This window comes from Amycolatopsis orientalis DSM 40040 = KCTC 9412 (genome assembly GCF_000478275.1).
In the GTDB taxonomy this organism is placed as follows: Bacteria; Actinomycetota; Actinomycetes; order Mycobacteriales; family Pseudonocardiaceae; genus Amycolatopsis; species Amycolatopsis orientalis.
In genome coordinates, this window is sequence record NZ_ASJB01000053.1 from 57,672 (window position 1) to 103,488 (window position 45,817).

Sequence of the window (45,817 nt, forward strand, 5' to 3'; positions counted from 1 at the left end):
CGACAGCGGCCTGTCCGGCGCGGGCGAGGTGACGCTGCTGTCCCGTGACGACGTCCGCAAGTCCCTGACGAGCCTCGACCCGGTCGGCATCGTCCGCGAAACACTGGCCGACCACGACCACGGCCTCGGCCTGTTGCCCGCCGAGGCGTACCTGCGCTGGGAGAACTCGCGAGGCGCCTACACCCGGTCGATCGGGATGCCGGGCGCGGTGCGGTCGGCGTACGGGATGAAGATCATCAACGCCAGCGTGTCCAATCCGGCCCGCGGGCTGGAACGCGCCGGCGGGATCGGCCTGTGCTTCGACGCGGAGACCGCCCGGATCACCACGATCATGGAGGCCGGTCTCCTGAGCGCGGTCCGGACGGCCGCGGTGAGCGCGGCCGGAGTCGACGTGCTCGGGTACAGCGGGGCTGCCTCGCTGGCCGTCGTGGGTTGCGGTGCGCAGGGCCGGATGCACGCGGCACTGCTCACCGAACGGCTGCCGTCACTGCGGAACGTGACGCTGTACGACCGGTCGCCGGAGGCCGCGCGGGCACTGGCGGCCGCACTCCCCGGGGTGTCCGTGCGGATCTGCCCGACCGCGCGGGAGGCGGTGTCCTCGGCCGGGATCGCGGTGTTCACGACCACGATGGACGAGGGTTACGCCGAACCGGACTGGGCCACGCCGGGCGCGTTGCTGATCAACGTCTCCCTCGGCGACCTGACGGACGCGGCGTTCCGCGACGCGGCGGCGGTGTACGTCGACGACGTGGACCTGGTGGCCGACAACCCCCGCCGCCCGCTGGGCAGGCTGATGGCAGAGGGTGTTTTCGGGCGCCCCGGTTCCGAGGGGCCCGCCCGCCCCCTCGACGGCACCTTGGGCGGCGTCCTGACGGGCAGGCACCGCATGCCCGGTGTCGCATCGCCGTATGTGGTGCTGAACCCGTTCGGCATGGGAGTCCTGGACGTCGCGCTGTACGCGGCTGTTTCCGCCAGGGCGCGGGAGGAGGGCCTCGGTACCGTCGTTCACCTCGGCTCCTGACTCGTGAGTGGTAATGACGGTTCTATTGAGAGGTAAGCCAAACATGGCGCGATCGGCTCGCAGCTGTGAAGGCCCCCTTGCTTACCCTCAAGGTAGCGAAGGCCTCCTTCACTACCTTGGCGATCGACAAGGGGCCCCAAGTGGGGCAGGGCGCGTCCCATGTCTGTCCACAAGGGATAGTTACCAACGGCTTGGTGTCCGATCGATGCCTAGAAGTACGGTTCTGAAGGAGGTCGTGAGTGATAAAGAGCGTTAGAACGCTACTTATCACTCACGACCCCATCTCAAAACCGCGCAAACTACTCAAGTTGGACACCTGGGGTCGAGGCTGGCTTCTGTCAGCCAGTCCGGATCCGCTCCGGGGCACGCCATATTTGCCTTACCGCCACTCGCGGTCACGTCGCGAAGGCCTCCCTTGAGACGGTCAACGTCGCAAAGGAGGCCTTCGCGACGCCTCCCACCCGAGACGGCCCCGCACACCACTCACGAGAGCGCGAGAAAGGGCACCAGCAGGTCCAGCAGTTCTCGGGGCCGGTCGAGCGGGATGATGTGGCCGCAGTCCGGGATGAGGTGTCCGGTGAGGTCACTCGCCACGGGGCGCAGCTGTCGTTCCAGGGTCGCGCCGACCGGATGCGCGCCGATCGCCAGGGTGGGCATGACGAGTCCGCCGCGCGCCACGGCGTCGTCGAGCTGGCGTGCGCTGGTGGGCAGGGCGCGGTAGTAGGAAAAGGCGCAGCGCAGCGCCTCGGATCCGGTGTAGGCGTCGACGAACGCGTCGCGGACCTCCGGTGACACACCGCGCCCATGGGTGCCCGCGTGCAGGAACCAGTCGATGCACCGCGCCTCGTGGCCGGTCAGGACCGTTTCGGCGAGACCGGGCACGGCGTGGAATCCGAACCACCAGGGCGGACCGGCGGCGAGGAAGTCCTCGGCGCCGGGCAGCGACCCCAGCAGTGATTCCATGACGACGAGCCGCCGCACCCGGTCCGGTCGCCGTAGCGCAAGCAGGGTGGCGGCCGGGACACCGGCGTCGATGGCGACCACGGCCGCGGTGGGTTCGCCCAGTGCGTCGAGGATTCCTTCGAGGTCGGCGGCCAGGGTGCCCGCGTCGTAGCCGTCGACGGCACGGGTGCTGGCGCCGAATCCGCGCAGGTCCGGGGCGATCACCCGGTGACGCGTGGCCAGCGGGCCGAGGACCTCGCGCCAGAGCTGCCAGGTGTGCGGGAAACCGTGCAGCAGCACGACCGGCGGCCCCGTACCGGCCGTCGCCACGGAGGCCTCGATGCCGTTGGTCGCGATCTGCGTCAGCGTGACGGGGGAAGTGGCTGTGCCGGACAAGAAGTCCTCCAGGTGGTCACCTTTGGTTACCATGAAACGGTAAGTAACCCCGACGGTGCTGCCAAGACGGCACCTTGCCGACAGGTGGTGAGGTCCAGGTGACCACCCGGACGGAGCGTGCGGCCGGCGCCGCGCGTGGTGATCTGTTCTCGCCGGAGTGCCCGACCCGGCGGCTGCTGGACCGCATCGGCACGAAATGGACGTCGATGGCCATCAAGGTGCTCGCCGACGCCGCCCCGCAGGAAGTGCGGTTCGCCGAGTTGCGGCGGCGGATGCCCGGTGTCTCACAGAAAATGCTGTCGGTGACCCTGCACAGCCTCGTCCGCGACGGCCTGGTCACCCGCAGAGTGGAGCCGACAGTGCCACCGCGGGTGCACTACCGGCTCACCGAACTGGGCTTGTCGCTGGAGATCCCGCTCGCGGCGGTCCGGGCGTGGGCGGAGCGGCACATGGCCGAGATCGACCGGCTCAACGCGATCAACGACGCCCGGCCGGACGCGGACGGCGAGTGACGCGGACCGTGGGACCACGGCCCGCGCCGGGACGGCGTTCTCAGGGTCGCGGGATGTTGCGGAGATTGGCCCGGGCGAGGTCGATCATCCGGCCCACCCCGCCTTCGAGCACCACTTTGCTCGCGGCCAAGGCGAATCCGCCGAGCTGACCGGCGGTGATGTGCGGCGGGACGGACAACGCGTTCGGATCCGTCACGACATCCACCAGCGCGGGACCGTCGTGACTCAGGGCCTCCTTGAGCGCCGCACGCAGCCGGGTCGGATCGGTCACCCGCTCGGCGCGCAGTCCCGCGCCACTGGCGATGGCGGCGAAATCGACCGGCCGGTGATCGGTCTGGTAGTCGGGCAGGCCGTCCACCAGCATTTCCAGTTTCACCATGCCGAGCGAGGAGTTGTTGAACGTCACGATCTTGACCGGAAGGTCGTGCAACGCCACGGTGAGCAACTCGCCGAGCAGCATGCCCAGTCCCCCGTCGCCGGACATCGACACGACCTGCCGTCCCGGGTAGGCGAACTGCGCGCCGATGGCGTGCGGCAGGGCGTTGGCCATGGTGCCGTGCAGGAACGACCCGATGACCCGGCGGCGCCCGTTCGGTGTGAGGTACCGGGCCGCCCAGACGTTGCACATGCCGGTGTCGACGGTGAAGATCGCGTCGTCCGCGGCGAGTTCGTCGAGGAGGTCCGCGGCGAACTCCGGATGGATGGGCACATGCCGTTCGACGTCGCGGGTGTAGGCGTCGACGACCCGTTCCAGCGTTTTGCAGTGATCACGCAGCATGCGGTCCAGGAACGTGCGGTCGGTCTTGCGGCGCACCAGCGGCAGGACGGCCCGCAGGGTCTCCCGCACGTCGCCGTGTACCGCCAGTTCCAGCGGGGTGCGCCTGCCCAGCCGGGTCGCGTCGTGGTCGATCTGCACGGTCCGCGCCTGGGGAAGGAAGGAGTCGTAAGGGAAATCGGTGCCGAGAAGCACCAGGAGATCCGCGTCGTGCATGGCCCGGTAGCAGGCGCCGTAGCCGAGCAGGCCGCTCATTCCGACGTCGTAGGGATTGTCGTACTGGATCCACTCCTTGCCGCGCAGGCTGTGGCCGACCGGAGCCTGCACGGCCCCGGCCAGCTCCATCACCTCGGCGTGCGCGCCGCGCACCCCGGCACCGGCGAACAAGGTGACGGTCCCGGCTTCGTTGATCAACTCGGCGAGCCGGGCCACCTGCGGCTCCGGCGGCACGACCGTCCCGTGCTCGGTGACCGGCGCCCCGTTCCCGGTCGGCGAAACGGCGTCGAGCTGTGCGACGTCGCCAGGCAGCACCAGCACCGACACCTCACCGCGGGACAGCGCGTGCTGCATGGCGATCCGCAGCACCCTCGGCATCTGGGCGGGTCCGCTGATCTGCTCGCAATAGCCACTGCAGTCGACGAACAGCCGTTCAGGATGGGTCTCCTGGAAGAACCCGGTCCCGATCTGACCGGACGGGATATGCGAGGCGAGCGCGAGAACCGGAGCCCCGGTGCGGTGCGCGTCGTAAAGTCCTTGCACCAGATGGGTGTTGCCGGGACCGCAGCTGCCGGCGCACACCGCGAGCCGTCCGGTCAGCTGGGCCTCGGCGGCCGCCGCGAACGCGCCCGCCTCCTCGTTACGGACGTGCACCCAGTCGATGCCCGGGGTGCGGCGGATGGCGTCGACGACGGGGTTGAGGCTGTCTCCGACCACGCCGTAGATCCGTTCCACCCCGGCCTGGACCAGGACTTGGACGAACTGCTCGGCGACGTTGGGCTTGGCCATCACGACCCCTTCGGTACTCCGGCGGCGGGACACCGTTCATGATCCACGTGCGGGCGCCGCCTCGCAGGTCCTAGCCGAGCTCGGCCGTGGAGCCGACGACGACGGCGTAGAGATCTCCGATCGTGGCGAGGGCCGCGCGGTGCTGTTCCGCGGCGGTCACCGCGCCCGCGACGGACGGGAGCGAACGCGTGGCGCAGGCGGCCGCCACCACGGTCGGGGTGTTCCCGCGCAGGAAAGCGCCTTCCGCGGTGAACGTGACGCACATATGGGTCATGAACCCGGCCACGACGACATCCTGATGCCCGGCGGCGTCGACCAGTTCCCCCAACGGTGTCCCCACGAACGAGTTCGGCGCGGTCTTCACCACGACCTGTTCACCCGGAGCGGGAGCGACGCGCTCGTGGATCAGGCCGATGTCCTGCTTGAGGTCGTACGGGCTGCCCTCGCCGCCGTCGTGCATGACGTGGATGACCGTCGCGCCCTCCGCACGGGCACGCGCCAGCAGCGTGGCGGCCTCGTCGAGCGCCGCTTCCCAGCCGTCGAGTTCCATCACGCCGCGCGTGTAGGTGTTCTGGTAGTCGACGAGGATCACCGTCGCGTCCGAGAGCGTCGCGGGGGTCGTCGGCAGGGTGCTGATTTCGCGGAGAGTGGTGCTGGTCATCGGGTTTCCTTCGCTTTCCGTCGGTACGGTTACCATCGTGGCTGACCCGATCCGATATCGAGATACGGATTCGGGTCAGGCATGGTCGAGATCGGCCGACATCCGAGGGAAGAGGGATCGATGAACGCTCCGAGGGTGGCCGTCCTGGCGTTCGAGGGGATCAGCCCGTTCCACCTCGCCGTGCCGTCACTGGTCTGGGGACCCGAATCCCCGGTGGGCGACATGGAGCCGTGGCCGATCACGGTCGTCGCCCTGAAGCCGGGCCTGCTCGCCACGAGCGCCGGCTATGCCATCGACGTCCCCGCCGACCTCGGCGCGCTCGCGGACGCCGACATCATCGTCGTGCCGTGGTGGTCCGACCCGGAAACCCCGACGCCCCCGCCCGTCTCCGCCGCGCTGCGGACCGCGCACGAACGCGGAGCACTCGTCGTCGGGCTCTGCCTGGGGGTCTTCGCCCTCGCGGACGCCGGCATCCTCGACGGTCGCGCGGCGACCACCCACTGGAGCTGGGCCGAAACGTTCCGGAGGCGCTTCCCCGCGGCGGAACTGCGTCCCGAAGACCTGTATGTCGACGAGGGCGACATCGTGACCGGCGCGGGCGCGACCGCGGGGATCGACACCTGTCTGCATCTGCTCGCCCGCCGGGCCGGTCAGGTCGTGGCCAACCGCGTCGCCCGGCGGATCGTCGCCGCGCCGCATCGTCCCGGTGGCCAGGCCCAGTTCATCGAGTTCCCCGTCCCCGCCCCGGACGAGGATCCGATCACCCACGTGATGAACTGGGCGCAGTCCCATCTCGACGCCCAGCACAGCATCGACGGCCTCGCCGCCCGGGCCCACATGAGCAGGAGCACCTTCACCCGCTCGTTCCGCGCCCGCACCGGGACCACCGTCCACCACTGGCTTGTCGCCCAGCGCCTCGCGCGGGCGCGGCACCTTCTCGAGACGACCACGCTCGGCGTCGACACCGTCGCCGCACAATCCGGTTTCGGTACGCCTGCCCGTCTTCGCGAGCACTTCGCCGCCGCGCTGGGGACGACGCCGACCCGCTACCGGCTCGAGTTCTCCGGCGCCTGCTGATAGCCCGCCGGATCGTCCGGCGGCGCAAGCACCAGCGTCCCCCACTCGCCTTCCGAAGCCACATAAGGACGTTCACAGACATCTAGGACTTCGGTCCCAAGAGGCCAAACACTGCCCGAGCCGATTTTCCGTACATCCGCCCGGACCCACACCGTCTTGATACGAGGGGGTCGCGCGAAGTCGGTGCCGGTGAAAGAGACCGGTCCGCCGAAACGGATCCAGGAGAAGACGATGTCGTCCTCGAACCGTGCATGGAAGAACCCGCAGACGTCGCCGAATCTCGTGTTGAGAAACCTCACTTCGCCGCGGAAGACCGTCTTCGTGAATCCGACGCTGTCGGCGAACTCCGTACTCTCGAACCACACATTTGCCTCGAACCGAGCCCGTTCGAACGTCGTCAACCCGGCGAAGCGGCAGTCATAGAACCTTGTGTCGCCAACGAATACAGCCTCTTCGAACACAGCGGGCTTCGCGAACCGCGCCCCACCGAAGTGAGCGGTGCCGTGGAACCGCGCCCGGGTGAACTCGACGCCTGCGTCGAACCGCGCCATGGTGAACGTGGTGTCTTCGGCGAAAAGAGCGCCCGTGAACTCGATGTTCCAGCCGAACTCGGTCGCGTGGAACCGGGCGCTGCCGAGGTTCGCGGCGACGAACCCGGTGAACGCGCCGTCGAACCGGGCTTCGCCGAAGTCGGCCCCGATGTCGAAGTGGGTGTGGGCGAAGTAGGCGTTGGCGGCGAACCGGGTGTGGGCGAACACTCCCAGCCCGGCGAACCGCGCCTTGCCGAAGTTGACTTCGCCCCGGAAATCGGCCTCGGCGAACCAGGCGTCGGCTGCGAAGGTCGCACCGGTGAACACCGCATCCGAGCGGAAGTCCGCTTGCTTGAACGTCGTGGTCCCTCGGAAGTCGACGTCCGCGAACCGGGCGGCCTTGTCGAAGGTCGCCCGGCGGAAATCCGCTTCGTGGTCGAAACGGGTATTGGCGAACTGGGCCACTCCGATGAACCGCGTGCCCGTGAACACGGCGTTCAACCTGAACCGGACGTCGTTGAACCACACGTCACCGGTGAAGGTGGCGTCGGTGAAGTCCGCCGCGACGATACGGCAACCGATCAGGTTGGCCGGACCGAGCACGGCGCCGGTGAGATCCAGGTTGATGTCGGGCCAGAAGGTGTCGACCGGCTCGTCCTTCGTGCCGAATTTCAAGTGCCGGAACAGAATGGTCTGCGCGGTCCGCCGGACTTGGCGCTCCTGCTCGGCTTCCGCGTACTCGGCGGTCAGCGCGTCCGCGCGCGGTGCGGGCGGAGCCAGCCGCACCGACGCCCGCTGCCGGGCGTGGCTGCCCAGTAACGGGCGCGGGACCCCGGGGCGCCGCACTGGTTCGCGTTGTGGTGGCCGGTAAGGCATCCGCAGATAGGCGCACAGCAGATCGACGATGGTTTGACGCTGTGCCGGGTTGTCCTGGGCAAGCCGTTCCAGTGCGTATAAACCGGCGAGGCGTACCGGCGCCTGCGCCGACCCGAGCTGATCGGCGGCCTTGCCGTACAGGTCGGTGATCCGGCGGGCCTCGGCGTCCGCGATGGTCGTCGCGTGCGCGGCGTGCGCCTGGTTGAGACTCAGCTCGGAGGTCCGCTGCCGACGGGCGGTCAGCCACAACGCGGCCGCACCACCGGTGCCGAGAACGATCGTGCCCGCCGTCTTGATCGCTTCGAGCCGCCCGGAGTGCCCGCCGTCGCCGAACGCGACCAGCAGCGCCACCGCGACCCCGGCGCCGAGCACGATCAACGCGGTCGCCGCCCATCCGATGGCCCGGTTCGACAACACCGGCAATTCGCGCGGCGGATCCGCCTGCTGCCGGTACACGAGCACCGACATCGGCGGCTGCGCGGACGGTTCGAACGGGCCCGGCGACGGCGGTAGCGTGTCCACCCGCACATCATGCCGCGAGAGGCCCCGGCGACGACACGTCTTCAGCTGCCGGCCCGCCGGAGGTGAAGGACGCTTTCCCCGCATGTGATGCGGTGAAGGGCGCTTTCCTCGCATCGCATGCGGGGAAAGTCCCCTTCACCTCCGCCCTGAGGAAAGGCCTACTGAGGAAAGGCCTACTGAAGGGTGCGTGCGAGGGCCCGGCCCGCGGCGCGGCCGGAGAAGATGCAGCCGCCGAGGAACGTGCCTTCCAGCGCGTTGTAGCCGTGCACGCCCCCGCCGCCGAATCCGGCGACCTCACCGGCGGCGTACAGGCCGGGGAACGGCGAGCCGTCGGCGCGCATCGCCTGCGAATCGAGGTTCGTCTGGATCCCGCCCAGCGTCTTGCGCGTCAGGATGTTGAGGCGGACCGCGATCAACGGACCGTGCGCCGGATCGAGAAGCCGGTGCGGCTTCGCCACTCGCACCAGCCGGTCCCCCAGGCTCCGGCGGGCGTTGGCGATCGCCATGAGCTGGAAGTCCTTGGAGAACCGGTTTCCGACCTGGCCGTCGCGAGCGGCGATCTGGCGTTCGATCTCCGCGAGTTCCAGGTCCGGACCGCGGCTGATCTTGTTCATGCCCGCGACGAGCTCGTCCAGAGTGTCGGCGACGACGAAGTCCACTCCCTGGTTCTTGAATGCCTCGACCGAGCCGGGTGCGCCCTTGCCGCCGCGGCTGGTCAGCGTGCGTCGGAGATCCTTGCCGGTGATGTCGGGGTTCTGTTCCGACCCGGACAGCACGAATTCGCGGTCGATGATCGTCTGGTTCAGCACGAACCACGAGTAGTCGTAGCCGGTCGACAGGATGGCCTTCATCGACTGGTTGGTGTCGAAGCCGGGGAAGTTCGGGGCGGGGAGCCGCTTTCCGGTGGCGTCGAACCACATCGACGACGGGCCGGGGATGATCCGGATCGCGTGGTCGGGCCAGATGGGGTCCCAATTGTGCAGACCTTCGGTGTAGTGCCACATCCGGTCGCGGTTGACCAGACCGGCACCGGCTCGCTCGCTGATCGCGAGCATGCGCCCGTCGACGTGGGCGGGCACGCCGGGAATCATCGTCCGCGGGCAAGGGCCGAGACGGTCGGCGGGCCAGTTGGCGCGGATCAGGTCGTGGTTGTGCCCGATGCCACCCGAGGTGACGAGCACGGCCTTGGCGCGCGACTCGAAGCCGTCCACGCCGACCCGGGACGACGCCTTGCCCCGGTCCGCCTCCGACGGCTCCAGCACGGTGCCCCGCACCCCGACCGCGGCGCCGTCCTCGACGATCAGCTCGTCGACCTGATGGCGGAACGCGAACCGCACCAGCCCGTCGCGTTCGGCCTCCAGCACCGGTTCGGCGAAGACCCGGACCACTTCCGGGCCCGTGCCCCAGGTCAGGTGGAACCGCGGCACCGAGTTGCCGTGGCCGTCCGCCGTGCCTCCCCCGCGCTCGGCCCAGCCGACCACGGGAGTGAACCGCAGTCCCAGGTCGTGCAGGTACCGCCGCTTTTCCGTGGCGGCGAACCGGACGTAGGCCTGCGCCCACTGGCGGGCCCAGCGGTCCTCGTCGTCGCGGTCGAAGCCGGCGGAGTCCAGCCAGTCGCGCAGAGCCAGCTCGTAGGAGTCCTTGATGCCGTTGCGCCGCTGCTCCGGGCTGTCGACGAGGAAGAGCCCGCCGAGTGACCAGAACGCCTGGCCGCCGAGGTTGGCGCGGTTCTCCTGTTCGACGACCAGCACCCGGCGCCCGGCCTTGGTGAGTTCGTAGGTCGCGACGAGCCCGGCGAGGCCGGCTCCCACCACGATGACGTCCGGTTCTCCGGTCATGATCGGTTCCTGCTTTCGGTGCTGTAAGCGGTGATGACGCGGCCGAACAGCTCGGCCCGGCGCTGCCACACCACGGGTTCGCCGGGTTCGGTGAAGCACTGGGCGGCCGTGCCGTCGTGCACGGCGATCAAGGCCTGTCCCAGCGCGTCCGGATCGGGCACGGACCGGCCGATGCGAGCGAGCAGCTCCAGGAGCAACGGCATGAACGACGCGGCGATCGCCCGCTCCCGCGCGGCGATCACCTTCCGCAGCCCGGGTGTCCGCAGGGCGTGCGCGGTGAATTCGGCGCTCACCCGGTACCACTCCTCGTCCATCGGGACGACCCGCAACACCTCCCCCACGACACTGTCCACATCGGACACCGCCGGGAAGTCCCCGGCCTCGAACGCCTGGCGGGTCCGGCTGATCTGCTCGGCCGACCGCTCTTCCCACATGGCCAGGAACAGCTCGTCCAAGGACACGAAGTTCGAGTAGAACGCTCCCCGGGTGTAGCCGGCCTGAGCGCAGACCTCGTCGACGGTCGCGCGGCCGAATCCTTCCCTGGCGAAGACCTCGAGTGCCGCGTCCAGCAACCGGCGCCGGGTTTCGGCGCGTCGTTTGGTCACCCGCGGCTCGCGGGCCGGACCGGTTCTCTCTCGCCCTGCGGACATCACGCCTCCCGTTCGATACAAGAATGCATCGGATACATGAACGTATGCAACTGGGGAGGCGGTGACCTGGCACACTGCCGCAGGTCAGCGCTGCGCGGCGGTCCGGCGGCGCAATGCCGGCACCAGCGCCCGCTGGGCGATGAAGAGGGCGAGTCCGCCGATCGCGCACACCGAGGCGAGCACGGTCGGTCCGGCCAGATCGAGCAAGGAGGTTCCCGCCAACGGGCCGAGCACCGCTCCCACGCTCCAGGTGGTCGAGGCGAGGCCCATGTACCTGCCCCGCAGCTCGGCGGGGGCGAGGTCGGCGAAGGTGTCGCCGAACCGGACGGCGATACCGATCTGGCCGAGCGTCCAGATCACGACCGATCCGGCGAAAGCCGGGGTGCTGTGGCTCAGGGCGCCGAGCGCGGCGCCGACCCCGACGAGCAGCATCGACACGGCCGACACCACACCGCCGTCGCGGCCGGCGAGCAACCGGACGGCCACCGGCTGGAGGAGCACGATGGCGACGCCGTTGAGCGCCAGCACCGCACCGTAGGTCGTGGGCTGGATCCCGTTGCCCGTCATCAGCAGCGGCAACGTCGTGAACGTCTGCAGGAACAGGGTGAAGTAGCCGACGTGGATCGCCATCATCGCGAGCATCAGCCGGTCTCGCAGCACCACGGGCAACAGCGCTCCCCGCGTCCGCGCCGATCCGGCCGGACGGGTTTCCGGCACCAGCTTCCAGACGATCAGCGCCGCGGCCAGCGAGGCCACGATGTTGGTCCAGAACAGCAGCCCGTAGCCGTGTGTGGCCAGGATCCCGGCCATGACCGTGGCGACCGAGAAACCGAGGTTCGCCGCCCAGTAGAGCAACCCGAACGCACGGATCCGTTGGCGCGTGGGCAGATCGGCCACCGCGGCCGAGCCGGCCGGGCGGAACAGCTCGATCGTCAGCCCGATCCCGACGGCGGCCGCCCAGATCCCCGGCATCGAATCCGCCGAGCCGAGCGCGGCGAGCGCCACGGCGGCACCCAGATGCCCCACCAGCATCGTGTTGCGTCGGCCGATCCGGTCTCCCAGCCAGCCCCCGAGCAGCTGGGATCCGATGTCCCCCACCCCGACGGCGGCGACCACCGCGCCGGCGGTCGCGGGCGAGAGGTGCTGCGCCTGAGTCAGATACAGCACCAGAAACGACCGCACCACACCGCCCGCCCTGCCGACGAAGTGCGTTGCCGCCAACGACCAGACCAGCCTGGGCAGTCCCAGGTTCGGCAAGGCCGCTCGGTTCAGGGGCGCCGGAGTGATCGTGCTCGAAGTCGTCATGGCTCTGACGCTAAGGCGGTAAAGCCATTGAAAAAAGCGATGATATTCGATCAAAGCCATCGCCAGGGCTTATGTTAAACCCATGGTGAACGTCGAACTGCGTCATCTGCGGGCCATGGCGGTGGTCGCCGAGGAAGGAACGTTCGGCCAAGCGGCCGTTCGTCTCGGCTACACCCAATCGTCGGTGAGCCAGCAGATCGCGGCGTTGGAGAAGGCCGTCGGCGGCGCGGTCTTCGACCGGCCGGGCGGGCCGAGGCCGGTCCGGATCACGCCACTCGGCGAGGTGGTCCTGGCCCACGGCCGCGATCTGCTGGCGAAGGCGGTGGAGCTGACCGACGCCGTCGACCGTTTCCGCGCGGGCCACGGCCGGATCGACATCGGCACTTTCCAGAGCGTGTCGAACCTGATCCTGCCGTCCGTCATCAGCAGGCTGCTCGACGAGCATCCCGGCTGCGACATCAGGCTGTCCGACGTGAAACCCGAGGCGCCGCGGATCGGGGATCTCGACCTGCTGTTCCACGACGACGCGGTCGAAGGCGACGTCGAGCACGTCAAACTCTTCGACGAGCCGTACCTCCTGGTGACGAGCGCGGGCACGTTCCCCGACGGCCCGGTGCGGACACGGCTGCTCGACGATGTCCCGATGGTCGCCTGGCCGCCCACCCATCATCAACGCTGGCTGGAGCGGACGCTCGCCCGCGCGGGCGCGCAGCCGCGGTTCGTCTTCCGCACCACGGGCCACGAAACCATCCTGTCGATGGTGCGGGTGGGCATCGGCTGGGCCGTGCTGCCCTGGCTCGCCCTGCACGGTAACGACGCCTGGTCCGACGAGCGGCTCGGCATCCACCGGCTGAGCCCGTCGCCCACCAGGGAGCTGTCCCTGCACTGGCCCGCGTGGCGGACCGAGTCCCCGCTGGCGATCCGGGCCCGGGCGATCGCCGTCGACGTCGCGCGTGCTGTCGCCGAACAGATGTAGTCGCCGTCAACAGCGATGAGGACGCGATCCCCGCGTGCGGTTCAGCTGATGAAGCCCGCCGACTTGAGCCAGTCGCGGGCGACCGTGGCGGGTTTCTGGCCTTCGACGCTGACCTTCCTGTTCAGGTCCGTGAGCGTCGCGGTGTCGAGTTTCTCGGCGATCGGTGTGAAGACCTGCTCCAGCTGCGGGTATTTCTGCGCGACACCCGTCGCGATCGTGATGGCGGGGTTGTACGTCGGGAAGAAGTGCTTGTCGTCCTCGAGCACGGTGAGGCGCTGCGCGGCCACGCGCCCGTCGGTAGAGGCGACCGAACCGAAGCCGCAGGGCTCCCCCTTGCCGATGCTCGGGTAGACGACGGCATCGTTGAGCAGGTGCACCTGCGGGTCGGGGAGGGTGAACCCGTAGGTCTTCGCCAGGCCGGGGAACCCGTCGTCCCGGCTCTTGAACTCCGGGCCCATACAGGTCGAGGCGGCGGCCGGGTCCCGCTTCACGAGGGCCGCGTAGTCGGAGAGCGTCTTGACGCCGGTCCGGGCCAGCGTCGCCGGGTTGCCGGCGAGGGCGTAGGTGTCGTTGGCCGGAGAGCGTGCCCACCAGGTGACGCCGTTGGCGGTGTCGGCCTGTTTGACCGCGTCGTACTGCGCCTGCGGGTCACTGATCGGCTTGATCTGGTTGAGGTAGCTGATCCAGGCGGTGCCGGTGTATTCCCAGTACAGATCGACCGCGCCGCTGGTGAGCGCCTGGCGGACGTTGCTCGAACCGGTGATGTTGGTCTTGTCCTGCGGGCTCGCCCCGGCCGCCTGCAAGGCGACGAGGGCGATCTGGCCGAGCAGCAGCTGCTCGTCGAACTCCTTGGAGCTGACGCGGAGCTGGACGCCGTTCAACGAGTCGATCTTCTTGATGGATCCCGCGCCCACCTGGGCAGCGGTCTCGTCCTTGCCGATCGTGCAGCCTGTCGCGAGCGACGCCGCCGTGACGAGCGCGAGCACGGCGGCGGTCGTGCGCTGGAGCGTCCGCATGGGTCGGTCCTCCTTGAAGTCGGTCGGGCTACAAACCGCGCGGGTGCAGGAACTCCTCGGCGACCAGCCCCAGCCAGTCGACGAAAAGCGCCAGCGCGGCGACGATGATGCCGAAAGTCAGGCTCAGAATCGGGCGGTACAGGCCGATCCCGGCGACCAGCCCGCCGCCGAGACCGCCGCCGTCGATGAACGTCGCCAGCGTCGCGCTCGCGACGGTGAGCACCAGCGCGGTCCTGATCCCGGCGAGGATCACCGGAACCGCCAGCGGCAGCTCGATCCGCCACAGGATGGCCGTCTTGCCCATGCCCATACCGCGCGCGGCGTCGACGAGGGTCGGGTCGACACCGTCGAGGCCGACGATCGTGTTGCGCAGCACCGGCAAGGTCGCGTAGACGACGAGCGCCGTCACCGCCGTCGCGGTGCCCGTGCCGATCCAGAGCGCGAGCAGCACGACGAGCCCGATCGACGGGATCGCCTGGCCGAGGTTGCCCAGCCCCAGGCCGATGGGCCTGGCCCAGCGTGCGCCGGCGCGGGTGAGCAGGATGCCGAGCGGGAGGGCGATGGCGATGGTCCACACCGTCGAGATCAAGGTGAGCCGCAGGTGCTCGCCCAGTTCGGTGAAGATCTCGTCGGCGTTGAGAAAGCGCTGCTCGATCGAGTCGATCGGATGCGCACGCACGATCGCGAAGAGCGCCAGCAAGGCGAGGATCAGCAGAACCGGGCGCACCAGCAGCCCGAGCCGGCGACGGCGGGGCCGCGTGGACTCCGCGGTCTTTGCGGGCGCTGTGGTCTCCGGGACAGGCGCCTCCTCGGCGTCCGGGATCGCGGGCGGGGGCGCCTCGGCGGTGGGCTCCTCGTCTGGGGGCTTGAGCGCCGCGACGAGGATGGGCACGTCGCACACTCCCAGCGGCCGCGCCGTGCCGTCCTCGGTGACCGCGACCTCGGTGCTGCCGGTCCGCACCATCACGTCCAGCGCGTCCCGCAGGGTGGCGTCGGGCCGGACCGGAGGCAGGCCGTCGGGCCCGGCCGCCTGCCGGAGGTCCAGGTCTCCCACCCGGATCAGCGCGAGCCGTTTCAGATTCCGCTTCGAGCCGACGAAACTCGCGACGTAGTCGTCCGCAGGCGCCGCGAGGATCGCCTGGGGCGTGTCGTACTGCGCGATCACCGACCGCGGCCGCAGCACGGCGATCCGATCGCCGATCTTGAGCGCCTCGTCGAAGTCGTGCGTGACGAACACGATCGTCTTGCGCACTTCCCGTTGCAGGCGAAGGAATTCGTCCTGCAGCCGGGCGCGCGTGATCGGGTCGGTGGAGCCGAACGGCTCGTCCATCAACATGACCGGCGGATCCGCGGCCATCGCCCGCGCCACCCCGACGCGCTGCTGCTGACCGCCGGAAAGCTCACGCGGGTACCGGACACCGTGCTCGCGGGTCAAGCCGACGACGTCGAGCAGCTCGCGCACGCGACCGGCGACGCGCTGCCGGGTCCAGCCGAGCAGCCGCGGCACCACGCCGATGTTGGCGTCCACCCGCAGATGCGGGAAAAGCCCGACCTGCTGGATGACGTAGCCGGTGCTGCGCCGGTGTTCGTCGAGGTCGAGCGCCGACACATCGGTGCCGCCGATCGTGACGACGCCCGCGGTGGGTTCGACGAGGCGGTTGATCATCCGCATGGTCGTGGTCTTGCCGCATCCCGACGGACCGGTCAACACGACGATTTCGCCCGCCGGGATCCGCATCGTCAGGCGTTCGACCGCCGGCACCGCTCGTCCGGGGTAGTGCTTGCTGACGTCCCGCAGCTCGATCGTCTCGCCACCCGATCCGGCCACCTCCCCCGACGTCACCGTTCGGGCGGCACGGGGACGTCGCCGGGTGGTCAGCTTGCCGACCACCACGAAGGCCAGGTCGAACAGCAGAGCCAGCACCATGATCCCCAGCGTCCCGGTGAGAACCTGGTTCAGTGAGTTGACCGAGCCGAAGCGGCCGAGCCCGTCGAAGATCTCGTTGCCGAGACCGGGCCCCTTCACATACGCGCCGATGGCCGCGATACCGATCGTGATCTGCGTCGAGACCCGGATGCCGGAAAGGATCACCGGCCACGCGAGCGGCAGGCGCACGCGCCACAACAACCGCGCGCGGCCCAGGCCCATACCGCGCGCGGCGTCCACCACGGCCGGGTCGACGCCGCGCAGCCCGACGATCGTGTTGCGGGTGATCGGCAGGAGCGCGTAGAGCACCAGCGCGCACAGGACATTCGTGAGCCCCAGCCCGAACGGGCCGATCAGGATGCCCAGCAGCGCGATCGACGGGATGGTCAAGAACGCCGCCGTGGTCGTGGTCGCGATCGAGCCGAGCCACCGCCGCCGGTAGGTGAGCAGGCCGATCGTCATTCCGACCAGCACGGCCAGCGCCATCGCCGCCAGGGTGAGATCCACATGCAGGATCGCGTCGTTCACGACGTCGATCCAGTTCTCGCGGAGGTACTCCGACAGGCTCAGGGCGTCGCTCCTCGACGTCGCAGGGCGGAAAATCGCCGACCGAGTCTCAGCCCAACATGTCCGCGGGGCTCCTGTCCACTCACCCAACGGAACAAAATCCACACACTCGATGCCCTAGGTCCGGTCAACGGAAGGCGTCGCGAAGGACCCCTTTGCGACGTTCACCGTCTCAAAGGAGTCCTTCAGGACACCGCGACAAGCAGCCGGACCAGTCACGCAGTCACTCAGAGTGAGAGGTGTGTGGAAATAGGGACATTCACTGTCCCTATTTCCACACACCCCTCCCCATCTCCACCAGTCCGGCCGGACCGATCACGCGGCACCGTGTGGATTTCTGCTCACCTAACGGAACAAAATCCACACACCCACTGCCCGCGACCCGGTACGGCAAAAGGGCGTCGCGAAGGACCCCTTTGCGACGTTCACCGTCTCAAAGGAGTCCTTCAGGACACCGCGACAAGCAGCCGAACCAGTCGGGACCGTGACTTCCGGTCACCCAACGCCCCAAATCCACACAGCCGACCACCCGGTCACCGAACCGTCGCCGCGCACAAAGAAGACAACGGCGTCACCGATGAGAAATCCTCCGCCCCATCGTCGGTTCTGGTAGCCCCCTCACACCGGTGGAAGGATTGACGACCATGACCGATGCCAAACCGCTGGGCGCCGACGAGACCACGTTCATCGAAGCGGCAGGCGCAGGCGATACGGCGCGGTTCGCGCTCCTCACCGAGCGCCACCGGCGCGAGCTGCAGGTGCACTGCTACCGGATGCTCGCGAACTACGAGGACGCCCAGGACCTCACACAAGAGACGTTCCTGCGGGCATGGAACAAGCGGGAGTCGTTCAAGGGCCACGCCTCTCTGCGGACCTGGCTGTACCGGATCGCGACGAACGCCTGCCTCGACTTCCTGGACAAGCGCAACGACCGCACTCCCGTACCGGTCGAGCTGCCGGACTCCGGCTCCGAGGTGCTGTACCTGCAGCCGTACCCCGACCGGATGCTCCCCGAAGACCCGCAGGAATCGGTGGTGTCACGGGAAACGATCGAGCTGGCGTTCATCGTCGCCGTCCAGCACCTGCCGCCGCGGCAGCGGGCGGTGTTCATCCTGCGTGACGTCCTCGGCTGGCCGGCGTCGAAGGCCGCCGACGCCCTCGAACTGACCGTCGCGTCGGTGACCAGCGCATTGCAGCGGGCGCGCGTGACGATGCGCGAGCAGTTGCCCGACCACCGCCTCGACTGGCGTGGCCCCACCACTCACGAGCTGTCGAAGGACGAGCGCGGCGTGGTGAAGTCGTATATCGGCGCCCATGAGCGCAACGACCTCGACGGGCTGATCTCCCTGCTGCGCGAAGACCTGCGGTTCGCCATGCTGCCCGATTCGGGCACCTTGACGACGACGGCCAAGGACGCGGTGGACGGCTGGGTCTCCGGTGGGCTCTTCCAGCGCGGCCACGACGACTGGCGTGGTATCGCCACGACGGTCAACCACATGCCCGCCGCCGCGCTGTACCTCCGCACCCCCGGCGATCCGGAGCACCGGCTGTTCGCCGTCGCGGCGCTGCACATCGTCGACGGGAAGATCGCCGAGCTCACCGGATTCGACGCCACCGGCAAACCATGGCTGGGCCTGCCCCCTGCACTGTGATTCCACCGTTTCCGGCTTGACCGGGTCTGGGCTTTTCCATCTCGGTTCGCGGCGAAGAACGGCGCAATCAGTCGGCTGCTTGCGAGGGTCAGTCCCGCGAGTGCCGAGCCGGTGCCGTCAGCCGAGGGCGTCGAGCAACTCGCGCTCGCGCCGCGCGCTGAGGCCCGCGCGCCTTTCCCGGTCCAGCCCCTGCTCACGTTCCCAGCGCAGCGTGTCGGCCAGCATCTCCGCCTGGGACCGGTGACGCAGCCCCGCGGCACGCGCCGAGGACCCGTCCCGGGCCGACCACCCTTCCCAGCCCGGCTCGACCAGCCACATCGCCAGCGATTCGGGTCCCATGTACTGGGCGACGCCGTTCGCGAGCAGCCAATCCGGTCCGGCGGTGACGACCGGACCGGTGTGCCCGCCGACGGCGCGGGACAACCCGATCCACTCTTCGAACGGAACGACCGGGCCGACGGCGTTGTAGGCGCCGGTGGTTCCCGTCTCCGCGGAGTCGAGCAGCCAGGAGGCGAGGTCCCGCACGTCGACCACCTGGGTGGGGATGGCCGGTGTGTCGGGGACCAGCATCGGCCCACGCGGATCGCGTGCGGCACGGGCGACCCAATAGCCGGAACGCCCGCTGTGGTCGCCGGGGCCGCCGATCAGCCCGGCCCGGGCGATGAGCAGGCGGTCGCCCACGGCGGCCGTGGACGCCTGCTCGCAGGCGACCTTCGCCGCGCCGTACAACTCGTGGCCGACCTCGCTCCGGTCGGTCGGGGCGAGCAGGGCAGCGGACTCGTCCGCGCCCAGCGCGGCGTGGGAGGCGTAGACGTTGCCAGACGAGACATACACCCAGTGCCCGGCCTTGCCGCCCAGCACGTCGAGCGCCCCGCGAACGAAGCCCGGCTGCCACGACACCTCGACGACCGCGTCCCATCCCCGGTCGAGCAGCGGCTCGTACGCCGACGGATCACGCCGGTCGGCGACGACCAGTGTCGCTCCGTCCGCGACTTCCCCGCTCTCGCCACGCGCGAGGCAGGTCACCCGATGGCCGCGTTCGATCGCCTGCCGCGACAGCTCCCGGCCCACCCAGGCCGTTCCACCCAGCACCAAGATCTCCATACCCACAGACAAGCACCGGGACCCTCTCCCGCCAGGCCGATTCGCTGACAGCGGACCTCCGTCTAGCCAGATTGTCAGACAATATGGCAATCTAGGAGTCGTGGACGACCCGATCATCGGCCTGGGTGCGAGCATCCAGCGGCAGAGCACCACCGACCAGGCCGCCGAAGCCCTGCGGCAGGCCATCTTGTCCGGACGGCTACCGCCCGGCATGCCGCTGCGCGAAGCCGCTCTTGCCACGGAGCTCGGCATCTCCCGAAGTACCGTCCGCGAGGCCGCGCGGACTCTCGCGAGCGAAGGACTGGTCAACCACCAGATGAACCGCGGCATCGTCGTCGCGGACATCACCGGGCCGGACATAGCCGATATCTACGCCGCCCGCACCGCCGTGGAACTGACCGCGGCCGACGCCCTGACCACGACCCGGGACCCGGAGATCTACGCGGGACTGGCCGACCTGGTCGACCGGATAGAACACGCCTTCGCTCATGGCGACGTCACCGCCGCACTCGACGGCGACCGGCTCTTCCACACCACCCTGGTCTCGGCCACCGGCAGTCCCCGGCTGCGCCGCTTCCACGCGCAGCTCCAGCAAGAACAGCGCCTCGCCCTGGCACTGGCCGAGCGCTCCCGCCGGGAACTCGGCCGCCTCACAGACGACCACCGGCAGCTGCTGGACGCGCTGCACGGCAGCCCGGAAGAAGCCCGGGCGGAACTCACCTCGCACCTGCGAGCCGGCGCCGCCGAACTGCGACGGCTGCTCGACCTGCTCGCCCACCGGAACGAAAGAGAGACACCTCGTGGCTGACCGCAGCGCCGACGGCACCTGGGATCTGATCGTCACGCCGTGGCACCTCGACGAGTACATCCCGGCCTTCCCGATCCCCGCGACCGCGACCGAGGCCATCCGCCCGGCCCTCCCCAGCGCCCCCGTCGCCGCCCGGATGAGCCGGCTGCACCAGGCGGCGGCCGACGTGGTGACGCAGGCGGCCAGGCCCTTGGTGCTCTCCGGTGACTGTCCCACCTCCCGCGCGGCGGTGGCCGCGCTGCAGCGTCGCCATCGCGATCTGGCCGTGCTCTGGCTCGACGCCCACGGCGACTTCAACACCCCCGCCATCTCCACCAGCGGCTACCTCGGCGGCATGGCACTGGCCATGCTGACCGGCCGCACGCCTGACCTGTTCGACGAGACGCTCGGCCTGCGGCCCATCCCCGATACCAGCGTCGTGCTCGCCGACGCCCGCGATCTGGACCCCGCCGAGCGGGACTCCCTCACCGTCAGCCACGTCCGTCGCGTGCCCGCCGACCCTGCCGCGATCACCTCCGCCCTCGGCAGGCTCGGCCCCGTCCCCGTCTACCTGCACCTCGACATCGACGTCATCGACGGCGCCGAGCTGCCCGGCGCGCGCTTTCCCTCCGGCCCCGGACCCTCCCTTGCCCAGATCGAGGAATGCCTGGCCGCCGCCTGCGCCTCCGCCGACATCGCCGCCGCCTACCTCGCCTGCGCCTGGCTCCCCGAACACGCCGGCGACCAGAACAGCCGTCAGACGATCACCCGCCTCACCACGGCACTCGGCGCCGGACTGACCTGGCAGGAACCCGACGACGGCTGACCGTCCGGCTACTGGGAGATCCGCGGGGCCTCGCGGAGGATTCGCCGGCACAGGTAGACGCACACGCCCGTCGCGGGCGCGCTCACAAGTGAGCGCTGCCTCGCCTGGGTCAGTGGCGCGAACGACCACCTTGGCTGATCCTGGTCGTGGGTGACAAGTGAGCACGGATGTCCCGTGCGCCTCGCCAGGGACACTCAGCGCCTCAAGCGTGGCGCTCGCGACCCTCTCGCGGCTTGGTGCTCACGTCCATGAAGGACCGAAGAGGCTTACACCGGAAGGACATCCGCGATCGCCTGGATGACCTTCGCCGCATGCTGGTCGAGATAGAAGTGCCCGCCGGAGTGCACGGTGAGCGAAAACCCGCCCGTGGTGTGCTTCTCCCAGTCGCGGGCCTCGTCGACACTGACCTTCGGGTCACGGTCGCCGATATGCGCGTGCACCGGCGTCGCCAGCGGCGGTCCCGGTTCCCAGCGGTAGGTTTCGGCGGCGGTGTAGTCGGTGCGCAGTGCGGGAAGGACCATGCGCAGCAGCTCCTCGTCGGCGAAGATCTGCGAGTCGGTGCCGCTGAGTTCCTTCACCGCGCGGATCAGGGCGGCGTCGTCCTGCAGGTGGACGCGCTCGTCCCGGGCCCGGCTCGGGGCCACGCGGCCGGACGGGAACAACGCCACCGGAACGGAACCCGCGGCTTCCAGCCGTCGTGCCACCTCGAACCCGACGCTGGCGCCCATCGAGTGTCCGAAAAGGACGAACGGACGATCGAGCCAGGGGGCGAGCACGGCCGCGACCGCGTCCGCGAGAGCGGGAACGCTGGTGAATGCCTTTTCCTGACGGCGATCCTGCCGTCCGGGGTACTGGATCGCGAGCACTTCCGCTTTACCCGCCAGCGTTTTCGACACCGGCAGGAAGTAGCTCGCCGAACCGCCCGCGTGCGGGAGGCAGACGACGCGCGCGGGCGCGGCGTCCCACTGGTGGAACCGGCGGACCCACAAGCCGGCATCGTTTTCTTTGACAGACATAGGTGGCCCACTCCATGGCAGACGGGCAGCGCGCCGCGCTGCCACGAAAATCGGTTGCTTCCCCAGTTCCCCGATGGCTCGACATCGAGCTTCTTTCGCACCGTACCACAGGAATCCGGTAGCGAGACCTTCGAAGGAACCGTGCTCACAGCGGAAAATCCCGGCGCGGGAATGGAACGAAAAGGCGTCGCCTTCCGGCGAATCCGCGGGGCCTGCCGGGGCTCACCGGAGCCATCGGACCGGAGGGTCGGGCTGATAGGTGCACGTCGAGCCGGTGGTGACGGTTTCGCGCAGATGCGAGGCCAGCGCGGGATGGCGATCGTCGAGTTTGCGCAGTGTGTCACGGATGCGGGCGGTGACGGTCTTGCGCGCGCGCTCGGCTTCGTCCCCCAGCCGCCGGGGCCTGCCGGTGAGTCCGGCGGCCGCGCGCAATTGATCCAGCAACGCGTCACGTTCCTTGTCGGCTTCGGCCGCGCGGTGAAGGTCCCCCACTTCGGTCGCCTGGTTGATGAGCGCGTCGAGTTCGGCCAGCCGGACCTTGTACCTCGACTTGGCCGTCTCGTCGAGGATCTCGTCCGCGCCGAGCAACTGCCCCGGCATCGCGCCACCGGAGAGCAGAACCGTGGCGGGCACGGCCGTCCCGGGTGCGCCGAGCAGGGTGTGCAGGTCTCGCAGCCCCTTGGTCGCGGGCATGTGGATGGTGCGGCCCGCGTAACCCAGCCGCCAGACCTCGCCGGTGTGGCGGAACTCCGCGTCCGGACCGCGGGCGGCCGCGCGGATCCGGCGGACACGTTCGGCCAGGCCGTGCATACCGATTCGGGCGGCTTCGTCTTCGACCTCGTCCAGCAGGGTCAGACCGGCGTCGAGATCACCTTCCGACCTCCTCGACATCAAGGCGTTCGCCAACCCCGCCCTGGCTTCGAGCGACCAGGGCAACGCGGCGAGCAGATCCGCCTGGCGGCGGGCCTCCCCGAACCCGGCGATCGCGGCGTTCCAGTCGCCACCCGCGGCGTCCAGCGCGGCGAGCCACAGCGCCACGGGCCCGCTGACATCGCCGCCGTGCAACGAAACCAGCCAAAGCCCGCGGAACGGCCGGAGCCCGGCACGCGCCCTTTCACACAACGCGGCGTCCGTCGTCGCCGCCGCGGTCCGCGCCAGGAATCGCAGCCACAACGGCATCACCATCCGAGGGAACGGCTCGGGTCCCGCGGGCACTTCGGCGAGGAAGCGCAGCGCGGAGTCGTGGTCCCCCGCCTCGACCGCCGTGACGGCTTCGATCAGCTGCGGGAACGGGTAGTCCCGCCTGCCGAGGGACTCGTGCAGCCGCGCGAGTTCGCCGAACCGGCCCTGCTGCAGCAGCAGTGCCCAGCGCAGGTGGTGGGCCATGAACGCGGCGTGCCGGTCGCTCACCGCGTCGAGCAGCTCCTCGGCCTCGGCGAAGTGGCCGGCGAGGGCGGCGGCGATACTGCGGTCGGCCAGCGCCACCGCGCCGGCCTCCGGCCCGCCGGAGCTCGCGGCCAGCGCCACGAACCTGTCGAGATAGTCCGCGAAGCGAGGGTCTCCGAGTTCCAGCAACGCCACCCAGCGCAGGTCGGTCGCGTACTGCTCCATTTCGACGTCGGCCGTCCGGCGCGCGGTCTCCGTCAGCTCCTCGGCCAGCCGTTCCCGTTCGAGTGCCGTGCCCGGCCCCCACAGGAGGTCGTGCTGCGCCGAAAGCCCGAATCCCAGCGCCTCGTCGTCACCCTCCCGCCGGGCGAGACCGGTGATCCGTTCGGCGATCCCGTTCGCCAGCACCGCGGCCGCCGGCCGCCCGGGAAGTTCACCGAACAACCTGCCGTGCGCCTCCGCGAGCAGTGCCTCGTCCGCGCCCGGGCCGCGGTACAACGTGAGCGCGGCCCTGGCCATCAGCTCGGGATCGTCCAGCTTCCTGGCCAGCGCGGCGGCTTCCTGGAACACCGGCCACGCCAGGCCCTGCTCCCCGGCGAGCTGCAGTTCGTGCGCGAGGTCCAGCGTGATCTTCACTCGCGCGCGCTGATCGTCGACGAGTTCGAGTGCCCGCCGGTAGTGCCGTACCCGTTCCTCCGACACGAGCTTGCGGCCTGGATCCCGGGCGGCGGACAGCAGGTACCGCAGTGCGCGCTCCCGGTCCAGCCGCGCTCCCGCGTGGTAGACGTGGTGCGCCAGTTCGCCGGAAAACCTGCCCCCGGCCCAGCCCGGCACCCGCGCGTAGGCCTCGACAGCCGCCAGGTGCAGCCCGCCGATCTCGTCTTCACCGAGCTGTTCGCACAGCGTCTCCCTGACGACCCCGTGCACGAAGGAGAACTGGCCGTCCTGGCCGCCCACCAGCAACCGGGCCCCGATCGCCGTGTCCAGCAGCCTCTCGACCCGGAGCACCGGGTCACCGGTCATCGCGGGCAGCAGCTCGGACTGGAACTCCAGGCCGAGCACCGCGGCCGCGGACAGCATCCGGATCACTGGCGGCGGCAGGCAAGCCAGGCGGGCACGCACGGTCTCCGCGATCCCCGGGGCGATCGCCGTGGCGGACCCGGTGCTCTGCCGGAACCGGATCGTCTGCTCGACGAAGGCCGGATTGCCGCCGGTCCGCCGGTGCAGGGCCGCCACCTGACAGGTCTCCGGCGGTTCGCCGACGAGCCGGGTCATCAGCTCGCCCACCTCCGCCCGGCCGAGGCCGGTCAGCGGGACGACCCTCGCCCTGGCGACCAACGGTGCCAGCGCGGAGCCCGGCTCGGGGTCACGGCAGGCGGCCAGCACCACCACCCTGTCGAAGGCGGTGTGCCGGGCCACGAACTCCAGCACCCGTAAAGCGCCGGGGCCGGCATGGTCGAGATCGTCCAGCACGAGCAGGACCGGCCGGTCACGGGCGAGCGCGGCGATCCGGCTCACCAGCACGCCGGGATCGTCCTCGGCGGCGACACGGGCCCCTGGCAGCTCCTGAAGCACGCGCTGCCACGGCCAGTGCCCGGCGGCCGGGGCCGGCTGCCAGCAGGAGACGGCGGCCACCAGGGCACCGGACTCCGCCGCCTCGGCGGCCGCGGCCGCGAGCAGCGCGGTCTTGCCGATCCCCGCCTCGCCGGTGACCAGGAACAGGGCGCCCTGGTCGCCCTCGATCGCGGCACGCAGCAGCCCGGCGGGCCCGGCACGCCCGATCAGGTTCGAGTCCATGACCTCAGGTGGGCTCTTGGGCGACGATTGCCGCCTGCACCCGCGACCGGAGCCCCAGCTTGCCGAGCACCTTCGACACGTGCGTCTTCACCGTGGTCTCGGCGATGAACAGGCGGCCGGCGATCTGCGCGTTGGACAACCCCTCGCCGAGGCAGTCGAACACCTCACGCTCACGCTCGGTGAGTTCGTCCAGATTCACGGCGGGTGTCGGGGCCGGCGGCGCGATGGACGCGAAGGTCGAGATCAGCTTGCGGGCGATCTTCGGCGACAGCACGCCCTCGCCGGTGGCCACCACCCGCACGGCGTCCACCAGCTTGGGGGCGTCGACCGACTTCAGCAGGTACCCGGCAGCACCGGCGCGCAGCGCGTTGTAGACGTCCTCGTCGAGGTCGAAGGTGGTGAGCACGAGGACCTGGGCCAGGCCCTCCTCGACGATGCGCCGGGTGGCGGTGATGCCGTCGATCCCCGGCATGCGCAGGTCCATCAGCACCACGTCGGGGTTCAGGGCCTTGGCCTGGGCGATCGCCGCGCCGCCGTCCGCCGCCTCACCGATCACCTCGATACCGTCGGCGTCGTTGAGGATCATCGCGAGTCCGGCCCTGATGGCGCCGTAATCGTCTGCGACGAGCACACGAATGGTCACCGGTGCACCTTTTCTGCGAACTACGCCTACGAGTCGAAAAAATCTACCAGCCGGCGACCCACTGTCACCAGCCCGCGAGCGGTGAATCCGCTCGATCACGAACTAGTCCAGACCGCCCACCGGGAGCACGGCACGGACCAGCCAGCCGCGCGGCACGGGACCGGCACTGAACGAGCCGCCGATCGCGATCGCGCGTTCGCGCATGCTCAACAGCCCGACGCCGCTACCGCGGCGGGCCTGCCCGGCCAGTTCGTTGCTCACCTCGAGGGTGAGCGTGCCCTCGCTGTGCTGGATGGCCACCGAGGCCCGGGCACCCGGCGCGTGCTTGATGGCGTTGGTCAGCGCCTCCTGCGCGATGCGATACGCGGCCAGGTCGACCGCGGCGGGCAGAGGTGTGGCGGAGTGGCTCAGCGTGTTGTGGACGTCCACCCGCATGCCCGCCGCCCTGGCCGATTCGACCAGCTTCGACAGCTCGTTGAGCCGGGGCGGTGAAGTGCTCTCGTCGACGCCGCTGCCGTCCGCGCGCAGCAGCGTGATGATGGAGCGCATCTCCGTCAGCGCGCTGACACTGTTCTCCCGCACCAGAGTGAGGACTTTGCGGGCGCTGTCCGGGTCCTTGATGGACAGTGCGGCCTCGGACTGGATGGCGATCGCGGACAGATGCCCGGCCACCACGTCGTGCAGATCCCTGGCCATCCGCGCCCGCTCGGCCGCCACGTCCGCCTTGCGGTCCAGATCGGCGATCCTGGCCAGCTGCGCCGAAACCGCTCGTTCCGACTCGGCCATGATCCGGTGCTGCCGGATGTTCGCCGCCCACCACACGGGAATCACGACGAACGGCGCGCAGGCGACCACGACGAAGATGGCGAGCCGCCAATTCGGGACCAGGGTCAGCGCCACGACCGTGCCCACCAGGGTGCCCAGTACGGCGATGGTGGTCACCACCCGGCCGACCCGTTGCGAGCTGTAGAGAACCGCGCAGTACAGGTGATCTCCCAGCGCGATCAGGATCGGAGCGGACGTGCCCAGCACGACGTCCCCGGTCAACGGGATCAGGGCCAGTGCCAGGCCGACCACCGGCGCGCGGCGGCGGAGCAGCTGGAGACCGCACATCACCGCCAGCACCGCGATGCGCAGCCAGATCGGCGCGGAACCCTGGTCGAGCACAGGGTAGATACCGGTGCAGTACAACACCGTGCCGCCACAGAAGTACCCCAGGACGATCAGCTGGTCCTGGCGATTTCTGGAAAGACGGTGGAAAGCCGCCATTACGACCGAAGACACCTGACCATAAGAGCACATGCTCATACGCCACACATCCTCCTAAGTGATGAGCGGTGGCAGCGGCCCGGGATCCGGGTCATGGCCCCAGATCCACGGGCGCGATCCGGTCGAAGACGTCGCCGGGACCGGGATTGCCGGGCGGTGTCTCCCCGCCGAGGTGGTTCAGCACTCCCCACACCGCGTTGAGCGCCGTGGTGACCGCGCCCTCGGCGAACCCCGCGGTCCAGGAAATGTCGTCACCGCACAGGAACAGGCCGCGGTGCTCCGGCGCCATGTCCCGTTGCCGGAAATGCGTGAACAACCGTCGCTGATAGCGGTAATGGCCGGGCAGGTTGGCTTTGAACGCGCCCATGAACCGCGGCTCGGTCTCCCAGGTGATCGCCAGCGGCGGGCCGACGACATGCGAGCGGATGTCCACCCCCGGGTAGATCGCCGCGAGTTTGCCCAGCAGGAGGTCCAACCGCTCCTCGGCGGACAACGTGGCGAACTTCAGCGAGTCGTCGTTCCAGGTGTAGGACAGGCACATCACGCCCGGCTCGTCCGGCCCGCGGTCGAACAGGTAGACCCCGCGGGGCATCCGGTCGGTCAGCGTCATGCCCATGGTCTCCCGGCCGGTCGCCGGGTCGACGTCACGCCAGAACGGCCGGTCGGTCAGCACGAACAGCTTGGAGGCGCCCATGTAGTGCGTGCGCTCCACGGCGACCCAGTGCTCGGCGGGCAGCAGGCCGGGGTCGGCGTCGATCCGGTTGAGCAGTGTCCACACGTGCGGGCTGAAGACCACCGCCGGGTACTTCCGCACGGCGCCCGTCGCGTCCTCGACCCGGAAACCGTCGCCGTCACGGGCGAGGCGGGTCACCGCCGGGTAGGGGGCGCCGCCGTCGTGCAGCCCCGCCAGCGAGGTGCCTTCCGGCCAGTGCGCGGGCCGCTCGGCGGGATGTGCCCACAGTCCGCGCGGCACCTGCTGGGCGCCGTCGAGAATGCTCACCTGGTCTTCGTCGGCCCTGGTGTAGACCACCCGGAGGATCTCGATGACGGAGTTGGGGAAGTCCGTGTCCCAGCCGCCGGTCCCGAAACCGACCTGGCCGAACAACTCCCGGTGCCGGAACGACTGGAACGCCGGGGTACTGGCGAGGAAACCGTAGAACGACAGGTCGTCGAACTCCCGCACCAGCCGGTCCCACAGCGCCTTGATCAGCGGCACGTCCCGCCGGGCGATCGCGTCCTGCATGGTCGCCAGCGCGGCCCGTTCCTGCAGTGCCTTCGCCCAGGCGTCACTGACCTCCTGGTACTCGGAGGGCAGGTCCTCCGCGGAGCGTGCCCACTGGCGCCCGCCGTACAGATTGATCATCGTGGCGGGGGTCTGCGGCGCGAGCGGGTTCGGGAACGGGGCGGTGCGCAGCCCGAGCTTGTCGACGTAGTGGAACAGCGACGCGGCCGAAGCCGGGAACCGCATCGCGCCCATTTCCGCGAAATACCCGGGGTGACCGGGAAAGGGCACCGAACGCATCCGGCCGCCGAGTTGCTCGGCCTCGTAGACGTGCGGACGCAGACCGAGTCGCATCAGTTCGTACGCGGCGGTGATGCCGGACATGCCGCCGCCGATCACCGCGACCGGGGTGCCGTGGCGATGCGACGGCAGCGAGCCCAGACCGGCCGGGTGGCGCAGCCATTCGTCGTAGCCGAACGGGAAGTCCGGGACCAGCATGGTCAGCACGTCAGGGGTGGCCAGAGACATCGGTCGGCAACCTCTCGACGGAGTTCACTGGGAATTCGCGGGACGTTCGTTTCCGCTGCCCCCTTCGGCCCGCGAATTCCGACAGTATTTCCGCGCCTTCCGGGCGAACAACCCCTGCCACCCCCGCTTTGCACGTTCAGGGGTGGATAGGGGCCCGCCGCCAAGTCGTGAGTCCTTCACGCGCTACGGAGGACCTGGCGATCAAGCCGGTCAAGTCTCGTGAGTGGTAAGTGTCGTTAGAACGACACTTACCACTCACGACCCGCGGATCGTGCCTGAATTCCTCGTCACCGAGACCGAGCGTGGAGGATTCAGGACGTTCACCGTCCCAAATCCTCCACACACGACGTCAGCCGCACCAATGGGTAGGTGGATGCGAGTCCGTCAGAACGACACTTACCACTCACGACCCGCGGTACCGGCGTCATTCGCGACGGTTGTACAACCGCATGCTGATCGTGCCGAACACCAGGGTGATGACGGCGGAGAAGGCCACTGTGGACAGAATCCAGCCACCGGGGAACTGACCGGCCATCAGGCCGCGCACGGCGGAGACCACGTGCGTGATCGGGTTCGCGTTCACCACGGCCCGCACCGCGCCCGGCATGGTCGCCGGATCCACGTAGACGTTGCTCAGGAACGTGCCGGGCATGACCACCATCATGCTCACGCTCATCACCGACTTCTCCGAGCGCAGCAGAAGCCCGAACATGGTCCAGATCCAGGAAAACGCGAAGGAGAACAACAGCAGCAGGGCGATCGCGCCGAGCACCCCGAGCAAGCCCGCCGGGCGGAACCCCATCACCAGGCCCAGCAGCAGGATGGTCACCGAAGCCGCCGAATACCGCACGGCGTCGCCGAGCAGGGCGCCGACCAGCGCCGCGGGCCGCCACACCGGCAGGGTCCTGATCCGGTCGAACACCCCGTCCTTGATGTCGCCGTTCACCCCGGTGCCGGTGTACATGGTGATCATCACGACGCTGGTGACCAGCACCCCCGGCAGCAGGAACTGCAGGTAGTCCGCTGTGGACCCGGCCAGCGCGCCGCCGAACAGGTAGGTGAACATCAGCGTCATCAGCACCGGGAACGCGGTCACGTCGAAGATCTGCTCGGGAATGTGCTTGAGCTTGAGCATCGACCGCCAGCCGAAGGTGAGCGAAGCCGACCAGGCGCTGGGACGGCTCGGGGCGTCGCCCTCGGCGAGTACGGATTTCAGCGCGACCTCGGTCATCCGTCCGTCTCCTGTCCCGCGGTGCGCTCGGTGAGGGCGAGGAAGACCTGGTCGAGACTGGGCCTGCCCAAGGTGAAACTGTCGACCCGGACCCCGGCGTCGTCGAGTTCGGCGAGGACGGTGGAAGCCCGTTTCTCCGCTCCCGCGACCGCCACCAGCGCGCTGAGGACCAGCGGATCGGCGTCGGATTCGACGCGCGCGGACAGCACCCGCGCGAGCACCGCCTCGGCGGTGTGGCGATCGGCGGGATCGCACAGTCGCAGGTGGACGGTGCCTGCCCCGGCGGAGGCCTTGAGCTCACCCGGCGTGCCTTCGGCCACCACGCGCCCGCGGTCGATCACCGCGATGCGCGCGGCCAGCCGGTCGGCCTCCTCCAGGTACTGCGTGGTCAGCAGCACCGTCGTGCCCTGCTCGACGATCGTGCGGACGATGTCCCACACCTGCACCCGGCTGCGCGGGTCGAGGCCGGTGGTGGGCTCGTCGAGCACCAGGAGGTCGGGGGTGCGGATGATGCTGGCCGCGATGTCGAGGCGCCGGCGCATCCCGCCGGAATAGGTCTTGACCTGTCTGCCCGCGGCTTCGTCGAGCCCGAAGGCCGACAGCAGCCGCCCGGCCCGCCGCCGTGCCGCCGCCTTGCCGTGGCCGAGCAACCTGGCCAGCATCACCAGGTTCTCCTCCCCGGTGAGCACGTCGTCCACCGACGCGTACTGGCCGGTGAGGCTGATCCTGGCGCGAACGGCGTCCGGTTCGGCGCTCACGTCGTGCCCGAAGACACGGGCCGTGCCGCCGCCCGGGCGCAACAGCGTGGCCAGCACTTTCACCGCGGTCGTCTTGCCCGCGCCGTTGGGCCCGAGCACCCCGTAGACGATGCCGGGCGGCACCGTCAGGTCCAGTCCGTCCAGCGCCCGGTGTGCGCCGAAACTCTTCGTCAGCCCGGTGGTTTCGATCGCCGGGCAGTCCCGGCGTCCACCGGGGGTTCTGCTCTTCTCCGCCGTACTCGCCGTCATATCCTGAAGGCGCAAGATCCGGCGGCTTCGCCGCGAGATCCGATCTAGCGGCGAAACTCCTCCGAAGTGATGAGCCTGTCGGTACTCTTGAATGATTTGCCCGCGGCCGTGCCGTTCTATGGTTCTTACAAGGAATTCACCGTCGCCGGCCGAGTGCCGGCGGCAGCACCGAGGAGTACGAGATGCTCGAATTGATCGGAATCCTGTTCGTCGTCCAGGGAATCGGCGGCCTGATCAACAACCTGCAGGCGGACAGCGGCAAGAGCTGGTTCCTGGTCAACCACATCGAGGCGCTGAACGGGTACGAGATCCCGATCAGCATCGCGCTGATCGTGGTCGGCGGCCTCCTGGCGGGTGGCAAGTACCTGCTCAAGGAGAAGGACAAGTACATGCGCAAGAACAAGGACAACTGACCCGCACGGACAGCGCACTCGACTACCCGGGGAGGGGTATGAAGTGGACTCGCCGTCGACGACACGCAGTGGCTGGCCTTATCCGGTCGATCCGAGTTCGAGGCCGCCGCGCACTCCGGGCCCGATCAGCTTGCACCGCAACGACAATCAGCCCGCGTATGTGGGTGTACCGACGTTCATGAGCCTGCCGATCTGCCTGACTCCGGAGGACCTGGTCGCCGGGAAGGTGGACGTGGCGGTGCTCGGCGCTCCGGTGGACACCTCCACCGGGCACCGCGGTGCCGCGTTCGGCCCGCGGGCCCTGCGGTCGGACGAGCGATACCTGTTCAACAACACCGCCGAGCTGATCAACGCCAGCACGCGGGTGAAACCGTTCACCGAGCTGACGGTGGTGGACTACGGGGACGCCGCGGTGGACTTGTGGAGTATCGAGAACACCGAGGGCACGGTGGGCCAGGTCGTCGGCGAGGTGGTCGCGGCGGGCGCGGTGCCGGTGATCATGGGCGGTGACCATTCGGTCATGGTGCCCAGTGTCCGCGCGCTGGCCGAGAAGTACGGCAAAGAGAAACTGGCCGTGGTGCACTTCGACGCGCATCCCGACTGCCACGAAGAGATCTACGGGCACACGAAGACCCACGCCACCACCATCTGGCGGCTGGTCAACGAGCTGGGCATCCCCGGGCGCAACATCGTGCAGGCGGGCATCCGCACCCCGGGGTCACCGGACAACCAGCTGTTCAACTGGATGCGCAAACAGGGCATCCACACCCACTTCATGGCCGAAATCGAGCGGACCGGTCTGCCCGCCGTGGTGGACAAGGTGATCGACGAGGCCACCGCGCACGCCGAGGTCGTCTACGTCTCGCTGGACATCGACGTGGTGGACCCGGCATACGCCCCCGGCACCGGAACCCCGGAGCCCGGCGGCCTGACCAGCCGCGAAATCCTCACCACGTTCCGCAGGCTGTGCCACGAGATGCCGGTGGCCGGACTGGACGTGGTGGAGGTGGCACCGCATCTCGACCCCGGCTACGTCACCGCGATGCTCGCCCGCCGGGTGATCCTGGAGTCGATCAGCGGACTGGCCATGCGCAAGGCGGGCATCAGCTCCCGCAACTATCTCCACCCGGTCGCCTCGGGTGAGATCCCCTTCGCCTTCAAGGGCTGACGAGCGGGGTCCCCGGGGACCGCGCGGGCCGTGCCGGACGTCCGGCACGGCCCGCGCGACGCCCGCGTCCGGTGGGGTTCCCGGATACCCCCCAGCCCGGTTACCCCGCCGGACGCGGGTCTGTGTAAGCCGGGGCAGACCCTCCCCCTGGTCCGCTCCGGTTCTCCGAATGACTCAGGAGGGCGACCCGCCGTCAGGTCGCCCTCCTGAGTCGTACCGTCGGAAGACGCGGTCTCAGCTTTCGAGTTCCGCGACGACCCAGTCGCTGATGGCGCGTGCGGTGTCCGCCGCGCCGTTCTCCATGATCCCGAAGTGGTTACCCGGAATGTCCATTGTGGAATGCGGCAGGGTCCAGGTCGCCTGCCCGCCGCCCAGCGGCTCGGCGGCACGGACGAGCAGGGTGGGCGCCGAGATCGGCTCCGGGGTCCACGCCAGGTTGAAGTAGCGGCCCATCGCGGTCAGCCAGGCCTCGCCCCAGGCGTCGTCGGCGGTGCGGTCCCGGTCGATCAGGCCCTGCCAGGTGTCGGCGATCGAGTCCCCGATCGTCGCGAGGTCCAGCTGGGAGTAGGTGTCCAGCAGGATCACCGCCGCCGGGCGGATACCCTCGTCCTCCAGCCGTCGTGCCAGCGCGTGGGCGATGACCCCGCCGGACGAGTAGCCGACCAGGACGAACGGACCCTCGCCGACCTGCTCCTCGATGGCCGCCTGGTGCACGTCGAGCAGTGCGCCCGCGTCGGCGGGCAGTGGCTCCCCGGTGAGGAAACCCAGCAGTGGCAACACGAACAGGTCTCGCTCGGCGCGGAGCTCGGCGGCGAACCGGGCGTACTGCTGCGGGCCGGTCTTGCCGACGAACGGCGGCACGCACACGAACCGCGTCGGTGCCGGTCCCTCCGCGAGCCGCACCGCCTCCGGGGGCGACGGCAGGTCCTTCGCGCAGCCGAACGTCGGCAGGAAGGTGCCCGCGGTGTTCAACAGCGCGATGAACTCGTCGATCCGGCCCAGTTCGCCCGCCCGCTCGTAGAGTGCGCTGAGCGTGCCGGCGGGCCGCGCCGGGGCCGCCTCGGCTCGCTCTCCCACCAGGGTGAGCAGGTGCCGGGCCAGTTCGACCGGGGTGCCGAACTCGAACACCGCGGTCGAACGCACCGGCCGCCCGATCCCCGCGGTGAGCCGTTTGGCGAGGTCCACCGCCGTGAGCGAGTCGAATCCGGCCTCCAGCAGGTGAGCGCCGGGTTCGACGGCGGTCGCGTCCGGGTGCCCCAGCACCGCGGCCACGACGGCCCGCACCTGGTCGACCACGAAGGACAGCCGTTCCTCGACGGGCAGCGCCCCGAGTCCGGCGGCGATGCCCGCCTCGGACTCGGCGGGCTCTTCGGCCACGGCGGCGGCTTCCGTCAGTTCGGCCAGCAGCCGGCTCGGCCTGGTGGCGGTGAACACCGGGGAGAAGACCGGCCAGTCCATATCGGTCACCGTCAGCGTGGTCTCACCGCGGTCGAGGGCCTGGGCCAGCGCCCGGACGGCGAGTTCGGGCGCCATCGGGCGGACCCCGCGCCGCAGCATCGCGGCCCGGTACGGCCCGACGGCGAGCCCGTCGCCGTCCCAGCCGCCCCAGGCGATCGAAGTCGCGGCCAGGCCGCGGGCGCGGCGGCGTTCGGCCAGTGCGTCGAGCGCCGCGTTGCTCGCGGCGTAGGCGCCCTGCCGGATCCCGCCCCAGACGCCCGCGCCCGAGGAGAACAGCACGAAGGCGTCGAGCGGGCTGCCCGCGGTGAGTTCGTCGAGCAGCTCGGCGCCGGTCACCTTGCCGTCGAAGACGTCGGCGAGCAGCTCCGGGTTCGTCTCGTCAAGCGGGACGGAGGGAGCGATCCCGGCGGTGTGGACGACCGCGGACAACGGCGGCAGCACGTCGAGCAGTTCGACGAGCGAGCCGCGGTCGGACGCCTCGCAGGCCACGATGGTGACCTTGGCGCCCAGCGCGCTCAGCTCGGCTTCGAGTTCGGCGGCACCCGGTGCCTGCGGGCCCCGCCTGCTGGTGAGCACCAGATGTTCGGCGCCGCCCGCCGCGAGCCAGCGCGCGACATGTCCGCCGAGCGCACCGGTGCCACCGGTGATCAGGACGGTCCCCCGCGGCTGCCAGCGCGACTCGGGCTCGTCCCCCGCCGGTGCGCGAACCAGCCGGCGGCCGAACACCCCGTTGGCCCGCACGGCGAGCTGGTCCTCGTCCCCGGCGCCGGCGAGCACGTCGGCGAGCAGCCCGGTCACCCGGTCGCCGGTCACCGGGGGAAGGTCGACGATCCCGCCCCACCGTCCCGGGTACTCGAGCGCCGCGCTCAGCGCGAGCCCCCACGCCGTGGCCTGGCCGGGGTCGGGGGCCATGTCCGCGGCGCCGGTCGCGACCGCGGCCTTCGTGCAGAGCCACAGCGGGGCCGTGTGCCCGGCGTCGCCGAGTGCCTGGACGACGACCAGTCCGGCGAGCGCCCGGTGCGCCGGCCGTCGTTCCGGTTCGAACGCCAGCAGCGACAGCACGCCGTCGAACCTCGGCAGCCCCGAAAGCCGCTCGGCCAGTGCCTCGCGGCGCAGGTCGCCGACGGGCACGGGCAGCTCGTACACCCGCGCTCCGCGGTCGCCGAGTGTCCGCAGCACGGCGGCCACGTCCTCATCGGGCGCCTCCGGGACGAGCACCAGCCAGTCGCCGGTGAGCGGGGTGCTCGTGCCGAGCCCGACCGGTCGCCACTCCACCCGGTAGCGCCATGAGTCCACAACGGACAGATCGGCCCGTTGCCGGTACCAGCCGGACAACGCGGGCAGCACCGCGCCCAGTGCCTCCTGGTCGGGGACGTCGATCAGCTGGGCCAGTTCGGTCAGGTCCTGGTCGCCGACCAGTTCCCAGAAGCGGCCACCGACCGGGTCCGCGGTGGCGGGAGCGGGCTCCGCCTGACGGATGTTCCAGTAGCGGCGGCGCTGGAAAGCGTAGGTGGGCAACGGAATCCGCCGGGGTTCGGCCCCCGCGAAGGCCACCGGCCAGTCGACCTCGGTACCGGCGATGAAGGCTTCGCCGAGCGAGACGAGGAACTGCCGCATCCCGCCCTGCTCACGGCGCAGGGAGCCCACGACGGCGACCCCCTCCGCGCCCGCGTCCTCGGCGATCGCGTGCACGGCGTTGCGCAGCAACGGATGCGGGGCGGCTTCGACCACGAGGTCGTATCCGTCGTCGATCAGCCCGCGCAGCGCCGGTTCGAACAGCACCGGCTGCCGCATGTTCCGGTACCAGTAGGCGGCGGTCAGCTCCGCCGGGTCGATCCGGGCGCCGGTGACCGTGGAGTGGAAGGCCACCTCGGTCTGCCGTGGGCGGACCGGGGCCAGCTCCCGGAGGATCCGCTCCCGCAGGACCTCGACCTGAGGCGAGTGCCCGGCGCCCGGCGTGCCGGGGATCCGCCGGGACCGCACCCCGCGCTGTTCGCACAGTGCCAGCAGTTCCTCCAGCTGAGCCAAGTCCCCGGCGACCGTGCACAGCGCCGGACCGTTCACCGCGGCGACGGTCAGCCCGTCCCAGGGTTCGATCAGGGCGGAGGCCTCGGCGTGCGGGAGTGAGACCGAGGCCATCCCGCCCTGGCCGGCGATTTCCAGCAAGGCTCGCGAGCGCAGGGCGACGATGCGGACGGCGTCGTCGAGGGTGAGCGCGCCTGCGACGTACGCGGCGGCGATCTCGCCCTGCGAATGCCCGGTCACCGCGTCCGGCCGGACACCGTGGGAACGCCACAGTTCCGCCAGCGACACCATCATCGTGAACAGCGCCGGCTGCACCACGTCCAGCCGGTCGGTCGAGGCGGCACCCTCGTCACCACGGAGCACCGCCGCCACGGAGAAGTCCACATAGGACGCGAAGGCGGCGTCACAGGTCCGCACGCTTTCGGCGAAGACCTCGGATTCGGCGTACAGCTTCGCGCCCATCCCGGGCCACTGCGAGCCCTGGCCTGGGAAGACGAACACCGTCCGGCCCCCGGTGCGGACCGGGCTCCCGTGCGCGGCGCCGTCCGGCTGCCCGCCCTCGGCGAGCACGCCGAGCCGGGCCGAGAACTCCTCCAGCGTGTCCGCGGCCAGCACCGCGCGATGCGCGAAACGGCTGCGTGTGGTCAGCAGGGAATGCCCGACGTCGGCCGGGTCGAGCCCGGGTTCCGCGTCGATGTACGCGCGCAGCCGGGCGGCCTGCGCACGCAGCCCGGCCGGGGATTTGGCCGACAACACCCACGGCACCGTCGCCACCGGGCGGGATCCGGCCACGGGTGACGGCGTACCGGCGGGTGCCTGCTCGACGATGAGGTGCGCGTTGGTGCCACTGAGCCCGAAGGAGGACACCCCGGCGCGACGCGGACGGCCGGTCTCCGGCCAGGGCATGGCCTTGGTGAGCACCTCAACCGCACCGGAGGACCAGTCCACGTGCGGGGTCGGCTCGGTCACGTGCAGGCTCCGCGGCACCAGACCGTGCCGCATCGCCTGCACCATCTTGATCACCCCGGCCACCCCGGCGGCGGCCTGGCTGTGGCCGATGTTGGACTTGATGGAGCCGAGGCGCAGCGGCCGGTCCGCGGGACGGCCCTGGCCCAGGGTGGCCAGCAGGGCGGTGGCCTCGATCGGGTCGCCCAGCGAGGTGCCGGTGCCGTGCGCCTCCACCGCGTCCACGTCCGAGGCCGTCAGCCTGGCGGAAGTGAGCGCGTCGCGGATGACGCGCTGCTGGGCGGCGACGCTCGGCGCGGTCAGCCCGTTACTGGCGCCGTCCTGGTTGATCGCGCTGCCGCGGAGCACCGCCAGCACCTCGTGGCCGTTGCGCTCGGCGTCGGACAGCAGTTCCAGCGTCAGCAGCCCCGCTCCCTCCGCGAAGGCGGTGCCGTCGGCGCCCGCGCCGAATGCCTTGCAGCGTGACTCCGCGGCGGCCGCGTCGAGACCCTTGGCGTCGAGGAACACGGCGAGTGAGGCGAGCACGGTGACCCCGCCGGCGAGCGCGAGCGCGCACTCACCGCGTCTCAGCGACTGCATCGCCAGGTGCAGCGCGACCAGGGACGACGAACAGGCGGTGTCGATGGTCAGCGCCGGACCCTCGAGTCCCAGCGTGTAGGCCACCCGGCCGGACAGGACGCTCGGCGCCGTCCCGGTGAGCACATAGCCCTCGGCCTCCGGCGCGACACCCTCGCCGTCGAGGCCGTAGCCGGAGGTGGTGCCGCCGACGAACACGCCGGTGCGGCTGCCCCGCAGCGCCGCCGGATCGAACCCACCGCGTTCCAGTGCCTCCCAGGCCAGTTCCAGCAGGACCCGCTGCTGCGGGTCCATGGTCAGCGCTTCGCGCGGGCTGATCCCGAAGAACGCGGCGTCGAAGTGCCCCGCGTCGTCGATGAACCCGCCTTCGCCGTCGGCGGCGTCCCAGCCGCGGTCGACGGGCAGCGGGGTGATCGCGTCGACCTCGTCCGCGACCAGCCGCCACAGTTCCTCCGGCGAATTCGCCCCGCCCGGGTACCGGCACGCCATGGACACCACGGCGACCGGCTCCCCCGCGGCCGCCTCGGCGCTCCGCAGCCGCTCACGCGTGTCGTGCAGGTCCGCGGTGACCCGCTTCAGGTAGTCGAGAAGTTTCTGCTCAGTGCTCATGGCTGTGCTCGTTTCTCCGCCGGTGCGATCAAGAGATCTGCAAGTCGTTGTCGATGAGGTCGAAGATCTGGTCCGCCGTGGCGTCCTGGATCCGCTGGGAAACGCCGTTCTCCGCCTCGTCCCCGGTCAGGCGGGCCAGCAGGGCCCGCAGCCGGGCGGTCACTTCCGCCGTGGCCTCGCCGTTGTCGGCGAGGCCGGTCACCGCCACTTCCAGCCGCCCGAGCTCGTCGAGGACGTCCGAAGCCGCCTCTTCGGCACCGCTCGGCGCCAGCTCGCCCCGCAGGAACGCGGCGAGCGCCGCCGGGGTGGCGTGGTCGAACACCAGCGTCGGCGCCAGCTTGGCGCCGGTGACCTTGCCGAGCCGGTTGCGCAGCTCGACCCCGGTCAGCGAGTCGAAACCGACTTCGCGGAACGCCCGCGCGGGTTCCACGGCCGCCGCCGAGGGGAAGCCCAGTACGGCCGCCGCCTCGGTCCGCACCAGGTCGAGCAGGATGGCCTCCTGCTCCGGTTCCGGAAGGCCCGCAAGCCGTTTGAGCAGCTTGGATTCCTTGCCTTCCTTCGCTTCGCCCGCGACCCTGCGGGACGTCGTGGCGGAGGTGAAGCCGCGCAGCAGGTGCGCGACGTCGTCCGGCCGCTGACGCCGGAGGCCCGCCACGTCCAGCCGCATCGGCAGCAGCAGCGGCTCGTCCATGGCCAGCGCGGTGTCGAACAGCGCCAGTCCCTCGTCGGTGTCCAGCCCGCCGACGCCGTCCCGGCTCAGCCGCGCGAGTTCGGCCTCGCCCAGATGCGCGGTCATCCCGCCGAGCCGGGCCCAGAGCCCCCAGGCCAGCGACGTCGCGGGCAGTCCCGCCGCACGACGCCGGTGCGCCAGCGCGTCCAGCCAGACGTTCGCCGCCGCGTAGTTGCCTTGCCCCGGCCCGCCGAACACCCCGGCGGCGCCGGAGTAGAGCACGAACAACGACAGGTCCAGCCCCCGCGTCAGCTCGTCCAGATGTGCCGCGCCGTCCACTTTGGACCGGAGCACGGCGCTGAGCCGCTCGGGGGTGAGATCGCCGATCAGCCCGTCGTCGAGGGTGCCCGCGGTGTGCACCACACCGGCGAGCGCCTCGCCGATCCCGGAGACCACCTCGGCGACCTCCGCCCGGTCCGCCACGTCGCAGCGGACGATCCGGACCCGCGCGCCGAGTTCGGTCAGCTCGCGCACCAGTTCCGCCGCACCCGGCGCGTCCGGTCCGCGCCTGCTGGTCAGCACCAGGTCACGGACGCCGTGGCCGGACACCAGCCGCCGGGCGGCCAAGGCCCCCAGGTTGCCGGTGCCGCCGGTGACCAGCACGGTCGACGCCGGGTCGAGACGACGTGGCTGAGTGAGCACCACCTTGCCGACGTGCTTGGCCTGTGACAGGAACCGGAACGCCTCGGGGGCGCGGCGGACGTCCCAGGTCCGGATGGGCGACAGCCGCAGCACGCCGTCGGCGAACAACGCCATGACCTCGCGGAGGATCTCCCCCATCCGCTCGGCGCCCGCCTCGATCACGTCGAAGGCGCGGTAGCGCACCCCCGGATGCTCGGTGGCGACCAGCTCCGGATCGCGGAGGTCGCTCTTGCCCATCTCGACGAACCGCCCGCCCCTGGGCAGCAGCCGCAGGGACGCGTCGACGAACTCGCGGGCGAGGGAGTCCAGCACCACGTCCATCCCCCGGCCCTCGGTGGCGTCGGCGAACCGCGCTTCGAACCCGAGATCCCGCGAGGACGCGAGATGCCCGTCGTCGAGACCGAGTTCACGGACCGCCTGCCATTTCGCCGGACTGGCGGTGCCGTACACCTCGGCGCCCCAGTGGCGGGCGAGCTGCACGGCGGCCATGCCGACCCCACCCGCGGCGGCGTGCACCAGCACGGTCTCGCCGCGCCGGAGGTCCGCCAGGTCCCGCAGCGCGTAGTAGGCGGTGAGGAACACCACCGGCACCGAGGCACCCTCCACAAAGGACCATCCAGAGGGCAGCTTCGCCAGCAGCCTGCTGTCGGCGACGGCGACCGGGCCGACACCCCCGGCGAACACCCCCAGCACCCGGTCGCCGGGAACGAGCCCGGTGACCCCGGGACCGACTTCGAGGACGACGCCCGCGCCCTCGTTGCCCAGCGGCACGTCGTCGGGGTACATGCCGAGCGCGATCAGCACGTCGCGGAAGTTGACCCCGGACGCCCGGACCTGCAGCCGCACCTCACCTTCGCCGAGTTCGGCCGCCGCGTCCGGGGAGGGCAGCAGGGCCAGGTTCTCCAGGGTGCCGCGGCCCGTGAGGTCGAGGCGCCAGCGGGGCTCCCCGGTGGGCGGGGTCAGCGCCGTGGAGCGGTCGGCGGGAACCAGCCTCGGCACCCGCAGCTGCCCGTCGCGCAACGCGAACTGCGGTTCGCCGCTGTGGAGCGCCGACGGCAGCCTGTCGAGGTCTTCGGGACCGCCGAGGTCGGCGAGCACGAACCGGCCGGGGTTCTCCGACTGCGCGGAGCGCACCAGCCCCCACACCACGGCCGAGTCGGCGTCCGGCACGTCTTCGTCCGGCGTGGTGGCGATCGCCCCGCGCGTGACGAAGACCAGCCGGGAGTCGGTGAACCGGTCGTCCGCGAGCCAGTCCTGCACCACGGCCAGCACGCGGTGCGCGGCGGAGTGCGGGCCGTCGGTGCCGGGGAGCCAGTGCAGCAACACCGTTTCCGGGCGCTGGTCCGCCTTGACGTCCCGCAGTTCCGGCAGGTCCAACAGCTCGCTGGACGGCAGTGCGACGTTGTCCCAGCCGACCAGGAAGAGGTTCTTCGACCGCACGGTGCCCGCGGTGGTGGCGGGTCGCAGGGACAGGGATTCGACCGCCGCCACCGGGTCGCCCGCGCCGTCCGCGGCGAAGATCGACACGCTGTCGCCGTCGTGGCGCGTCAACCGGACGCGCAGCGACCGCGCGCCGGTCGCGTGCAGGGTCACACCGGTCCAGGAGAACGGCAGATACGCCCCGCCGCCGCCGAACGACACCGCGCCCAGTGCGTGGAGGCCGGCGTCGAGCAGTGCCGGGTGCAGTCCGAACCGGGCTGCCTCGGCGGACTCCTCGCGGGGCAGTTCCACCTCCGCGAACACGTCGGCGCCGCGTTCCCAGACCGCCGTGAGCCCGCGGAACACCGGACCATAGGCCAGCCCCGCCCCGGCGAGGCCTTCGTAGAGGCCGTCGATGTCCACGGCTGTCGCCCTGGCGGGCGGCCACTCGCGGAGGTCGCCGGGCTCGTCCGGAGCGCCGGATTCGGGCGACAAGGCGCCGGAGGCGTGCCGTGTCCACGGCTCGCCGTCCGCCTCGCGGGAGTAGAAGACCAGCTCGCGGGTGCCCTCTTCATCCGGGGTACCGACGACGAGCTGCAGCTGGATCCCGCCGGTCGCGGGAAGGACCAGCGGCGCTTCGATCGTCACCTCGTCCACCACGGCGCAGCCCACCCGGTCGCCTGCTTGGACCGCCAGCTCGATGAACGCGGTGCCCGGCAGGAACACCTGCCCCGAGACCACGTGCTCGGCCAGCCACGGTGACGCCGAGACCGACAGCCTGGCGGTGAGCACGACCTCGTCGCCGCCCGCGAAGTCCAACGTGGCACCGAGCAGCGGATGGTCGGTGGCGCCGAGTCCGGCGGTGGTGACGTCTCCGCCGGAGGACGCGTCCACCCTGGGCCAGTAGCGCTCGTGCTGGAACGGGTAGGTGGGCAGGTCTTCGGGAACGGTCCCGGCCTTGCCCAGCAAGCCCCGCCAGTCGACGTCCGCGCCGCGGCAGAACGCCTCCCCCGCGGAGAGCAGGAACCGCTCCAGGCCGCCCTCGTCGCGGCGAAGTGTGCCGACCACCGGAACATCGACGGTGTCCTCGATCGCCATCGTCAACACGGGGTGGGCGCTGACTTCGACGAACATCTGCTGGCCTTCGGCAGCCAGCTGCTCTACCGCATCGGCGAACCGCACTGTCTGGCGCAGGTTCCGATACCAGTAGCCACCCGTCAGTTCCGCCGTGTCCAACCATCGAGAGTCCACAGTGGAATAAAACGGAACCTCACCCGTCCGCGGGGATACCGGGGCGAGCAACTCCGCCAGCTGTGTCTCGATCCGCTCGACGTGGGCCGAGTGAGACGCGTAATCCACTGCCACCAAACGGGCCCGCACACCGTCGGCCTCATACCGGGCCTTCGCCTTCGCGAGTGCGTCGGGGTCACCCGACAGCACGACCGCGTTCGGGCCGTTCACCGCGGCGATCGACACACCCTCGCCGACCTCGCTCACCGGCGCGGCCACCGACAGCATCCCGCCCAGACCAGCCAGCTCGGCAGCGATGGCCTGACTCCGCAAAGCCACCACCCGAGCCCCGTCCTCCAGGCTCAGGCCACCAGCCACCACCGCGGCCGCGATCTCACCCTGCGAATGCCCCACCACCGCCGAAGGAACCACACCCAAAGAACGCCACACCTCAGCCAGCGACACCATCACCGACCACAACACCGGCTGAACAACATCAACCCGGCCCAACGCCGTCTCGTCGGCCAGCACGTCAAACAACGACCAGTCCACAAAGGACCGCAAAGCGCTGTCGCATTCCTCCATGCGCGACGCGAAAACCGGGCTCTGCTCCAAGAGAGCCGAGGCCATGCCCAGCCACTGCGAACCCTGACCAGGGAACACAAAGACCACACGCTCAACACCGGAGCCAGAACCCCGCGCCACACCTGCGGGTTGCTCCCCCGCGGCCAACGCGGCAGCCAAACCAGCCTGGTCCTCGCCCACGAGCACCGCACGATGTCCGAACATCGAACGACCGGCCAGGCCTGCCGCCACGCCCGCAGCGTCACCGGCATATTCGGCGAGCCGACCGGCGAACGCTTCCACCGCCTCCGGCGACTTGCCCGACAGCACCCAGGGCGTGACCGCCACCGGAACGACATCGGCGGGCACGGACGCGGGTGCCTCCTCCAGGATGAGGTGGGCGTTGGTGCCGCTCATCCCGAACGCGGAGATACCCGCCCGCCGCGCCGACTCGCGCTCCGGCCACTCACGGGCTTCGGTCAGCAGTTCGACGGCCCCGGCGGTCCAGTCCACGTGGGGCGATGGAGTGTCGATGTGGAGGCTTCGCGGCAACAGGCCGTGCCGCAGCGCCAGCACCATCTTCATCACTCCGGCGACCCCGGCGGCCGCCTGGGTGTGCCCGAGGTTCGACTTCACCGAACCCAGCCACAGCGGGCGATCGCGGTCCTTCCCATAGGTCGCGTTGAGCGCCTGGGCTTCGATCGGGTCGCCGAGGGTGGTGCCGGTGCCGTGTGCCTCGACGACGTCCACATCGGACGTCCCGAGTCCGGCGTTGGCCAGCGCGGCCCGGATCACGCGTTGCTGGGAGAGACCGTTCGGCGCGGTGAGCCCGTTGGACGCACCGTCCTGGTTGACCGCGCTGCCCCGCACCACGGCCAGCACCTGATGGCCCTGGCGGGTGGCCTCGGACAGCCGTTCCACCAGCAGGATGCCGGCGCCTTCGCCCCAGCCGGTGCCGTCGGCGGACTCGGCGAACGCCTTGCACCGGCCGTCCGCCGACAGTCCGCGCTGGGCACTGAAGTCCAGGAACGCCCCGGGCGTGGACATCACGGTCACGCCGCCTGCGAGTGCCAGGTCGCATTCGCCGTTGCGCAGTGCCTGCACGGCGAGGTGGATCGCGACCAGCGAAGAAGAACAGGCGGTGTCCACGGTGACAGCCGGACCTTCGAGCCCGAACGTGTAGGCCAGCCTGCCCGAGACCACACTCGCCGAGACCCCGGTGCCCAGCTGTCCTTCGCCGAGGTCCGACGAGGCCAGCAGCACCGAGAGGTAGTCCTGGCCGTTCGAGCCGACGAACACGCCGGTCCGGCTGCCCCGGAGCGCGGCCGGGTCGAAACCGGCGCGTTCGAAGGCCTCCCACGAGGTCTCCAGGAGGAGCCGCTGCTGCGGATCCATCGCCAGCGCCTCACGCGGGGAGATCCCGAAGAACTGCGGATCGAATTCCCCGACGTCGTAAAGGAAAGCGCCGTCACGGGTGTAACTCGTGCCGGGGTTGCCCGGCTCGGGGTGGTACAGCTCCGCCAGATCCCAGCCGCGGTTGTCGGGGAAAGGCCCGACCGCGTCGCGGCTTTCCGACAGCAGTCGCCACAGCTGTTCCGGTGAGTGCGCCCCGCCCGGGAACCGGCAGGCCATCCCGACGATCGCGATCGGTTCGTCGGCGGCGGCCACCGTGGTGGCCGTGGTGATCGCGGTAGGGACCCCGGTCAGTTCGCCCAGGAGATGTTCCGCGAGGGCGAGGGGGTTGGGGTAGTCGAAGACCAGGGTCGTCGGCAGGTCGAGACCGACCAGCGGGACCATCCGGTTGCGCAGCTCCACCGCGGTCAGTGAGTCGAAGCCCAGCTCACGGAACGCGCGGTCTTGTTCGACGGCCTCCGGCCCGGAGTAGCCCAGTACCGCCGCCGCTTCGGCACGCACCAGGTCCAGGACCGCTTGCCGCCGGACTGCCGGGGCGAGCCCGGCCAGTTTGGCGCGCAGCTCGGCCGAACCCGCGCCGGCAGGCTCGTCGGTGGCGTCCTCGACCTCGATCAGTTCGGTGAGCAGGGGGCTGGGTCGCCGCGAGGTGAACACCGGCGCGAACCGGGCCCAGTCCACGTCGGCCACGGTCACCGTGGTGTCGTGTTGCGCACCTTCCAACGCCGCCAACGCCCGCTCCGGCGCCAACGCCGTCAAACCACGCTTCGCGAGATGCTCACCCGCTTCACCCGCGGCCATGCCCCCTTCAGCCCACGGACCCCACGCCACCGACAGACCCGGAAGGCCGTCAGCGCGGCGCTGTTCGATCAGCGCGTCAAGGAACGCATTGCCCGCCGCATAAGCAGCTTGGCCACCACTGCCCCACGTCGCCGCGATCGACGAAAACACAATGAACGCGTCAAGACCTTCAGTAAGCTCATGCAGATTGACCGCACCCGCGACCTTGCCGTCAACGACAGCACGGAACTCCTCCACCGAGCAGTCCGCCAGCGGAGTCGACTGCGCGACACCCGCCGCATGCACCACCACGGACAGGCCCGGAAGCCCGCCGACCAGCTCGGCCACCGCCGCGCGGTCTGCCACATCACAGGCCGCCAAGGTGACCTCGACACCCCGTTCCCGCAACTCCGCGGCGAGATCTTCCGCTCCTGGAGAGGCCGCTCCCCGGCGACTGACCAGCACCAGATGCTCAGCACCTCGCTGAGCCAGCCACCGCGCGACCTGACCACCCAAAGCCCCGGTACCACCAGTTACCAGAGCGGTGCCACCAAAAGCCCACGGCTTCGCCTCCGCAGCGTCAGCCCGCACCAGACGACGCGCGAACACACCCGACGCCCGCACCGCCACCTGATCCTCGGACCCGGCCAGCACACCCAGCACCCGGGCATCACCCGCAGCGGGCAGGTCGATCAACCCACCCCACACCTCGGGATGCTCCAGTGCCGCGACCCGGCCCAAGCCCCATACCTGCGCCTGCTCC

General features: G+C 70.3%; 28 protein-coding genes (1 of these 28 running past the window's edge). 9 read left to right on the forward strand and 19 right to left on the reverse strand.

The genetic code is table 11. The annotated features are described in order from the left end of the window. On the forward strand, positions 1–1,021 hold the 3' portion of the coding sequence (locus L324_RS17640) for an ornithine cyclodeaminase family protein (protein WP_051173949.1). It extends 20 nt beyond the left edge of the window; only the last 1,021 of its 1,041 coding nucleotides appear in the window; its start codon lies beyond the left edge, outside the window; it ends in the stop codon at positions 1,019–1,021. A gap of 483 nt (positions 1,022–1,504) precedes the next feature. Here the strand turns inward: L324_RS17640 and L324_RS17645 are convergent, their stop codons facing one another. Continuing rightward, positions 1,505–2,293 carry an alpha/beta fold hydrolase gene (locus L324_RS17645; RefSeq protein ID WP_438938458.1) on the reverse strand — a complete coding sequence of 263 codons (789 nt, stop codon included), beginning with the start codon at positions 2,291–2,293 and terminating at the stop codon, positions 1,505–1,507. A gap of 164 nt (positions 2,294–2,457) precedes the next feature. On the opposite strand from L324_RS17645, the gene L324_RS17650 reads away from it, so the two are divergent. Further along, positions 2,458–2,871 (forward strand): winged helix-turn-helix transcriptional regulator, encoded by a 414-nt coding sequence (locus L324_RS17650; protein WP_037309172.1) that lies wholly within the window; start codon positions 2,458–2,460, stop codon positions 2,869–2,871. Positions 2,872–2,911: 40 nt separating this feature from the next. On the opposite strand, the gene L324_RS17655 is transcribed toward L324_RS17650, so the two are convergent. Beyond that, the gene (locus tag L324_RS17655) at positions 2,912–4,651 is read right to left on the reverse strand and encodes a pyruvate dehydrogenase (RefSeq protein ID WP_037309174.1); all 1,740 of its coding nucleotides are present in this window, start codon (positions 4,649–4,651) and stop codon (positions 2,912–2,914) included. Positions 4,652–4,721: 70 nt separating this feature from the next. Beyond that, positions 4,722–5,312, reverse strand: a complete 591-nt coding sequence (locus L324_RS17660) for an isochorismatase family protein (protein ID WP_037309177.1) — start codon at positions 5,310–5,312, stop codon at positions 4,722–4,724. Positions 5,313–5,432: 120 nt separating this feature from the next. Between L324_RS17660 and L324_RS17665 the strand changes: the two genes are divergently transcribed. Next, entirely contained in the window at positions 5,433–6,389 is a 957-nt protein-coding gene (locus tag L324_RS17665) for a GlxA family transcriptional regulator (RefSeq protein WP_037309259.1), read from the forward strand. Here the strand turns inward: L324_RS17665 and L324_RS40955 are convergent. From L324_RS40955 to L324_RS17690, 4 genes are all read right to left on the reverse strand, one after another. Beyond that, positions 6,359–8,317 (reverse strand): pentapeptide repeat-containing protein, encoded by a 1,959-nt coding sequence (locus L324_RS40955; protein ID WP_051173951.1) that lies wholly within the window; start codon positions 8,315–8,317, stop codon positions 6,359–6,361. The genes L324_RS17665 and L324_RS40955 overlap by 31 nt on opposite strands. Before the next feature lie 173 nt (positions 8,318–8,490). Further along, on the reverse strand, positions 8,491–10,155 hold the full coding sequence (locus tag L324_RS17680; protein ID WP_037309182.1) for an FAD-binding dehydrogenase: 1,665 nt from the start codon (positions 10,153–10,155) through the stop codon (positions 8,491–8,493). Beyond that, positions 10,152–10,805: a TetR/AcrR family transcriptional regulator gene (locus L324_RS17685; RefSeq protein WP_037309184.1), complete on the reverse strand. Its 654-nt coding sequence runs from the start codon at positions 10,803–10,805 to the stop codon at positions 10,152–10,154. Before L324_RS17685 ends, L324_RS17680 begins: the two co-directional genes overlap by 4 nt. 84 nt (positions 10,806–10,889) lie before the next feature. Next, a complete protein-coding gene (locus L324_RS17690; protein WP_037309187.1) occupies positions 10,890–12,110 on the reverse strand; it encodes an MFS transporter in 1,221 nt (406 codons plus the stop codon). 82 nt (positions 12,111–12,192) lie between these two features. On the opposite strand from L324_RS17690, the gene L324_RS17695 reads away from it, so the two are divergent. Then, complete coding sequence (locus L324_RS17695; protein WP_037309189.1) at positions 12,193–13,086, forward strand: LysR family transcriptional regulator; 894 nt, start codon at positions 12,193–12,195, stop codon at positions 13,084–13,086. A 41-nt stretch (positions 13,087–13,127) separates the two neighbouring features. Here the strand turns inward: L324_RS17695 and L324_RS17700 are convergent, their stop codons facing one another. Further along, a complete protein-coding gene (locus L324_RS17700) occupies positions 13,128–14,102 on the reverse strand; it encodes a glycine betaine ABC transporter substrate-binding protein (RefSeq protein ID WP_037309192.1) in 975 nt (324 codons plus the stop codon). A gap of 28 nt (positions 14,103–14,130) precedes the next feature. Further along, entirely contained in the window at positions 14,131–16,557 is a 2,427-nt protein-coding gene (locus tag L324_RS44285) for an ABC transporter permease subunit (RefSeq protein ID WP_051173952.1), read from the reverse strand. Positions 16,558–17,240: 683 nt separating this feature from the next. Between L324_RS44285 and L324_RS17710 the strand changes: the two genes are divergently transcribed. Next, positions 17,241–18,248, forward strand: coding sequence for an RNA polymerase subunit sigma-70 (locus L324_RS17710; RefSeq protein ID WP_037309195.1), 1,008 nt, complete (start codon positions 17,241–17,243; stop codon positions 18,246–18,248). Positions 18,249–18,365: 117 nt separating this feature from the next. Here the strand turns inward: L324_RS17710 and L324_RS17715 are convergent, their stop codons facing one another. Then, positions 18,366–19,352: an NAD-dependent epimerase/dehydratase family protein gene (locus L324_RS17715; protein ID WP_037309198.1), complete on the reverse strand. Its 987-nt coding sequence runs from the start codon at positions 19,350–19,352 to the stop codon at positions 18,366–18,368. A 100-nt stretch (positions 19,353–19,452) separates the two neighbouring features. On the opposite strand from L324_RS17715, the gene L324_RS17720 reads away from it, so the two are divergent. Both L324_RS17720 and L324_RS17725 read left to right on the forward strand, forming a co-directional pair. After that, positions 19,453–20,160 carry a GntR family transcriptional regulator gene (locus tag L324_RS17720; RefSeq protein WP_051173953.1) on the forward strand — a complete coding sequence of 236 codons (708 nt, stop codon included), beginning with the start codon at positions 19,453–19,455 and terminating at the stop codon, positions 20,158–20,160. Further along, positions 20,153–20,965 (forward strand): arginase family protein, encoded by an 813-nt coding sequence (locus L324_RS17725; RefSeq protein WP_037309202.1) that lies wholly within the window; start codon positions 20,153–20,155, stop codon positions 20,963–20,965. The genes L324_RS17720 and L324_RS17725 overlap by 8 nt, the downstream gene beginning before the upstream one ends. 266 nt (positions 20,966–21,231) lie before the next feature. On the opposite strand, the gene L324_RS17730 is transcribed toward L324_RS17725, so the two are convergent. The 7 genes from L324_RS17730 to L324_RS17760 all read right to left on the reverse strand — a co-directional run bounded on the left by L324_RS17730 (position 21,232) and on the right by L324_RS17760 (position 31,064). Continuing rightward, positions 21,232–21,981: a thioesterase II family protein gene (locus L324_RS17730; RefSeq protein ID WP_037309205.1), complete on the reverse strand. Its 750-nt coding sequence runs from the start codon at positions 21,979–21,981 to the stop codon at positions 21,232–21,234. A 222-nt stretch (positions 21,982–22,203) separates the two neighbouring features. Next, positions 22,204–25,164, reverse strand: coding sequence for an AAA family ATPase (locus tag L324_RS17735; protein ID WP_037309208.1), 2,961 nt, complete (start codon positions 25,162–25,164; stop codon positions 22,204–22,206). A 4-nt stretch (positions 25,165–25,168) separates the two neighbouring features. Continuing rightward, positions 25,169–25,807, reverse strand: coding sequence for a response regulator (locus tag L324_RS17740; protein WP_037309211.1), 639 nt, complete (start codon positions 25,805–25,807; stop codon positions 25,169–25,171). Between the two features lie 102 nt (positions 25,808–25,909). Next, positions 25,910–27,076 (reverse strand): sensor histidine kinase, encoded by a 1,167-nt coding sequence (locus L324_RS17745; protein WP_438938459.1) that lies wholly within the window; start codon positions 27,074–27,076, stop codon positions 25,910–25,912. 91 nt (positions 27,077–27,167) lie between these two features. Further along, positions 27,168–28,826 carry a flavin monoamine oxidase family protein gene (locus L324_RS17750; protein WP_037309216.1) on the reverse strand — a complete coding sequence of 553 codons (1,659 nt, stop codon included), beginning with the start codon at positions 28,824–28,826 and terminating at the stop codon, positions 27,168–27,170. 424 nt (positions 28,827–29,250) lie between these two features. Beyond that, positions 29,251–30,057, reverse strand: coding sequence for an ABC transporter permease (locus L324_RS17755; protein ID WP_037309219.1), 807 nt, complete (start codon positions 30,055–30,057; stop codon positions 29,251–29,253). Then, on the reverse strand, positions 30,054–31,064 hold the full coding sequence (locus L324_RS17760) for an ATP-binding cassette domain-containing protein (RefSeq protein ID WP_051173954.1): 1,011 nt from the start codon (positions 31,062–31,064) through the stop codon (positions 30,054–30,056). Before L324_RS17760 ends, L324_RS17755 begins: the two co-directional genes overlap by 4 nt. A 182-nt stretch (positions 31,065–31,246) precedes the next feature. Between L324_RS17760 and L324_RS17765 the strand changes: the two genes are divergently transcribed. Together L324_RS17765 and speB are read left to right on the forward strand one after the other, a co-directional pair. Then, positions 31,247–31,477: a hypothetical protein gene (locus L324_RS17765; RefSeq protein ID WP_037309222.1), complete on the forward strand. Its 231-nt coding sequence runs from the start codon at positions 31,247–31,249 to the stop codon at positions 31,475–31,477. Positions 31,478–31,655: 178 nt separating this feature from the next. Beyond that, positions 31,656–32,645 carry an agmatinase gene (speB, locus tag L324_RS17770; RefSeq protein WP_235783560.1) on the forward strand — a complete coding sequence of 330 codons (990 nt, stop codon included), beginning with the start codon at positions 31,656–31,658 and terminating at the stop codon, positions 32,643–32,645. 234 nt (positions 32,646–32,879) lie between these two features. Here the strand turns inward: speB and L324_RS17775 are convergent, their stop codons facing one another. Beyond that, complete coding sequence (locus L324_RS17775) at positions 32,880–38,279, reverse strand: type I polyketide synthase (protein ID WP_037309229.1); 5,400 nt, start codon at positions 38,277–38,279, stop codon at positions 32,880–32,882. Between the two features lie 28 nt (positions 38,280–38,307). Continuing rightward, positions 38,308–45,817, reverse strand: a 7,510-nt coding sequence (locus L324_RS17780) for a type I polyketide synthase (RefSeq protein WP_037309269.1), incomplete at its 5' end; no start/stop codon positions are given.

Excerpts from the sequence above, each read along its gene's own strand:
- L324_RS17655 (WP_037309174.1), bottom strand. The coding sequence starts at position 4,651 with ATGGCCAAGCCCAACGTCGCCGAGCAGTTCGTCCAAGTCCTGGTCCAG.
- L324_RS17660 (WP_037309177.1), bottom strand. The coding sequence starts at position 5,312 with ATGACCAGCACCACTCTCCGCGAAATCAGCACCCTGCCGACGACCCCC.
- L324_RS17665 (WP_037309259.1), top strand. The coding sequence starts at position 5,433 with ATGAACGCTCCGAGGGTGGCCGTCCTGGCGTTCGAGGGGATCAGCCCG.
- L324_RS17680 (WP_037309182.1), bottom strand. The coding sequence starts at position 10,155 with ATGACCGGAGAACCGGACGTCATCGTGGTGGGAGCCGGCCTCGCCGGG.
- L324_RS17685 (WP_037309184.1), bottom strand. The coding sequence starts at position 10,805 with ATGTCCGCAGGGCGAGAGAGAACCGGTCCGGCCCGCGAGCCGCGGGTG.
- L324_RS17690 (WP_037309187.1), bottom strand. The coding sequence starts at position 12,110 with ATGACGACTTCGAGCACGATCACTCCGGCGCCCCTGAACCGAGCGGCC.
- L324_RS17695 (WP_037309189.1), top strand. The coding sequence starts at position 12,193 with ATGGTGAACGTCGAACTGCGTCATCTGCGGGCCATGGCGGTGGTCGCC.
- L324_RS17700 (WP_037309192.1), bottom strand. The coding sequence starts at position 14,102 with ATGCGGACGCTCCAGCGCACGACCGCCGCCGTGCTCGCGCTCGTCACG.
- L324_RS17710 (WP_037309195.1), top strand. The coding sequence starts at position 17,241 with ATGACCGATGCCAAACCGCTGGGCGCCGACGAGACCACGTTCATCGAA.
- L324_RS17715 (WP_037309198.1), bottom strand. The coding sequence starts at position 19,352 with ATGGAGATCTTGGTGCTGGGTGGAACGGCCTGGGTGGGCCGGGAGCTG.
- L324_RS17730 (WP_037309205.1), bottom strand. The coding sequence starts at position 21,981 with ATGTCTGTCAAAGAAAACGATGCCGGCTTGTGGGTCCGCCGGTTCCAC.
- L324_RS17735 (WP_037309208.1), bottom strand. The coding sequence starts at position 25,164 with ATGGACTCGAACCTGATCGGGCGTGCCGGGCCCGCCGGGCTGCTGCGT.
- L324_RS17745 (WP_438938459.1), bottom strand. The coding sequence starts at position 27,076 with ATGGCGGCTTTCCACCGTCTTTCCAGAAATCGCCAGGACCAGCTGATC.
- L324_RS17750 (WP_037309216.1), bottom strand. The coding sequence starts at position 28,826 with ATGTCTCTGGCCACCCCTGACGTGCTGACCATGCTGGTCCCGGACTTC.
- L324_RS17755 (WP_037309219.1), bottom strand. The coding sequence starts at position 30,057 with ATGACCGAGGTCGCGCTGAAATCCGTACTCGCCGAGGGCGACGCCCCG.
- L324_RS17760 (WP_051173954.1), bottom strand. The coding sequence starts at position 31,064 with ATGACGGCGAGTACGGCGGAGAAGAGCAGAACCCCCGGTGGACGCCGG.
- L324_RS17765 (WP_037309222.1), top strand. The coding sequence starts at position 31,247 with ATGCTCGAATTGATCGGAATCCTGTTCGTCGTCCAGGGAATCGGCGGC.
- speB (WP_235783560.1), top strand. The coding sequence starts at position 31,656 with ATGAGCCTGCCGATCTGCCTGACTCCGGAGGACCTGGTCGCCGGGAAG.
- L324_RS17775 (WP_037309229.1), bottom strand. The coding sequence starts at position 38,279 with ATGAGCACTGAGCAGAAACTTCTCGACTACCTGAAGCGGGTCACCGCG.